We start from the raw sequence: 57,671 nt of genomic DNA, 5'->3' as shown, positions 1-57,671 counted from the left end.
CGTTCCTGCCCGCTGGCACATCCCTGGGGCTTCGGTACAGCAAGGACGGTGGCTTCCAGGTGACGAACTGGCCAAGTTTCGAGTATCTGACCAACGCCATCGATTTCATCAAGACACTGCAGAAACTCTCCGACCAGGGCAGCGCCGGGTGCGGCAAACTCGTCGGGTTCGCCTTCGAGAAGCTTCTACAGTCAAAATTCCGCGTGAGTGTCTCGTTTGGTACCCAGGAAAATGATGAGGGGGTAACGCTGGTCCTCGATGGGTCCTATACGCTCTGCGTCGCGCAGACCTCCCTCACCGCGGTAGCGATTCCATTTCCAGGGTTGGTGTCGATCCCCCTACCCAACTCGATCAGCTTTTCCGAGTTGGGCAACTACATCGAACGTGCTCTGGCTGCAGCAGCTGAATCATTTGTCAAAGCCCTGGTGAAAAACCGAGAGGCCATTGCTGCCGTCATTGGCCTCACCGCGGGAAAAGCCGCGGCCTCCTATGCCGCTACTCTTGCCTGCCAGGCCTTGATCGACGGTGTAGCAGCAGATGCTGTTGTTGCGACAGCTGCAGAGACCCTTGCCGCAGCCACAGCCGCAGAGGCGGGGGCCGGCGCTGCTGGGGCCCTGGTCGCCGGGGCCGTAGTCGCGGTTGCAGATTTCTTTGCTGGCACAGGCACAGGGACTGGCACTGGCACTGGCGGCACAGGAACAGGAACAGGAACCGCGACACAGAGCCCGCCTGTTGATCCGCGAGTCACCATCACCAACCGTGTGGTCACTCTGACCTGGGGGGGTGGCCAGGGCAATGCGCGCTATCACGCGCAATTGCTCGACAGTGCCGCGACCATCCTGCTGAACAACCCGGACCTGGCGGGTGCGGCCCGGCAGACCCAGTTCGAGTTTGGCCCAGAGTGGCCTTCAGGCCCTTACACGGCCCAGGTCCAGGGTGTTCATGAACAATCGGCCACCCGCTGGGCGGCGGCTCCCTTCAACCGGCTGACAGCGCCGGCCCAACCCAGCGCTCAAGCAGACACCACGGTCCCGGCGCCAGCATATGGAGTGCAGCTGAGTTGGCCACCGATTGCCGGGGCCTCCTCGTACGAGCTCTCTACCCGCCTGCCCGGGAGTGCGACCGATAGGGTCCAGATCGAGCCCGGCGCAGATCAGTCGCTCCCACCTGCGACATACGCATTCATTTTCGAAGAGGCTTCCCCAGCGGGGGATTATCGCTTCAGCGTAACGGCCAAGGGTGGGCATGCATCCGTAGCGAGTCCAGACAGCGAGCCGCTGACGCTTGTACGTCCAGGCCAGCCCCAGGACTTCCAGGCCAGCAGTATCGGCAGCAATGTTGCGTTGCGCTGGCGTTCGGTTGCTGGTGCATTGCGCTACCAGGCATTGGCGCAGAAGAAAGGGGCTGCCCCTCTGGTTATTGAGCTGCACGCCCGGGAGGAAAGCGGCGTCGAGCATGCAGACTTCGCTCTACCCTGCCCTTCGCATTCGCCTTCCGTTTACCAGGTGCAGGTCTGGGCGCTGCCTGGCGCTGACCAGGTGAACTACGTAGCGGGCGTGCCGTCGGCCGTCGTCGAGGTGACGATTACGCCCTATGCAACCGCATCAGAAATGGCCACCGCGCTGCATGCCCTCACTATCGAGGGGAGCGCGTGCGGTACGCAGTTGATAGCGGCATTCCCGAACCTGACACCGGACACTTTGGCCATCGCCATGGCGCAAGGCGGCTACCCGGCCATTGAGACCAGCAATGGCCTGCTTGCTGTGTGGCCTGATACCCCACCTCTTGAGCTGGCGACCGTACTTGCCCTGGCGTATCCCGATCCGTTGCAGTTTGCCGCCTCCCAGCGTGACCAGGGCGTGCCTGGAGAGCTGTGCGCAGTCAATCTGTTGAAGGCATTCCCACAGCTTGGCGTATCAGAGATGGCGCGCGCCATGGCAAAGGCAGGTTACCTCGCAACGGACACCGCGACAGGCCTCAAGGTGGCGTACCCCGCCATCTCGCCTGTGGAGCTATCAACTGCGCTGGTGCTCGCTTATCAGTGACGCCGCCATGCCGAGCAAGAAGATCCACCGTTCAACTGCGTCATTCACCCCATTACAAACAGCGACTACGACAGGTAAACAGCATGAGCACCGAAACCCTGATCAGCATACTGCAGTCTCTTAAGCAACAAGGGCTGAGCCCCCTAGAGGCGGTCAAAGAGGCACTGGCCCAGCTCCAGTCACATGCCCGAGGGGCTACCACCGACAACACCGCAGTGGCCGAAGCCGTGGTCGAGGTTTTCTCGCCCCTGACCGCGACCCAACTCGCAATCATCCTGCACACCACCTATCCGGACCTGACTGCGCTTGACGTCGGGAAAACCATTCTCAACCCGAAAGTGCTGCCAGCCACACCGGCCACCGAGATGAATGAAGCCCTTGGCAAAGCGGGTTTCGACGCCTCCAGCGTCAGTGATGCAGTGAACATCCTGTATCCGGTCACCGTGACCATTCAGGCCAATCAAGCCTGGCAGCAAAGCGGCCTGACCGTGACTGGCCGCCAGGTCACCCTGATTGCAGCGCAAGGCTCCTGGACTTCCAACCCGGCAACAGGGAAAACAGGCCCGGCCGGCAACACGAACTATCGCGCCAAGCAAGGCTATACCCTGCCAGGCCAGTTCGAGGGGGCCCTGATCGGCCGCATTGGCGACAACGCACCGTTTCTGGTTGGGCCTCAGGTCAAGGTGCCGGCAGGACAGTCGGGGGTCTTGCAACTGTGCATCAACGATGACCTCAACGGGATTTATGGTGCGGGCCTGACGGACAACGTCGGTAGCATGCAGGTAGACATCCGCACGCAAGGCGAATAGCCGATGCTGCCAGCCCGGTGGCTACCTCACCGGGCTGGCAGCCTCATTGCCCCGGCGCGCTGCCACGCTCCCCGAAGAGCAGCGTCACATTGACCCGTTGATTGAGGTAGCCCGGCCGGAAAGCCAGTGGCGCGGTGGCATGGAACAGATCTGAGTTGAAAATCACAGCGCGATTGCACCTGTAAGGGATGACTGTGCGCCGGGCTCCAGCCTCCTTCAGAAAGGCAGCAATTCGATCACCTTGGCGATTGTAGGTTTCGAAATCCCAGTCAGAGGGCGCCTCGACGTCGTAGACCACAAGCCCTCCCGAGTCGCGGTCAAGGTTTGCCTCGTCCGGCGTGATCCAGAAGTTCACGTTCACAGCGGCAAAGTCTGCATGGGGGTGTGTCGCAGGCTGGTCATGCTGGTACTTGAACCCCCACATCTGAAGCAATGGGTGATGTTTGCCGATAAGCTGGGGGAAGCAACGCCGAATCTCATCGGCAACCTGCAGCAGAAGCGGGCAATTGAAACCCTCCCTGAAGAACGCGCCGAGCCGACCATGAGCATATCGGTCGGTATGCCAGATGGTGGACTGCAAACAGAACGCCTGCACAAGCGCCAGTGCATCAGCAGACAGGAAGTCGTCGATCACGACCAGGCCCAGGGGGCTCTCCAGGTAATCGCGTTCAGCTCGCAGCAGCGCCTGGCTCATCTTCAAGGCCCCTTCTTGCAGTCGCGGAGCCTGCAACTGGTGCACATTACGCCCGTAGCTCGGGGGCAGCGCAGCGACGTTGGCCGGGGGTGTTGCCAAACTGTTGGGCTGTTCGAATGGTTGGAGAGCTGCCTCATAGCTAGCAATCTCCGCCTCAATACGCGGACCAATCAGCTGGTGGTCTCGCAAATAGCGTAACTGCTCCAGGTCGTGGGCCAGCTTCGCCCGCGAAGCCCTCGGTACAGCACCACGCCCTTCGCAGGCACCGGGTTGAGACAGGCTGCGCTCGTCACCACGAACTACAGAGGCATAGTGCGCAGCCCACAGGCCCGCAGCGTCAAGGTCGTGAGTACGCAATGAAGTGCTGACGAGTTGCTCCAGGATCTCTGGATCGCGCGGGTACAGTTCGCCGAGGACCTTCCACATGCCACGGGCCGAATCGTGCTGGCCCATGTGGCCATACAGCGTGGCCAGCAAAAAGGCCAGGTTGGCCCTGGCCAGGTCGAAGGCAGGCTGCAGGTTGATCGCAGCCTTGTAGCTCGAAATTGCGTCCTCGTTGCGCCCCGATTGCTGCAAGGCCCAACCCAGGTTGTTATGGCCAACAGCCCAGTCAGGACACTGCTGCACAACGGCACGAAAGCATGCCTGTGCGGCATCGAACTCGCCCTGATCGCACAGGGTACAGCCCTCCTCCAGCAGCACCGATACGGTCTGCTGCGCGCAGCCATTGCCTGCAGCCTCTGGCGTGGTGCGCAGGGCACCATATTTCGCCATCCAGACTTGCGCACTCACGCAAAGCCTCTGAACGGGTCAAGGGCAGCCTTCATCTTCATGGCGCGACCGAAAGCGTCCTTGTCGGTACTTTCAGCAGCCTCATTCCCGTCATCGCCAATCGCGGCGCTCGCACCGCCAGTGTCATTCAACGCAGCCCAGGCTGGCTCGGTCTCAAGAGACCTTGCGCCGTAGGCTCGAATCACACCGGTTATGTTTGTGCTATCCCTTTCAGCGTGCATGGTCCGTCCTTGGAATCGAGCATCAGGTGGCTCGTGGAGCCGGGTTACGAAACGCCAAGCATAGCCACTGTATAGCCACCATCCACTAAAAGCGCAGCTACAGGTGGAAATGCCCCGCAGCCTCGGGCTGATAGAGCACCTTCCGGATCTCGATCCGGCGGGTTCGATCAGCGATTCGCCAGTCGATGGCGTCCCCCTCCTGATAGCCGAGGATGGCGGTGCCGATGTCGGAACACACCGAATGCTTGCCGGTGCTGCTGTCCGCGTCTTCGGGGTAGACCAACGCCACTTCGATCTCCTCGTCGTCCAGCTGCAACAAGGCCCTGGAGTTCATCGTGACGACATTGCGCGCCACCTGCTGCGGCTTCACGACGATGGCCCGCTCGAGCTCATGCTCGAGTTCCACCACGGTCGGGCCTTCCTCTAGCGCGATCAGGCCCTCGAGCCTGGCCTTGTCGATTTCTGTGATGTAGATCCCGGTGGAGTCGCCCACGGCACCTTCGCGCAAGAACGTGAGGTAGCGCCCCATCGTCATGGCAAATGACTTCAATGTCGGGGTTTCGCTCTCCAGCACAAAGCCGCTGCGTACAAAGGCTTTCAGCGAGCGCGTGTTGTCCGGGTGAATCTTGGCGATGAGCTTCTTGGCCCGCATGTCGAGGAAGGCCAGTTTCATGCCTTCGCGAATCGTACGGGCGCCAAGGTTTCGGCCCCACTTGTCGCTGTCTCCGATGACCAGGACGATCTCGCAGTTGGAGCCAGTCTTGACGAGGCGGACAAAGCCGACCGGGGCGTCATGCCGGTCATAGGCCATGAAGAATCGGCCGCCCCGATTGAATAGATGGGTCAGGATCGGCAATTGAGTCCGATCGATGGCTTGTTCGATGGAGCGAGAAACATCACGCGAATCACTCAGATAGCAGGTAACACGTTCGTCTTCCAACCAGTCCATCAACGTCAGCGCATGTGCCCGGGTAATTTCAGGGCACAGCGAAATGAAAGGCCTGTTCATCTTCACCACACTTGATATGCAAAGGATGAAAGCCCTTCATGGCGATTGCCATGACGGTTCTTTCGGCAACCGGCCATCTTAAGACATAACGCCAGAATGGCGAACAGGTTGCGCACTTTCCTCCACCCCTCACCGCCTGCGTCCGAACGTCGCAGCAAAGTGACTTGGCAAATGCCGCGCAATGCTTAAAATCTCGCCTCCTTTTCTACAGTCTGCAGGTGGCATCGCCCTGCCCTGGCTGGCCCTTTCCTGCCGTTCGATACATCGCGCGTACTGCCCGAAGGCGCCGTGCAGCAGGTCACTCGAGGTTTTTATGTCTCCGCGTTTGCTGGCCATGGCGCTGGCGCCCCTGCTGGGCCTGTTCATCATCGCCCTGGGCAATGGTGCCTTGTCGTCCTTGACCACATTGCGCCTGGGCGAAGCCGGAGAATCGGCCACGATGATCGGTATCGTCGCCTCGGCCTACTTCATCGGCCTTACGCTAGGCGCCCTGTTCAACGACCGGCTGATCCTGCGGATCGGCCATATCCGTGCCTACAGCAGCTTCGCCTCGCTGATTGGCGTCACCATCCTGCTGCAGGGCATGTTCTATGACACCTGGGGCTGGTTCGTGCTGCGCCTGATCAACGGCTGGGCCACTGTCGGCGTGTTTCTGGTCATTGAAAGCTGGCTGCTGCTGGCCGGTGACGCAAAGATCCGCGGGCGCCTGCTAGCGCTCTACATGATCGCCCTGTACGGCGCTGGCGTGCTGGGCCAGGCAACCCTGGGCGAGATCACCGGTTGGGGCGACACGGCGCCATTCATGGTCGCCGGCATGCTCGCGTCCTTGTCGGTGCTGCCGATCGTGATCCTGCCGCGGGTGTCGCCGCTGCTCGACCAGGTCGAGCCGCTCAAACCACGACAGCTGCTGGGGGTGACGCCTACCGGTTTGGTGGGTTGCTTTGGCTCAGGGGTGGCCATTGCCGCCGTGTATTCGTTGCTTCCGCTGTACCTGCAGCGTATCGGCCACGATATCGGCGAAGTCGGCAGCCTGATGGCCTGGACGATTCTCGGGGCAATGCTGCTGCAGTATCCCGTAGGGCGCTGGTCCGACCGCAGGGGCCGCCTGGAAGTACTGACCGTGCTTGCGGCGGTATGCAGCGTGCTTTCGCTGGCCGTGGTACTGCTGCCGCTGTCCGCGACGCTGCTGGCCGCACTGCTGTTCCTGCTGGGCGGCGGCGTGTTCGCGCTCTACCCGGTAGCGGTCAGCCATGCAGCAGACCGCGCGTCGCCCGAGGCGCTGGTACCCATGATTCAGGGCCTGCTGCTGATCAACTCGCTGGGCTCTGCCATGAGCCCGCTGATGATCTCGCCGGTCATGACATCGCTGGGCGAAAACGGGCTGTTCTGGGCCTTCGCGGTGGTCAACCTGAGCATGGTGACGTTTTTCGTCTGGCGTCGCGGCAAGCGCCCGGTACCGGTCAATCCTGCGCCGTTCACGGCCTCGGCAACCTTTTCGCCTACCGGTGCCGAGTTGCGCCTGACAGAAGACCTGATGCAGGCCGTGCAGGATCACCCGCCGATGCCCGATGCGGTCAACGGCCAGGCCGCCCCCAAGCCCGCGCCACACTGCGAGCCTGGTTGAAAGAGGCTACAGTGGAGCGTCCCGAGACCCCGAACGCGTTGATCGAGCGTTCACCTTGGGTCGAGAGGCACTGCTTCAGCAGTCGACAGCCTCTTGCGCAACTCGCAATCTGCTCGAAACTGCCGGAGGACGCATGAACCGTTTCAATCCACGAAAGCTTGGGCTGTCAAAGTGGACCGCCTGCCAGCCGGTCAACCGTGAAAAGCACTTCCTGGTCACCGAGTTGATTTGCGATGAGCACGGCACACCCCTGCAGATCGAACTGCAGGCCGTGCACAGCGGGCGAAAACAACTGCTCGACTGGCAGGAACTCAGGGATAGCCAGCGCTGGAAAATCGGATGGTGCTGAACGGCACATTCTGGGTATGGGACGATCAACCGATCGCCTTGTGAATCCTTTGACTGGCAGCATGGATCTCGCAAACCAGTTGCCTCACCGCCTCCTCAACCGTGCCTTCATTACGGCACAGCACCCACCCGTTATCCGCAACCGCCTGCTCGAATGCCTGCGTGGCAGCAACCTGCTCCTCCAGGCTGAACATCACGGTACTGCCCAGCCCTCGCGTTCTGGCCGCCGCCCTCGCCCACGAAATCTGCGGGCTGGTAACCACCCCGACGTGCAGGTCCGGCACACTCACCTCGCGCTCGAGGTTCAACCGCAGAATCTCGGCAAACGGCACTATCCGGCGAAACGCCGCATCCGATGGATACCAGCGGTCGATCAGGATGATGCTGTTGGGCGGCTGCCTGGTCAGCACCTGGCGGGAAATCCAGGCCCTGCTCTCGGCAAGGCGTTCGCAAACCGCCCACTCCAGCGACCGGCTGGGGTTTCTGACCAGTGCGTTGACGAGCGCCATCGTCTCGCCCCGGCCGGGGTCGCTGTTTTTCTCGGACAGCCGGACCACCTTTCTGCCGTCAGCCCGCAGTGCCTGGGTCACGGCTTCCAGCAGCGTGGTCTTGCCGGTTCCCTTGGGGCCATCCAGCGAAACGAAAAGCGGACGGTTCATTGTTGTTGCGCCTCTGGTTGTGTCCATCAGTCATGAGCCGGCATTCTTGCACACCCGCTCCCCAGCAGACACCGAGGCACCGCCGTCAATGGACCCGACACTCACCCAGGCCCTTGCGCAACTGCGCAGCGCCCTGCCCATCGGCCTGCGTCACGCCCGGGCCCTGCTGCAACGCTGCGCCGGCAACCCGCAGCAGGCCGCCGAGCTGTACAAGGCCGAACTGCTGCAGGTGCTGATGGAAAAATCCGGGCTGCCACACCACCAGGCCCGCCAGTACCTGCACAGTGCGGGCTACGACCTGAGCCGCGCCTTGACCGCCCTGGACGAAGCGCGTTTCACCCTGACCCAGCGCATTCTGCGCCACCATCACCAGGACAAACCACGCGCCCTGGACCTGATCGCCCAGGCCATCGAAACCGCCGGACAGCTGCCCCGCCAGTACTGGCTGGATTTCGAGCGCCTGGATCAACTGCCCCCGGCGCTGCGCTGCTTCATGGTGATCCACGAATGGCTGGCCTTCGAGCAATGGGAAGGCTTTGACAGTGCCCTGCACTTTCACCTGCCCCAGGCCATCGCCCAACTCAGGCACCTGCAGCTCGATGCCCTGGCGAACACACTGGAGCAGGCCGATCAGCGCCAGCAGCACCTGCGCCAGGCCCATGCCGATGAACGCCACGTCGAGCTGGCCATACGGGTCCAGCAGGACCCGCTCTTCGACGCCTGCCAAACCCGCTTCAACCAGCAGCGCACGCAGCTCGACGAGCAGCTGTACGCGTGGGTGGAGCGGCACATGGCGCAGTTTCCCGCTTGAGCCGCGCCCCTGCAGCGCGCAAGCCGGTAGACTGCCGCCCTCCCCGACGGACCTCGGATTCCCCCTCATGGAACTGCACTACCGCATCACCCCCGACCACCTCCAGTCCTTGATCGCCGAAGCGCTGAAGCAGGAACTGCTCAAGCAGGACGCGCAACAGGCCCGCGCCCTGGCCACCTTCGCCAGGTGGCAGAGCCGCCTGATCGGCCCGCTGATGTTCGCCCTGTGCCTGATCGGCGCCCTGCTGGCAGTGTATCTCCCGGAGCGACGCATCACCCCGGAGAAAGCCATCGCCCTGCTGCTGTTCACACTGGTGTTCATCCCGCTGTGGTGGCGCTTTTCCGGGCGCTGGGTCGGCCACCTGCAAGCGCGGATCGCCGCCAACCACGCCAAGCCCCGGGCACCGGTACGCGGGCTCAACCAGCGCCTGATAGAGGCCAGGCTTCGGGCACCCCTGAAATCGGCCCAGGACACGTACAAGCTGAGCTTCGATGATCAGGGCTTCACGCTGGACAAGGCCCGGGGCGGCAAGACGGTCCTGGCCTGGGAGCAAGTCGTACACCTGCTGGAAACGCCGGACTTCTACCACGTGGCGAGCGCAGACATGCGCGCCAAGGGCATGGCCTGCCTGATTGCCAGGCACAGCGAGCTGATGCCGGCGCAGGACTATCAGCAAGGTCTGCAGGCGTTTCTGAGCCACTGCCCGGTCACGGCTAGCGCTCCGGCCACGTCTTGCCCCTCAACCCCGAAGTAGCCCTCGGCCGGCCTGGGCGCAGGTGGTAATTCGGCCAAAGCACAGGGAAGCAATGCCATGGCAACGCGCCGGTGCTGCATGCAGCCACGGCGAACGTATAAGGTAGGCCGCACAACAATCCAACTGCCAAGGAGACAGCCATGACCCTGTTCTGCCGGCTTAGCCTGCTGTTGCTGATCGTGGGAATGCTGCTGGGCGAGATCGTGATCGCCAGCGTGGGGCTGGTGGGCGTGTGCGGTGCGGCGCTGTACATCAGCATCCGCGAGGACACCCCGCAGGCGCCCCCCGCCGAGCCGGAGTTTCTCGCCTAGCCGTTCAAGGCTGCAGCGGTTCGGCGCCCTTGACGAACATCTGCGCCGTGACAATGCAGCACTTCTCGGCCTTCTTCGAACTGAAGGCCTTGTGGTCGAGCGCCCATTCCAGCCAGAAGCCGTCGATCAGCGCGGTGATGGTCAACGCCGCGCTTTTGGCGTCTATCTGCGTGCCCTGTGCCTTGCCGATGGCCTTGAACACCGACTCCAGTTCCTTGCGATAGTCGGCATAGAGCTTCTTGTTCAAGGCGCGCAGCTGCTCCGACGATACCGCCGCCCCCCAGAACCCCAGCCAGGTGGTGAGGATGAACTCGTTGAAGATCTGCCCGCGAAACGAGGAGCGGATGATCGCCAGCAGACGGTCCTCGGGCGTGCCGCCCTGCACCGCCAGGTACTTGCGGGTTTCTTCGCGCAGCTGGTCGGTGAGTTCCTGGTAGGTCGACAGCATCAGCTCTTCCTTGCTGGAAAAGTGATGGCCGATCAGCCCGATGGACACCCCGGCCTGCGCGCAGATGCGCTCCAGGGTACTGCCACTGTGGCCATAGCGGGTGATGCACTGCATCGTCGCCTCGATGATGGCCTTGCGGCGCGTCTCGGGGTCGATGCGGGTTCGACGCTTCCTGGGTTGGGTTACTTCGGGCTCACTGCTCATACGTCAACAACCTGTGCACTGCGGGGCATGGCCCCGGTCTCCGGACAGCGGCTACATCTCAGTCGCCAAGCGAGGCGACAATTTAGCAACTTTTGCCCGGGCAAGTGACAGGAAATGGCGATTGCCCCGGCGTGCGTCGCGCACGCCGGGGCAATCGTCGACAGGCTCAGTTGGCGGTCAGGCCGCGCTCCAGGTCCTTGTCCAGTTCATCGATGCGCGACAGCTCCGCCGCGATGTCCTGGGTGCGGCACAGCCACCCGTAGACCAGCGCCGACACCACCAGGCCCACCAGCATGCTGATGTCGGCGCCATCGAGCAGCGTGGTCACGTAGCCGGTATACAGCCCGGTGCTGGAGAACGGCAGCATGGCCACGAAGCCTGCCACGTAGGCGCCGATGCCACGCCAGTTCCAGCGCCCGTAGATCCCGTTGGGCTTGAAGATCTCGGTAATCGAGAACTTGCCGTGGCGTACCTTGTAGAAGTCCACCAGGTTGATCGCCGTCCACGGGGTGAACAGGTACAGCAGGATGGCCAGGAAGTCGCCGAAGTCCTTCACGAAGTTGTCCGAGGCGGTCATCGCGATGGCGATCGCGGTACCGCCCACCAACAGCATCGAGACGATGCGCTTGAACAAGGTGGAGGTCTGGGTCTTCACCGTGTCGGCGATACTCAGCAAGGTGATCGAGGCGCCGTAGAAGTTCTGCGCCGCGCTGGTCACCAGGCTCAGCACCGCCAGGATCAGCAGGCATTCACCGAAGCCGCCGAACAGTGTGTTGCCCAGCATCACCAGGCCCTTGGCCAGGTTCTGCCCCGGGCTCAGTGCCGCGGCCAGGGCGCCGATCAGCATCATCCACACCCCGCCGATCATCGCGCCCATGTAGGTCCACCAGAACGACGAGCGCACGCTGACGTTGGCCGGCAGGTAGCGCGAGTAGTCCGACACGTAGATCGCCCAGCTCAGCTGATACGCGGCGGCCACGAAGAACTGCGCCAGGAACGGCGTTGCCTTGAAGTCCGAGACGCTCAGCTGATCGGCTGGCAGCTTGACGAAGAAGAACAGCCCCACGGTGAACACCAGCATCACCGCGATCAGCACGAACGCCAGCAGCCGCTGCACCTTGTGGAAGGTGTTGTAGCCGGCAATCGCCATGACGATCGCCAGCAGCGAGAAGGCGATGGCCGAGCCGTTTTCAGGAACGTCGAACAGTTCGTGCAGCGTCTGGCCCACCAGCAACTGGTTGAAGGCGTTGTAGCCCACGTAGGTGGCGATGGCCACCACATACACCAGCAACGCGCCCAGGTAGCCGAATTGCGGGCGCGACTGGATCAGTTGCGGCAGGCCCATCTGCGGGCCCTGGGTGGAATGGCCGGCCATGAACAGCGTGCCGAAGGCGCAGCCCAGGAAGATCGCCACCGCCGACCAGAACAGGTTGGCGCCCATGCCGACCCCGATGATGCCCACCGCCAGGGTGGTCAGGTGCGCTTCCCCGCAGAACCAGATGGGCCACAGGTGCCACGCCTTGCCGTGGCGCTCTGCGAGCGGGACGTAATCGATGGAGCGTGTTTCAAGGTTCAGGCGTCCCTTGGACGCCGAGTGGGAGGCAGACATGGCAGTTGCACCTTTTTTTATTGGTCTGGTTGCACGGCTAAGCGGAAAACAGCGAGTTCATCAATCGCGGGCGTGGTTGATCGCCTGGGTCAACAGCGCCTCCAGTTGCGCCTGGGTGCTGTCGCGCGGGTTGGTCAGCCGCGCCGGGTCGCCCATGGCCTTGCGTGCCACGGCGCCGACATCGGCCTGGCGGACCCCGAGCTCGGCCAGCGACCTGGGAATCTCCAGGCGGTCGAGCAAGGCGCACACGGCGTTGTAGAAGGTCTCGAACTCGGCGTCCGGCAAGCCCAGGGCCTGCGCCACCGGCATCAGGCGCGGGGTGATCTGCGCCTGGTTGTAGCGCAGCACCACCGGCAGGATGACCGCGTTGGTCAACCCATGGTGGGTGTTGTAGGTGGCGCCCACCATATGGCTCAGTGCGTGCACCAGCCCCAGGCCCTTGAGAAACGCCACGCCGGCCAGGCACGAGCCGATCAGCATGTTGCCCCGCGCCTCCAGGTCGTGACCGCGTTCGACGGCGGTGTCGATCGAGCCCCACAGCAGCGTCAATGCCTGCAACGCGGCGCCATCGCTGAGCGGGTTAAAGCTGGGCACGAAGTAGGCTTCCAGGGCATGGATGATCGCATCGCACCCGGTCCATGCGGTCAGGTTGGCCGGCAGGCTCTGGGTCAGCTCCGGGTCCAGGATCACCGCCGCCGGGCGCGCCCGTGGGTGCCACACGCAGCCCTTGATGCCGCGCCCGGTGTCGGTGAGCATCGCGGTGCTCTCGGTTTCGGCGCCGGTGCCGGCGGTGGTGGGAATCGCGATCACCGGCGCAAAGTCCGCCGCACTGAAACCTGCCGGCACCGGCTTGTCGAAGTCGAAGGCCCACAGCTCGCTGCGCTGCTGACGGGCGACCAGGGCCACCGCCTTGCCGCCGTCCAGGCCACTGCCGCCCCCCAGCGCGATGATGCCGTCGGCGCCCCAGGCCCGATAGGCTGCGGCACCGGCCAGTACCGACTGGTCGGTGGGGTTGGGCTCGATGCCGCCGTACAGGCCGCAGGCAAGCCCCGCCTCGGTCAGGCTGCGCTGCAGTTCATCCACGAAGGGCAGGCGCAGCGAGCCCTGGTCGGTGATGATGATCGGTCGGCTGATGTTGAAGTCCCGGCACAGCCTGGCCAGGTGATGACGCGCACCCGGGCCGTACTCGATGGGCAGTGGCACGGTCCATTGTTGCGGGTTCAAGGCTGAAAGCGTGTTTTGCATGGGGTTGACCTCAACGGCAGCGCAGGATGGTGGATTTCAATTCGGTGTACTTGCCCAGCGCATGGGCCGAATTGTCCCGGCCATTGCCGGACTCCTTGAACCCGCCAAACGGGAAGTTCATGTCCACCAGTTCGTCATAGCAGTTGACCCACACCGTGCCGGCCCTGAGCTGGCGGGTGGCGCGGTGAATGGTCCCAAGGTCGGATGACCACACCGCCGCCGCCAGGCCGAACTCGGTCTGGTTGGCGATGGCGATGGCCTCATCGAGGGTGTCGAAGGGAATCACCACCAGCACCGGGCCGAAGATTTCCTCGTTGGCGATACGCGCCGTTGCGTCCGGGGCAAGGAAGATCGTCGGCTCCAGGTAGGCGCCTGCCCCCACCGGCGAGAGCGCCTGGCCGCCCTTGAGCAACTGCGCCTCGTGCCGGCCTGTTTCGATGTAGCGCTGGACGCGCTCGAACTGCACCGCGTCGATGATCGCACCCGTGACGCTGGCCGGGTCCAGGGGGTGCCCCGGGTAGTAGCTGTCGGTGGCCACGAGCAGTTCGCGCAACAGCGGCTCGATCACCGAGCGCTGCACCAGCAGACGCGACCCGGCGCTGCACACCTGGCCCATGTTGGCGAAGATCGCCGCCGCTGCCGACTGCGCGGCCTGGGTGAGATCCGCGCAATCGGCCATGACGATGTTGGCCGACTTGCCGCCCAGCTCCAGCCATACACGCTTGAGATTGGAGGCGGCGGCGTTCTGCGCGATCTGCCGCCCCACCGCGCCGGAGCCGGTGAAGGCGATACAGTCGACGTCGCCATGCAGGCTCAGCTCGCGTCCCACCGCGCCATCACCGGGGAGCACGTTGAATACCCCCGCCGGCACACCCGCTTCCATCGCCAGGGCGGCGATGCGCAAGGCGCTCAACGGGGTTTTCTCCGACGGCTTGAGCAGCACGCTGTTGCCGGCTGCCAGGGCCGGGGCGAACTTCCAGGCGGCCATCAGCAGCGGGTAGTTCCAGGGCACCACCGCCGCCACCACGCCCAGCGGCTGCTGGGTCACGGTGCCGAAGAATTGCGGGTCGGTGGCCGGCACCTCGCCGTGCACCTTGTCGATCAGTTCGGCAAACCAGCGCAGGCAGTAGATCGTGCCCGGCAGGTCGGCACCGATGGTATCGGCAATCGGCTTGCCGCTGTCCAGGGTCTCCAGCAGCGCCAGCTCGTCGGTATGCGCCTCGAGCAGTGCGGCCCACCTCAGCAGCACCGCCTTGCGCTCGCGGGCCGCCAGCTCGCTCCACACGCCGGCCTCGAAGCTGCGCCGCGCAGCAGCCACGGCCAGGTCCACATCGGCCTTCGCGCACTGGGCCACCGCCGCGAGCACGGCGTCGTCAACCGGGCTGCGGGTGCAGAAGGTCGCCCCGTCTTGCGCGTCCACATAGCGCCCGTCGATGAATGCCCTGCCCTCCAGCGGCAACGTTGCTGCCTTGTCGAGCCAATAGGCCCTGTCTTTGAGTCGTGTCACTGCAATACCCCGTCTTGTTCTTGTCAGGCTGGGGCAATCCTAGGCGATACTGAAAATATCTTCAATAACGATCAAGACCGTTACTGAATTTATTTTCAATAAAAAATGCCCGCATGAGCGGGCATTGTTCCAGGCGATGCATGGGCAGCAGCGTGCAGTCAGTCCGTCCAGGTCAGCGAGGGCGCCCCCCGCCGGCGCATCACCCAGGCAATCAGCAGGCCGCCGAGCATCCAGGCGGCGCCCAGCACCTTGGCGTGCACGTTGGTGCTCCACAGCGCATAGCTCAACAGCAGCACGCCCAGCACCGGGGACACCCCATGGCTGAACAGCTGCGCCTGGCCGATCTTCCTGAAGTAGATCATCACCGACACGTGCAACAGGATGTAGGCGGTCAGCGCGCCGAACGTGACCAGGGTCACCATCACATCCAGGTAGCCGGCCCCGGCGAACGCCACCACGAACGAAACCAGCGCAACCGTGACGATGGCGTTGGCAGGCACGTTGGTGCGGGCACTGATGCGGCTCAGGTACGCGGGCAGGCGCTTGTCCCGCGACATGCTGAACAGCACCCGCGCCGTGGTCGCCTGGGACACCAGGGTGTTGGCCATCAGCGCGATGATGCCGCTGGTCAGGGTGATCACCGGCAGAAACCAGGCCCCGACGATCTCGGCACTGAGGGTATAGAACGCGGTGTCTGCAGCGGCGCCCTGGTACACCGTGCCCAGCGGCACGAACACTGCCGCCAGGTACACCTGCCCCACGAACAGCACCGTGACCAGCACCAGCAGCATCATCGTGGCCCTGGAGACCGTCTCCCCGCCCCCCTTGGCCTCTTCGTTCAGGGTCGACACCGCGTCGAATCCGATGTAGCTGAGGGCTGCAATCGGTACGGCGGCGAACACCATGGCCATGGAGAAGTCGGAGCGGTTGTAGAATGGCGCGATGAAGTGCTCCAGGGTCGGCTTGAGTTCGATGATGCGAGAGGTGGCAAAGGCGGCGAACAGAAACAGCACCACCAGCTGGATCAGCAGCAGCACCTTGCTCAACCTGGCATTCATCTCGATGCCCATCAGGTTGACCGCCGTGGGCACCGCTACGAAGGTGACCAGCCACACCGTGGTCGGCACCTGCGGGAACTGCGCCGACAGCGCCGCCGCCCCCAGCACCGCCAGCAGTGCCGGCAGCAGCAGGTAATCGAGCAGAATCGCCCAGCCGGCCACGAAGCCCAGGCTGCTGTTGGTGCCGTGGGTGACATAGGAATAGACCGAGCCGGCCAGGGGGATCTTCCTGGCCATCTGGCTGTAGCTGATGGCGCTGAAGATCATCGCGACGGCGGCCACCAGGTACACCAGCGCCACCATGCCGGCGGAGGTGTTGTAGATAAGCCCGAACACGCTGACCGGGGCGATGGGCACGAAATACAGCAGGCCGTAGGCGAGCACATCGGAAAAGCTCAGTACCCGTTTGAGCCCTGCCTGCTCCGGGTCTTGTGTACTGGGGGTGTCTGACGCATTGGCAATCGACATGGGCAATCTCCGAAGCAATAGATCGTCGAGGCGCAACCCCCTGCTTCGCCAGGGGCCTGGGTCGACTTGTTTTTTATAGTTTTATCCATGACTTCAAGGGTCGGTACAGCGCGCGCGGGGCTGCGTGCGCTGTACCGGGGCTGCTTCCTGCAAGGGGCAAGTATCAAAGTGGGCCACCAGGCGAACAAGCGACCATTGCGCATGCAATCAGTCGTCGGCGGAATGATCCCCAGCGGTGCCGCCCTGGCTGTGCATCGACCCGACGGCATTCAGGTGCGCGGGGTCGCCTTGGCAATGAAGGCGCGCAGGTGCCTGAAGAAGGGTTCGGGGTTTTCGATATGCGGCATGTGGGAGGCCTCGGGTATGCAGCAGAACTCGGCGCCCCTGACCATCGCCGCGAAGGCCCGGCCCGATTCGGGGGTGCCTTCGTCGTGGGCCCCGCACATGAACAGCGTGGGCACCTCGATCGACGCCAGCTTCGGGGTCAGGTCCAGGTCCGCCAGTGTGCCGGTGCCGAAGAACTCGGTGGGGCCCCACATGTAGCCGTACAGTTCGGTCGCGCAATTGTCCATCGTGTCGACCACGATCTGCGGCCAGGGCTGCACGCGGCACAGGTGACGCACATAGAACGCGTTGACCGCCTCCAGGTACTCGGGGCTGGTGAAGTCGCGCTGCGCCTCGCACCGGCGCATCACCGCCTGCAGGTGGTCGGGCAACTGCGCCTTCAATCGCTCGCAGTCCGCCATCCAGCGCTTGGCATCGACCAACGGCCCCGACAGCGCCAGCGAGCACAGCCCGGCCGGCTGCCGGGCCGCATAGTTGATGGCGATGCTGCAGCCCCACGAGCTGGCAAACAGATGCACCTGGCCCAGGCCCAGGTGCTCGCGAACGGCATCAATCTCGTCGGTAAAACGCTCCAGCGTCCAGTTGCGTGTGTCGCCCACCCGCTGCGAGCGTCCGCAATCGAGCTGGTCGTACAGCACCACGCTGCGGTCAGGCACCAGTTCGAGCAGCGGCAGCAGGTAGTCATGGGAGTTGCCGGGGCCGCCATGCAGCACGATCAGCGGCACGGCACCGCTGTTGGCCGAGCGGTTGAGCCGGTACCAGACCTTCCCACCCGGTACATCGATATGGCCGCTTTCATCTGGCACAGCAGCGTAGTCACTCACGAGCACCTCCAACTTTGTGATTTTTATTCTGTTGGCGCACGCCCCCGAACCCGCAAGCCCGGTACTGACGCGGGAACAGGCGGTCGTCGCCCTGCTCGAGTCTTAGGGCACGAAGGGGCTGGCACAAGCGAAAAAAAATGGGCTGGTCCTGAATTATTTTCCTGACCTGCCGTGGCGCTGCGGCACGCTCAGGGCGGCGGCGCGAACAGCACGGGCCGCGCTGCATCGGCGCCCAGTACACAGGCCACGTCATGCGCGCAACCTGGCACGATGACCATGCGCCTGGGCGTGCGCGGCTTGAGCACGGCCTGTTCATAGGCGGCATACGCCAGCCCTCGCTGCAATCGGAAAGGCCCCTGCAACATGGCCGCGCAGGATTTGTCGAGAATCGGATAGAACGTGCCCTTGTCGGCACTGCTGTCGAGGGCACCTTCCAGGTAATCGACCTGGGCCGCCGCATAGTGTGCGCGGGCCTGTGCGCCGGTACGCGGCAGATAGCCAGGCAGCGACTGGGTGCCGTACTTCCAGTGGTCATAGGCACAGGCCGGAGACGTCGCCGGCACGTCGAAGCGCCAGGTGCAGCCCCCCGTACCACAGGCCTCCCACGGTACCGTTCGCTCGCCCCGCAGGGGCACGGGGCGAACCGGGTCGAAGTACAGCCAGCTGCCCGGGTCGGCGATCACATAGCGCAGCGCCACACCCGCCGGCGGGTCGGCGGCAAAACCGATGCTGTGCTGGAGCATCTGCGCACCGGCCGAAAACCCCACCAGGGTCACACTGCGCAGGCTCGGCCACTGCCGGGCCAGTTCGCCCAGCAAGGCGTCCAGTGCCGCAAAGGCGCCAAGCGGATGGGCGCCCAGCGAGGGAGCCCCCGCCAGCCAGCCGGCACAGCTCCACAGCGCGTCGCCCGGTTGAGCGCCGGGCGTGTCCGGCATGCTGCAACGCCCGGCCTGCGCCGGCGCCACCTGATACAGCGGCGCCACCACCAGGGTACGCGGCAACCGGCCCGCAGCACGTGCCGCCTGCAAGCCGGCCTCGAAGCTGCGCCCGACATCGCGCGGATGCCCGTGCAGTATCAGCAGTGCCGTCTGCGGGCCGTGGGGGTCGCCGGGCCTTGGCACGCGCGATGCGTAGTAATGCATCTGGCCTGCACCTGCCGGCAACGCGAAGCTGTGCAGGCACTGCGGGCCGGCCTGGCGCCCGCAGTGGCCGTGCTCGGCGGCGAGCGCGCCACTGGCCATCAGCCACAGCACTGTCAACCACATAACGCTGCGCCAGAGGCGCCTTGGCGTGTGCATCGTCGCCTCCATCAGGCTTGGTCTGTCACTCCGGCGAGGTCAGTTCCCCGTACGCCACCACCCGGTTCCGGCCGCCCTGCTTCGCCTGGTACATGGCCTGGTCGGCCTGTCGCAGCAGGTGCTGGTAGTCGGGGTGGCCGTTGTAGGTGGCCATGCCGATGCTCACGGTGACCTGGTGCCTGCGGCCTTCGGTCAGTTGCAGCTTTTCCGCTTCGACCTTGCGCCGCAACTTCTGCGCCACCTTCATGGCGTTGGCGCTGTCGATGTCCACCAGGATCATCAGGAACTCCTCGCCCCCCATGCGGAACACGTAGTCCCCCGCGCGGCTGTGGCTGCTGAGGATCTCGGCGATCTGCTGCAGAATCGCGTCGCCGGCTTCGTGACCGAAGTTGTCGTTGATCGACTTGAAGTTGTCGATATCCACCGAGAACACCGAAAACGTCTGCCCGGTCTTCTGCGCGATGGCGATCTCGTTGCCGATCACCACCGGCAAGAACTTGCGGTTGAGCATGCGTGTGAGCACGTCGCGGCCGCTTTCCAGCTCGTTGGCAGTGTTGAACAGGTTGTCGAGGTTGAACATCAGGCTCTTGGTCTGGTCGCGAATGTCGCGCAGCAGGCGCATGCGCGTCTCCTGCTCGTGCATCGAGGCAAGAAACATGGGCAGCAACACGTCATCCATGTGACGGATGATCTTCAGGATCTGATCGCTTTCGCTGGTGTTCTGGAAGGCGTAGGCGCCCTTGTGACGGAACCACAGGCCGAAATCAGAGGCCGCGAGCCTGGGCAGGTTCACGCCGTTGGAGCCCATGGCCAGGTCGAACATCAGGCTGTTTTCCCAGTCCAGCAAGGCGCCGCGCTGACGCTCGCGCTCGGTGCTGATGTTCTGCAGCACCGAGAACAGCCGGTAGCCTTCCTCGTTGCGCGAGTTGCGGTCATGGGACCGCGAATAGGCGTGGCTCATGATTTCCATGGCCAGGTCCATGGTTTCGCTGGCCAGGCGCAATGCCTGCGCCTCGCTGGCCCACTGCTGTTCGAGAATCAGCTGGAACAGCAACTTCTTCAGGTGCCGCGCACCACTGAGCACCAGGTGCAGCGGCACGTCGATGCGCGCATGCACTTCCCCCACCTGCTTCTGCAGGGCAACCAGCGGCATGCAGTCATCGGTGGGCGACACCGAATAGACCCGCACCAGCCAGGCCTGCATCGAACTGCCCAGGCGGCTCTTGACCTCGTCGTGGGACAGGATCAGCGAAGCATTGGGGTCGGCCAGCATGTGTTCATAGAACCGCGCGGCCAGCATGACCTTGTTGCGCTCGACAAGGCCCTGCAACGATTGGGTCAGCGTGCATGGGTACTGGGAAACCATGCTGTGCCATTCTTTGGCTTGTACTTCCGGGGAAACGCTTGGCATGTGTGGCCTATTTTCAATTCAGCAAGAAGCCTGATGCCTACACGAATCACAAGAGGCTTCGGCACTGGACGAACCAACCGGGTTCGCCCGCCGGGTATTCTATTGCACGCTGCGCGGGAAGTCTTTGAACGCGAGCGCTGCGTACCCGGCTCAATACTTGCGCGGCCCTGCCGATAGCCTGCGCAAGGCATTTTTTCAGAGGGAGCAAGCGTCGATGAACCATAAAGGCATGGCCTTGGCCAGCAAATACTGTCAGGGCCGCGGCCTGGAGATCGGTGCCGCCGCGCATAATGCGTTCTACCTGCCGGACTGCATCAACCTGGCCCCCTGCGATGGCGAGGCATTCCTGTACCCGCAGGACCTGGAAGACTACACGCACTACAAGCAGGAACAGGCCAACTACCACGTCGAGCCCGCCAGGGTCGACGCGCTGGGCGACTTCCTGGATATCCCCTTTGCCGACCAGACCTTCGACTACCTGATCACTTCCCACGTCATCGAGCATGTGCCCAACCTGCTGGCGGCCTACGTGGAGTCATCCCGGGTGGTGAAGGACGGTGGCGTGTTCTTCTGCATCTTCCCCAACCGCAACGCCGAGCCCACCGACCGCATCCGCGCGCTGACCACCCTGGAACAGATGATCGACGCCTACGAAAAGCGCGTCGACATGAGCACGATCGACGCGCACCTGTGGCGTGGCCATCACCTGGTGTTCTCCCTGCAGAGCATGCTGCGGGCCGTCAACCTGATCAACAACGTCGGGCTGGGGCACTGGCTGGTCGAAAGCGTCGAGCAGACCGACTCCAAGGTCGGCAACGGCCATACGGTGGTACTGCGCAAGCAGGTCGGCCTGGCGAACCTGATGATCAAGGATGGCGCCCAGCTGAATCACGAGATCGGCACGCGCCTGCGGGCCCAGGACCTGACCGGCGCCCTGCACCTGGTGAAGGTGGCGCTGTCGTTCGACTTCTTCAACGCCTATCACCTGTACCTGGCCTTTGCCCTCAGCTGCCAGCTGGACAACGCTCGCGAGGGGCTGGAGTTCCTGCGTCAGGCACTGATCATCGACCCGGAAAACGAAGAGTACCGCCAGCTGTTCGTGCAGTTCACCGGCGGCCCGTTCATCAACCCTGTGCCCTGACCCCGCCGAGCCGGCCGCACGCAGGCCGGTTCAGGCGTGCCAGCAACGGTACCAGCCATCCTGTTCGCTGATGCGCAGCTGCGTCTGGTACAGCTGCGACAGTGCCGCGCTGGTCAGCACCTCGGCCTTGGGCCCGTCGGCCACGATGCGCCCCTGGCTAAGCAGTACCACACGCTCGATCTCCGGGATGATCTCGTCGATATGGTGGGTGGTGATGATCATGGCGTGCTCCTCGGCGCAGAAGCTGCGCAGCAACCTCAGCATGCCCAGGCTCGCCCCCATGTCCAGGCCGTTGGCCGGCTCGTCGAGAATCAGCGCACTGGGCCGGTGAACCAGCGCGCGGGCCAGCAGCAGGCGGCGCTTCTGCCCGGTGGACAGGCGCTGGAACATGGTGCTTTCGTACCCGGCCATTTCCACCTCGGCCAGCAGCGCACGCGCCTGCGCCAGTTGCTCGTCATCGGGCTGCAGATGGCCATGGGCACCGATGGCGCCGAAAAAGCCCGACGCCACCACATCCAGCGCCTGGGTGTGCGGGGTGTAGTCTTCCTGCAGGTCCTGGGACACGAACCCCAGGCGACTGCGCAGTGCCCACAGGTTGACGGTGTCGCTGCCGAACAGCTTCAGGTGGCTGCCTTCGCGCTCCACCGGGTACAGCTCGCGGGTGATCAGCTTGAGCAGGGTGCTTTTGCCGGCCCCGTTGGGGCCCAGGATGGCGACCTTCTCGCCGGCACCGATGTGCAGGGAGAAACCGTCCAGCACACGGTTGTGCTGCTGGTAGGCGGTGACATTGTGGAAATCGATCATGGCTTGCTCGTCAGTGCGGCACGGAAAAGAACCCGGATCTTTCCACAGCACGCAGCCACTGGCTACAGGGCACGGCCAGGTGCCCATGAATGCCGGGCGCGACATGTGTCTGGCGCCAGATTACCGACAGCCGCCCCGCGTCAAACAATCGTTTGAAAAAAATCGTCGAAATACCCATTTTCAGTGATGGCAATGCGTCACTACCTCGCCTAGCATCAACCCACCTCCCGAGGGCCGCTTCGCCGGACCCTCTGCCTGTTATCGCAACCATGGAAGGAACGCTCATGAAGAAGCGCAGATGGAAGCTGGAACGGCCACAAGCCGTGATCGATAACCGCCTTACCTAGCTAGTCAGCTCTGCCGTGATTGTCACTCACTTGCCTGCAAGTGGGTTTTTTTTGGTGCCTGAGAAACATGATGGAGGTTTGTTCATATGGAACCTTTCGTGGGTGAAATCCGCCTGTTCCCGTACAACTTCGTGCCCAAGGGTTGGCTGCCGTGCGACGGACGCCTGTTATCCACCCAAACCAACGCTGCACTGTTTTCCTTGCTCGGCACCCAGTTCGGCAGCTCCGGCAACAACCTGTTTGCCCTGCCTGACCTGCGCGGGCGCACCGCGCTGGCCCGGAACAGCACCGGCACCCCTGACCCCGGCCTGAGCAATCATACCCAGGGCCAGTCAGCCGGCACCGAGAAAGAAACACTGCCCGCCGCCGCACTCGCCCAGCATACCCATGAGGTCTATGTATCCGATGCCCTGGGCAACAGCGGGCCGGCCGGTGCGTTCCCGGCCACCAGTGCCAACCTGGCAACCCCACCGGTCGCTTCGCGCAGCACCTACGTCAAGTTCGACAGTAGCAAGCAGCAAGCGCTCAACCCGGCAACGATTCAGCCCACGCCACCCCAACAGCCCCTGGACAACATGCAGCCTTCGCTGGTGCTGCAGTACTGCATCGCCAGTGTTGGCGTTTACCCACCGCGCCCGTGAACACGCTCCTTCACATCAAGGAATGAACCATGTCTGAAGCCTTTATCGGGGAAATCCGTCTGTTCGCAGGCAACTACGAGCCACAGGACTGGGCACTGTGCAATGGCCAGCTGTTGTCGATCCAGCAGAACCAGGTGTTGTTCACGCTGTTGGGCACCACCTATGGCGGTGATGGGGTCAACACCTTCGCCCTGCCCGACCTGCGCGGCCGGGTGCCGGTAGGCGCCGGCGCAGGCCCCGGCCTCACGCAGCGCAACCTGGGCCAGGCAATGGGCAGTGCACAGACCACCATTGGCGTGCAACACATGCCCGCTCACTCGCATACCTTTTACGCCAGCACGCAGTTGGCCGATGCCGCCTCGCCGGTCGACACCCAGGCACCGGCCTCGCGCACGCTCGGGGTCTTCACCGCGCAAAGCTCGACCAAGGGGCTGTACAGCAACGGCGGCACCAACCCCAACGTCACACTGAACTCCGCGGCAGTGTCGGTGGCGCCAGGCGGCGGGCAACCACATGCCAACCTGATGGGCAGCATGGCGCTCAACTACATCATCGCGCTGGCCGGGATCTACCCGTCGCAGCAGTAAGCCCACCCCTCTCTGAATCAAGGAAAGAGCATTCCATGGACGCTTTCTATGGTGAAATCAGGCTTCTGCCCTACAGTTTCGTGCCGCAGAATTTTCTTCCCTGCGACGGGCGTTCGTTGTTGATCCAGCAGTACAGCGTGCTGTTTTCGGTGATCGGCAACCGATTCGGCGGCGATGGCAAGACCACATTCATGCTGCCCAATCTCAATGGTCGTGTGGTGATGGGAGCCGGCCAGGGTACCGGGTTGCCAAACGCAGCCTTCGCCAGTACCGCTGGCGCCGACAAGGTAGCGCTCAATTCCTTGAACTACCCGCCACACAACCATGGGTTCACCGCGCGCGATGGTACCGAGCCGGACCAGAGGGTCGACATCCCGAGCACCACCACTTACCTGGCCCAGCCACGCAACATCAACCTGTACAACACTGTGGGCACCACGCAGACGCTGGCCGAAGGCAGCATGACTGACGCCGGCACTGGCAACGGCAACATCGAGCGCAACCTGATGCAACCCTACCTGGCGCTGGCGTACTGCATCTGCGTCGAAGGGGAGTACCCGATCCGCAATGACTAGCCTCGAGCGCCTGGCCCGCCTGTTGCCATCGTCGTTCGTTCCCGGCCTGCGCCTGCAGGCCGAGGCGGATGACGGGTTTCTGCGGGCGCTGTTCGTGACGCGCCGCTGGGAAGAGGTGCGTGCCGCACTAGGGTGGACCGACGCGCAGCGGGTCGCGTTTCTGCACGCCCAAGCCGAGCTGCAGCAACGCCACTACGCCCTGCACTATCGCTCGGCCGAATTCCTGTTGCTGGAGCACCAGGGGCAACCGATCGGCAGGTTGTGCCTGCAGGTGGACGCCAGCGAAGTGCGGGTGGTCGATATCGCCTTGCTGCCTGCCTGGCAGGGCAAGGGGCTGGGCAGCACCCTGCTGGCTGCGGTGCTCGCGCTGGCCGACGGCCAGCACACGCGCTGTGCCCTGAGTGTGGAGCCGTTCAACCCGGCGCGCCGGCTGTATGCGCGCCTGGGCTTCGAGGTAGTTGGCGAGCAGGGCTTGTACCTGCAGATGCAACGGCCACTGACGCAGACCTGTGCCGAGGGTGCCCCCATGGAACCCTGACCACGCCGCCGCCGTTACCTCAACGCTGCAAAACCCGCACTGCCAGTCACGGCATACGGGTTGTTCCGATGACTCTTGACCCGCGCCGCAAGCGAGTAATACCGCTACCTGGCAGGAAGCCCCATGAACAGATCCCTGATTGACCTTCGTCACCGCATGGCCCGCAGCATTGCATTGCTGGGCCTGATGCTCGTCTCGCTGCTGCTGTGCGGCCAGGCCAGTGCCGCCCCGACCCTTGACCCCGCCAGTGGCACCGCCCTGCGGGATGTGGCGGTCAACACATCGATGCAACCTGTCACTATCACCGCCACCGGCGGCGCCATGCCGATCTTCGAGTGGTACGAATGTGACCAGGATGACACCAGCATGCCGACCAACTGCCTGCCGCCCGGTCTGGTTCTGGAAACGTCGCCTGGAAGTGCGACCACCACCCTGCATGGCACCCCCACAGCCATCGGCAACTACGATTTCTGGATTTCGGCCCTTGACAGCAACGACGTCGTGGGCAAGGCCCGTTACACCCTCAAGGTCACAGGCGCAACACCGCCCCTGACCCTGACCGCCGTATCGCCCGGCAGCGGCCCCGCCATCGGCGGCACCTCTGTGACCCTGACCGGCACCAATTTTGTCGGCGTCACCGACGTGACATTCGCTGGTGTGCCCGCTACCAACATCATCGTCGTTTCCCCGACCTCGATAACCGCCACCGTCCCCGCCCACACGGCAGGCCCGGTCAACGTGACGGTCACAACGGCAAGCGGTACGAGCACGCTGACCAATGGTTTCACCTACCTCGCCGTACCGACCCTGACCATCGCTACGCCCAATTCCGGCGCCACCACCGGCGGCAATCAAGTGTTTATCTCAGGCACAGGCCTGACCGGCACCACCAGCCTCACCTTTGGCGGCACACCGGCAAGCAGCTTCACCGTCAACAGTTCGACATCGATCACCGCCATTGCGCCCGCGCATGCCGCCGGGCCCGTCAATGTCGTGGCCACCACGCCGGGGGGCAGTGCCACTTCGGTCAATGCCTATACCTACCTCGCCGTGCCGACCCTGAACACCGTCACCCCCAACTCAGGCCCCATCGGCGGTGGCACCAGCGTGACCCTCACGGGCACCGGCCTGACCGGCGCCAGCAGCGTCACCTTTGGTGGGGTATCGGCAACCGGCTGGACCATCAACAGCCCCACCCAGATCACCGCCACAATCCCGGCCGGCAACGCCGGCGTGGTCAACGTGAGTGTCACCACTGCCGCCGGCTCGGCGTCGTTGACCAATGCCTTCACCTACATTGCACCGCCGGTTGCCGGCCCGGTCAGCGCCTCTGTCGGCCACAACAGCAGCGCGAACCCTGTCACACTCAGCCTCTCGGGGGGCGTCGCCAGCAGCGTGGCCATCAGTACCTCAGCAAGCCACGGCACAGTAACGGCCAGCGGCACCAGCGTCACCTACACACCCACGGTCGGTTATGCAGGCACGGACAGCTTCACCTATACCGCCACCAACAGTGCAGGCACCTCTGCCCCGGCGACCGTGACCGTTACCGTCGGTTCCCCGACCATCAGCATCGCCCCTGCATCACTGCCTGCGGGTACTGCCGGTATCGCCTACAGCACCACCTCGCTGGCTGCCAGCGGGGGTAACGCGCCCTACGCCTTTTCGCTTGCATCTGGAGCCTTGCCCAGCGGCCTGACCCTGGCATCCAACGGCACGCTCAGCGGCACGCCGACCAGCAGCGGCAACTTCAGCTTCACGGCCAGGGCCACCGACGCGTTCAGCTACACCGGCACGCGCAGCTATACACTGACCATCGTTGCCGGCAGCATGGCCATCACCCCGGCGACATTGCCAGCCCCCATTTACAGCAGCAGCTACAGCCAACAGCTCACCGTCAGTGGGGGTGTCGCGCCCTACACCTTCAGCATCAACGGTGGCAGCCTACCGACCGGAATCGCCCTTTCCAGTACCGGTACCCTGACCGGAAGCCCCTCCAGCCCCGGTACTTACACCTTCAGCGTCACTGCGGTCGACAGCTCCAGCAACCTCACCAGCGTCAGTCAGTCCTATACCCTCACCATTGCCACGCCCTTCATAGACATCACGCCGATTACCTTGCCCGCGGCTACGGTGGGCACGGGGTACAGCACGTCGATCAGCGCCAGCGGTGGGGTTGCACCCTTCGAGTACGGTATCGCCTTCGGCGCGCTGCCTGCAGGAATGAGCCTTACCAGCACAGGCACCCTGAGTGGCACACCAACCACCGCCGGTACGTTCACTTTCGGGGTGCGGGCCAGTGATACCAACAGATTCACCGGAGTGCGTCCCTATTCCTTCGTGGTTGGCCAGCAAGCGCCGGTAGCAGCCAATATCAACCAAACCCTCGCAGCCAACAGCGGCGCCAGCACGATCAGCGCAAGCCTCAGCGGGGGGCCGACCACCAGCCTGGCCGTGGTGACACCCCCTGCACATGGCACCGTCAACATCACCGGGGCCACGGGTTTCACCTATATCCCGACCCCAGGCTATGCCGGCGTCGACAGCTTTACCTATACCGCCACCGGCCCGGGGGGGACTTCGGCGCCTGCAACCGTCAACCTCGCCATCACGCCACCCACCGTGGTTATCGGCACGACCACACTGGCCAACGCCACCCAGAACGTGCCCTACACGGCCAGTATCAGTGCCAGTGGCGGAACCGCGCCGTACAGCTACACCATCGTTTCGGGCGCCCTGCCGTCCGGCATGACCCTGGCCCCGACCGGCAGCCTGGCCGGTACGCCAACCGCACCCGGCACCACCAGCTTCACCGTCAGGGTGACTGACAGCCAGAGTTTCCAGGCAAGCCAGGCGCTGAGCCTGACAGTCGTGGCGCAGGCGCCCGTGGTCGGCAACGTGTCGGCCAGTGTGGCCGCCAACACCAGCAACAACCCGCTGACCCTGAACCTGGGCAGTGCCCCGGTCACCAGCGTGGCCGTGGCCAGCAACCCACAGCACGGTACTGCGCAGGTCAGTGGCACCAGCATCACCTACACCCCGACTGCCGGTTACTCGGGCATTGACAGCTTCACCTACACCGCCACCGGCCCGGGCGGCACCTCGGCACCTGCCACGGTGAACGTTACCGTTACCCCGCCAACCCTGGTGCTAAGCCCAGCGTCAGGCTCGCTGCCGCCAGGCACCGTGGGCACCGCCTACAGCTTCGGCCTGGGTGCCAGCGGCGGGATGGCGCCGTACAGCTATGCCATCGGCGGCAGTCTGCCCAATGGGTTGACACTCAACACCTCGACCGGGGTGATCAGCGGCACGCCGACCGAGGCCGCCAACGCCACGCTGACCGTTACCGCCACCGATGCCAACGGTGCCACCGGCAGCCGTACGCTGAGCCTGACAGTCGTGGCACAGGCGCCCGTGGTCGGCAACGTGTCGGCCAGTGTGGCCGCCAACAGCCGCAACAACCCGCTGACCCTGAGCCTGGGCAGTGCCCCGGTCACAAGCGTGGCCGTGGCCAGCAACCCACAGCACGGTACTGCGCAGGTCAGTGGCACCCGCATCAGCTACACCCCGACTGCCGGTTACTCGGGCATTGACAGCTTCACCTACACCGCCACCGGCCCGGGCGGCACCTCGGCAGCCGCCACGGTGAGCCTCACCATCACCCCACCGACGCTGGTAATGAGCCCGGCCTCCGGCCCACTGCCGCCAGGCACCGTGGGCAGCGCCTACAGCTTCGGCCTGGGTGCCAGCGGCGGGATGGCGCCGTACAGCTACGCCATCGGCGCCGGCAGCCTGCCCAATGGCCTGCAGCTCGACCCGGCGACCGGGGTGATCAGCGGCACGCCGACCGAGGCCGCCAACGCCACGCTGACCGTTACCGCCACCGATGCCAACGGCGCCACCGGCAGCCGCAGCATTACCCTGGCGATCGCCGCCCAGGTGGTCACCGTGGTGTCATCCAGCGAGGCGCTCAGCCCCGGTGCTGTCGCCAGCGTCGACCTTACCCGTGGGGCCACCGGAGGGCCGTTCCTGCGCGCCCGCGTGCTGTCGTTGAGCCCAGCGTCAGCCGGGCATGCCAGCCTGACATCGATGGCCCCTGCGCGAGCAGCGCGTGCCGCCCTGTCCGGTTTCAACCTGCGCTTCGTGCCTGCCGCTGCCTTTGCCGGCACAGCAGTGGTCACCTTCAGCCTGGAGAGCACCAGCGGTGCCAGCGCGACCGGCACCGTGACCTTCAGCGTGCAGGCACGTCCCGACCCCAGCAAGGACGCCGAAGTGATCGGCCTGCTCAACGCGCAATCGCGCGCAGCGGATCGTTTTGCCAGCACCCAGATGGACAACTTCAACCGGCGCCTGGAGCAACTGCACCGCCCTACCTGTGACCGCAACTCGTTCAACGCCAACGTTCAACATGGCCGCGACAACCTCGGCCTGGGCAGCCTGGGCAAGGCGCTGCGCGACGAGCTCGAAGGCAACGGCAAGGGCAATGACGACGAGGACGCGGACGACACCCGTCGCAAACAGCGCGACACCGCCCGCGCCACCTCCGGCGAGTGCGTCGAAGAGGCCGTGGCCTACTGGACCGATGGCTTCATCAACACCGGTTCCAACCGCGCACGCGGCGCCAAGGACAACAGCTTCGTCACATACGGACTGAGCGCCGGCGTCGACTATCGCCTGTCGCCAAGGGCCGTGGTGGGCATCGGTTTTGGCTACGGCAACGACCGCGCCGACATCGGCGAGCAGGACACCCGCAGCGAGGCCGACGCCCTGGGCCTGGCGGCGTACCTGAGCGTCAACCCGCTGTCGGAGATCTACATCGATGCACTGCTGGGCTACAACCGCATCCGCTTCGACTCGCGCCGCTACGTCACTGCCGACCCGTCCAACGGCTATGCCCATGGCTCGCGCGACGCCGACCAGCTGTTCGCCTCGCTGACCGCCAGCTACGAGTACCGCGAAGGCGCCCTGTCGCTGGCGCCGTACACACGGCTGAACGCCAGCTTCACCAAGCTGGACGACTTCAGCGAACGGGGCGGCGGTATCTACGGGCTGTCGTACGAACAACAGCGCCAGCGGACCTTCACCTCGTTCCTGGGCGTGCGCAGCGGCTACGACATCCAGACCGGCGCCGGCGTGCTCACGCCGCGGGTCGGGCTGGCGTGGGGTCACAACTTCAGCCACAGCGACGACTACCGCATGCGCTACACCGACCAGACCAACGACGGCGTGCTGTATCGCCTGTCACCCGACCCGATGGACAGCAACTTCGTCGACCTGGACCTGGGCCTGGACTTCAGCCTCAGCCAGAGCTGGCGCCTGGGCTTCTCGTACAAGACCGCGCTGGCCACCGACGAGCGCAACGAGATGTTCCGCATCGGCCTGGACGGGCGCTTCTGACCCCTGCCCTGGCGCCCCTTTGCCGGCCTCACCGGCGAAGGGGGCTGGTCAATCTGCATGACGCCTGTCGGCAAAGGTGCCGACAGCGCGTTGCGCGGCTACAATGCGCGGCTACCGTGACCAGCCAGACTAAAAAGACATGTCCCTACCCAAGCATCACCTGGAATTGCTCAGCCCCGCCCGCGACGTGGCGATTGCCCGCGAGGCGATCCTGCATGGCGCCGATGCGGTGTACCTGGGTGGCCCGAGCTTCGGTGCCCGCCACAATGCCTGCAACGAGGTGAGCGATATCGCCGGGCTGGTGGAGTTTGCTCACCGCTACCACGCGCGGGTGTTCACCACCATCAACACCATCCTGCACGACAACGAGCTGGAGCCGGCGCGCAAGCTGATCCACCAGCTGTACGACGCCGGCGTCGACGCGCTGATCGTGCAGGACCTGGGGGTGATGGAGCTGGACATTCCGCCCATCGAGCTGCACGCCAGCACCCAGACCGACATCCGCACCCTGGCACGGGCCAAATTCCTCGACCAGGCCGGCTTCTCGCAGCTGGTGCTGGCCCGCGAGCTGAACCTGCAGGAAATCCGCGCCATCGCCGACGAAACCGACGCGGCCATCGAGTTCTTCATTCATGGCGCGCTGTGCGTGGCGTTCTCCGGGCAGTGCAACATCTCTCACGCCCAGACCGGACGCAGCGCCAACCGTGGCGACTGTTCCCAGGCCTGTCGCCTGCCCTACACCCTCAAGGACGAAAAAGGCGGCGTGATCGCCTACGAGAAGCACCTGCTGTCGATGAAGGACAACAACCAGAGCGCCAACATCCGCGCCCTGGTAGAGGCTGGCGTGCGTTCGTTCAAGATCGAGGGCCGCTACAAGGACATGGGCTACGTGAAGAACATCACCGCCTACTACCGCCAGCGCCTGGACGAAGTGCTCGAAGACCGCACCGACCTGGCCCGCGCCTCCAGCGGCCATACCGCGCACTTCTTCGTGCCCGACCCGGACAAGACCTTCCACCGCGGCAGCACCGACTACTTCGTGAGCGAGCGCAAGATCGACATCGGCGCGTTCGATTCGCCCACCTTCACCGGCCTGCCGGTGGGTGTGGTGGAAAAGGTCGGCAAGCGCGACCTGCAGGTGGTCACCCATGCACCGCTGTCCAACGGCGACGGCCTCAACGTGCTGGTCAAGCGTGAGGTGGTCGGCTTTCGTGCCAACATCGCCGAGGCCAAGGGCGAGTTCGACGAAGACGGCGAAAAGCGCTACCGCTACCGCGTAGAGCCCAACGAGATGCCCAAGGGCCTGCACCAGCTGCGCCCCAACCATCCGCTGAGCCGCAACCTGGACCACAACTGGCAGCAGGCGCTGCAGAAGACGTCGGCCGAACGCCGTATCGGCCTGGGCTGGGTCGCGCAGTTGCGTGAACACGGCCTTGAGCTGACCGCCACCAGCGAGGAAGGCATCAGCGCCAGTGCCACCCTGCCCGGCCCGTTCGGCCCGGCCAACAAGCCGGAGCAGGCGCTGGAGCAACTGCACGACCTGCTCGGCCAGCTGGGCACCACCCAGTACCACGCCACCGGCATTCGCCTGGATGCGCCGCAGGCGTATTTCATTCCCAACTCCCAGCTCAAGGCGCTGCGCCGCGACGTGATCGAGAGCCTCACCGCCGCCCGCGTTGCCGCGCACCCGCGCGGCAGCCGCAAGGCCGAGACGGTGCCGGCGCCGGTATACCCCGAGTCGCACCTGTCGTTCCTGGCCAACGTGTACAACCAGAAGGCCCGCGACTTCTACCACCGCCACGGGGTCAAGCTGATCGATGCGGCCTACGAGGCCCACGAAGAGCCCGGCGAAGTGCCGGTGATGATCACCAAGCACTGCCTGCGCTTCTCGTTCAACCTGTGCCCCAAACAGGCCAAGGGCGTCACCGGCGTGCGCACCAAGGTTGCACCCATGCAGCTGATTCACGGTGACGAGGTACTGACCCTGAAGTTCGACTGCAAGCCGTGCGAGATGCACGTGATCGGCAAGATGAAGGGGCACATCCTCGACCTGCCGCAACCGGGCAGCGTGAAGCACATCGTGGGCCATATCAGCCCCGAAGACCTGCTCAAGACCGTGCCGCGCGGCACGCATTGAGTGCCGCCCGGGGCGGTCATGCGCCCTGCATGACCGCCCGCACCCGGCGGCGCAGGCCTACCCCCTGGCCGCCAGCCGGCCTTGCCTGGCCAGGGTCAGTTCCTCGATGCTGATCTCGCGCATGCGAAACTTCTGCACCTTGCCGGTGACCGTCATGGGGAACTCGTCCACCAGGCGAAAGTGCCGCGGCACCTTGAAGTGGGCGATCTGCGCCCTGGCCCATTCGCGCAGTTCGTCTTCGCTGGCACTGTGTCCGGGGTGGAACTTGACCCAGGCCACGATCTCCTCGCCATAACGGCTGCACGGAATGCCGATCACCTGTACGTCGGCGATGGCCGGGTGGGTGAAGAAGAACTCCTCCAGCTCCCGCGGGTAGATGTTCTCGCCCCCGCGAATGATCATGTCCTTGCTGCGCCCGACGATGCGCACATAGCCCTGCTCGTCCATCACCGCCAGGTCGCCGGTGTGCATCCAGCCCTCGTGGTCGATGCTCGCGGTGGTGGCCTCGGGGTTTTCCCAGTAGCCGAGCATGACACTGTAGCCACGGGTGCACAGCTCGCCGATCTGCCCGCGGGGTACCGTGAGCCCGTCGCTGTCCACCAGCTTGCTCTCCAGGCACGGCTGGGTACGCCCCACGGAGGTGACGCGCAGCTCCAGCTCGTCCTCGGCAGCGGTCTGCAGCGACACCGGGCTGGTCTCGGTCATGCCATAGGCGATCTGCACCTCGCTCATGTGCATCTCGTCGATCACCCGGCGCATCACCTCGATCGGGCAGGTAGCGCCGGCCATGATCCCGGTGCGCAGGCTCGACAGGTCGAATTCATGCCGCTGCGGGTGGTCCAGTTCGGCGATGAACATGGTCGGCACACCGTAGAGCACGGTGGCACGCTCCTCGGCAACGGCGCGCAGGGTGCTCAGCGGGTCGAAGGCATCCCCGGGGTAGATCATGGTCGAGCCATGGGTCAGGCAGCCCAGGTTGCCCATGACCATGCCGAAGCAGTGGTACAGCGGCACCGGGATCACCAGCCGGTCGTGCTCGGTCAGGCCCAGGCTCTCGCCCACCATGTAGCCGTTGTTGAGGATGTTGTGGTGGCTGAGGGTCGCCCCCTTGGGGAAACCCGTGGTGCCGGAGGTGTACTGGATATTGATCGGGTCGTGCCAGTGCAGGCCGGCCTGGCGCTCGGCCAGGGCCTGCACGGTCACCGCCTCGGCCATCCCTTGCAGGCCCGCCCAGGGCAGAAAGCCTGGGGGTGGTTGCTCGGCCAGGCTCACCACGCCGCGCAGGGCCGGCAGGCGCTGGCAGTTCAGGCTGCCGGGGGCGACGCTGGCCAGCTCCGGCACCAGGCCGAGGAGCATCGCGTGGTAGTCGCTGGTCTTGAACGCGTCGGCGCAGATCACCCAGTTGCAGCCGGACTGCTTGAGCGCGTATTCCAGCTCGCTGCTGCGATAGGCCGGGTTGATGTTGACCAGGATCACGCCGACCTTGGCGCTGGCGAACTGGGTGATGCACCACTGCGCGCAGTTGGGCGCCCAGATGCCCAGGCGATCGCCGCGCTGCAGCCCCAGGGCCAGCAGGCCCCGGGCGTGGCGCTCGACCTCCTCGGCCAGTTGCTGCCAGCTGTAGCGCAGGCCCTGGTGGCGCACCACCAGCGCTTCACGCGCGGCGAACCTGGCCGCGGTGGCGTCGAACGCCGCACCGATGGTCATGGCGAGCAGGTTCTTGTCCTGACGCCCCTGGGTATAGCTCGGTTGATTCATGGTTGCCCCTTGTGATTGTTATGGGCCGGCGCAGGCGGTTGCCCGCCTGCGTTGAGTCAGCGGGTGAATACCTGTGCGGTACCGGTGGCCATGTCGCCGCCTGGCAGCTTGATGTTCGCCACCAGCTCCAGGCTGTCCGGGTCGTACACCGCCACGTCGTTGAAGGTGCCGGTCAGGTACAGCTTGCTGCCGGCCTTGTCGAAGCTGATGCAGTAGTACGAATGCGCCAGGTTCGCGGCCTTGATCAGCTTCTGCTGCTTGATGTCGTACTTGGCCAGGCGGTTGAGCACGCCGAACATCTGGTTGGGGTCCTTGGGCGAGCGCATGCCGGTGAAGTACACCTCGGTGACCGGGGCAAAGTCCTGAACCTGGGTCTTGCCGGTGGTCAGGTCGACGCTGACGTAGCCGTAGACGAAGTCGGCGGTGTCCGCGTCCTGTTTCTCGTCCTTGTACTTGGCGGCGGTGTAGAGCAACGAGAAATCACGTCGGGCGGTCTGGTGGGACCAGATGTAGAGCAGGTCCGGCGGGCTGTACAGCGGGCGCTTCCAGCTGCCGGTGGGCAAGGCCACGCTGTACTGCCCGGTCTTCACGTCCAGCTTGTAGATGTCGCGCCCGGCCATGTACAGGCTGCCGTCGTCTGCGGCCTGCATGATCGAGATCTGCCTCGGTACCTCGAAGGTGCGCAGCGGCTGGGCGTTCAACCCGGCGTCGGTGGCGTACACCTGCAGGCGCGGCGCCTGCACCGCATAGTGGTCGTTGAGAATCTGCGTGGGGTTGGCCACGCTGTACAGTTCCTTGCCGTCCGGGCTGACGGCGAGCGACAGCATCGACTTGGCCTGCTCGCCCGGCTTGAACGCCAGGCGCGCATGGAACACCGTCTTGCAGGTGTCCAGCTCGATGCCGTAGATATCGCCGTAGTGGTTGTTGAGCACGTAGGCGACCTTCTTGTCCGGCGCCACCTGCGCAGCGCCCGGGCCGAAGGCGTCGGGCATCTGGCAGGTCTTGTACAGCGTGTCGCTGGCCACGTCGATCAGGTGCAGGTTGTTGGGGTAGTTGGTGGCCAGCAGGTATTCCTTGCCCGGCTTGAGCGCAGGCCCCGACGCGTTGGCGGGTACGTCGCTGGCGGCGAAGGCCAGGCCGACACCGGCAGCGGTGCAGATGGCAAACAGACCCAAGCTCGTCGCGGCCATGCGGCCGATGAACTGAAGCTTCATAGCGGTATCCTTTTTTATTCTTGTCGTCAGGTCACTTGTCGTTCGGGAACACGGTGGTGAGGTTGCGCCAGCCCTCGTCGGAGCTTTGCGCGTCCTTGTTCCAGTCGGGGAAGGTGCTCATCATGTCCGGCACCTGGGCCGGCCACCAGCACGGGTCGGAGCAGCCATAGAGGTCGGCCTCCATCGGCTGGCACAGCGACGCCACCCCCCCGAACACGTCCACCTCCCAGCCCGGGTCGGTGGTGGCGGTGCACCCGGCCACGCTGCTCATTGCCACCACTTCCTCGAGACGGTCTTCGGCAGCGGCCTGTTCCAGAATCAGTGCCTTGTTGTTCAGCGGCTTCAGATGTTTCATGTCAGTGCGCCTTCCGAGGGGTGATGTAACTGCTGATGAAGGCCGGGTTGGCGGCCATGATGCGGCTGTAGACCTCGATGCCGAAGTCCACCCAGTCGCGCATCAGTTCGCAGTAGTGGTAGGTGGGATGGGTAGGGTCGCCATAGCGGGCGTAGCTTTCGTGGTAGCAGCCGCCGGAACACAGGTTGCGAATGTGGCAGGTGTCGCAGCCGGTACCGCTGCGGTCCAGGCGCTGGGACAGGAAGTCGTTGAGCTCGGCCTGCTTGACCTCGCCGTGCACGTTGCCGAAGGTCGGCAGGCTGGAGCCGGTGAAACGGTGGCACAGGTTGAGCTCGCCCTTGTGGTCGACCGCCAGCATTTTCAGCCCGGCCCCACAGGGCAGCGCCTTCTTGTGGCCTTCGTGGATGTCGGTGATCAGCTGGTGCAGGTTGGAAAAACCGATGTTGCGGTGCTCCAGCGCCGCCTCCAGGTAGCGCCTGCCCAGGGCCTTCATGTTGGCGAACACCTCCACCAGTTCGTCGCCGGTGAGGTTGAAGTCGGACATGTCGCCCGAGGTGACCGGCGCAAAGCCGACCTCGGCAAAGCCCAGCTCGTTGAACAGGTGGTTCCAGATGGTCTCCACGTCGGTGATGCCACGGGTCAGCGTCACCCGCGCGCCCACCGGGCGGCTGCGGTAGCGCGACAGCAGCAGGTCGACCTTGCGCCGCACCACGTCGTAGGTGCCCTGCCCGCCCACCGTGATGCGGTTGCGGTCGTGCACGGTCTTGGGCCCGTCGATGCTCACCGACAGCCCGAAGCGATGGGCATTGAGGTAGTCGACGATCTCTTCGGTGAGCAGCGTGGCGTTGGTGGTCATGATGAATTCCACCTGCTTGCCGGCCTCGGCAAAGCGGCGCTCGCAGTAGTTGACCATGTGCTCGATCAGCGGGCGGTTGGACAACGGCTCGCCGCCGAAGAACACCACGCTGTAGCGCTCTTCGTCGGGCGACTCGCGCAGCAGCATCTCCACCGAGGCCTCGGCGGTGTCGGCGCCCATCTTCTTGCCGGCCGAGGGTTTGTCCAGGTCTTCCTTGTAGCAGTAGGTGCAACTGAGGTTGCAGCCGGTGTTGACGTTCAGCACCACGGTGTTGAGCGCTGTGCGCTCGACCCGGCTGATGCCCAGCTCCGGGGTCAGCGGCGAGCCGTCGTTGACCACTTCCAGCGCGATCAGCTCGCGCAGGGTCTCGTTGACGTCCTGCCCGGCGAAGCGTCCGGCCAGACGCAGCACCAGGTCTTCGCTGGTGCAGCTCTGCACGCGCAGGGCGTCGATGATGCCGCCGGTAACGTCATCGGTGGCGAACAGCGAGCTGCTGGGGATGTGGAACAGCATGCGGTCGTCGTCCACCCGCACTTCGTGCAGGTTGCGTTCGACCAGATTCAATAATGCACCCATGGTGACCTCCGCAAATGTGACGATTCGTCGTGGCAAAGCCGGGCGAGACGCGCTCGCCCACCGCCTTCGCGGTCAGGGCAGCGGCGGGCTGTTCCAGCGCTGCACCGTGACGATCAGATGCCCTTCGCCTTGCAGGCCACCCTCCTCCAGCTGGGCGATCACCTTCAGGTTGCCGACGTTGTTGGCCATCATCCTGCGCTGCGGGTTCGGCCCGGCGCCGGCAGGCAGGAACACCCCGTCGCGCTGCATGGTGCCGGCGAACTTCACGTCCTCGTCGTCCCTGGCCTGCTCGTTGAACGGCTCCACCGTCCATTTGGCCGGCAGGTAGCCGATGCGGTAAGGCTGGCCATCGGCACCCTTGCCCCACGCCTCGGCCTCGAAGCGGCCCTGCACCTTGGGCGTGGTGCCGCCGTTCTCGCCGATGCGCGCCACCGAATACGCCGGCACCACCTTGACCTCGGCGACCTCGGTGTACACCGCAAGGTCCACGCCCCTGAGCGCACCCAGGGCCACGTTGCGCAGCCCCGGCGCGGCATCGGCTGCCGCCTTGACCTTGACCCGCAACAGCTGCGGGGTGCTTTCCAGCACCTTGACCACCTCAACGCCTGCGCCCAGGTCCGGGGTGCCGGACAGGCCGCTGCCCACCAGGGTCAGCTCGGCCTCGTTGCCGGCGCGGATGAACGCCGGCTGTACCGCCAGCAGGCGAGGGCTGTCCTGCCTGGCCGCGCTGAAGTCCAGGCCGCGCTCGTCGTGCTCGGTCTCGAACATGCGCCCTTTCATCTCGCCGTTCAGGGCCGCGAATACCTGATGCATGCGCACATCGCCGATCTTCAGGTTGCCGCGCCATTCGTAGCCGTTGTATACGATGGCCGAGCCGCTGCCATTGAACGGCGTGCCGTCGGCATACTGACCCTTGACCTCGATGTTGAAGGTGTCGCCGCTGTCGTGGGTCACGCTCATCACGCCGCGCACATCGCCCCTGGTCATCATGTGGCCGCTGAAGCTCCACTGCCCCGGCAGTGCGTCGGCGCCCGGCTTGCTCTTCTGCCAGTCGCTCCAGGCCTGACTCTCAAGCGGGTAGTCCTTGGCCAGCTGGGGCGCCACTTCGTTGCGCGCCAGCCCCAGCCAGTCGCGGTCGCGGGACATCATCTGGTATTCCAGCGACGGCCAGCGCCCCAGGTGGAACTCCACCAGGCGTTCCCATTCCTGCAGCGGCCGACGCTGCAGCGCCACCCGCGCGCCGGAGTGACAGCGGGCACACATCTGGTTGAGGGGTTCGTCGAACTTCTCCACGGTGTTCAGGCGCCGCTCCATCGCGTAGCGCATGCCATCGGTCTCGCTGGGTGCCAGCCCCTGCCTGTCGGCCAGGTACTTGACCACCGAGCGACGGTCTTCATCGCTGATCTTCACGCCGTACATCAACTGCATGCGCGCAATGCTCATCAGCCAGCCTTCGGGGGTCTTGCGCTGGTGGCTGATGCGGCTCAGGGCGTCGTTGCCCTCGGGGGTATGGCAGGCCATGCACTTGGCATTGAGAATCGCCTTGCCATCTTCGGCCACGGCGGGGGGCAGAACAGCACAGGCCAGCATGGCCAGGGTGCCGGCACTCAGGTAATGCCGGAGTCGTGTTGTCTTCAAGGTCAGGCCTCCACGGTATTGTTTTTATAAATCGTCCGCGCCCGGCGAGGGGCTGTACTGCACATCTGACTCACACCAAGCAGAGTGCATGCCAACAAAATCAATTCCTTGTTTAACAAATAGTTACTGGATACTCCTGATAAACAACATTGATTCAAGCGCTGCCCGGGCGTGCAATTTCGCGATGACTGTCTAACTCTGAGACAGCTGAGACCACTGCCTGGCCGGGTGAGCCTGGCCCGGCAGCACCAGCATACCCAGCACCATCGCCAGCAACCCCAGCCACACCAGCGACACGAACGGATAGCGCCGTACCACGATCACCCCCTGGATCGCGTCGCCACCGTCCAGCGTGCCGGCGGCCGTCATCAGGCGTGGCGAGGCCGGTACCCATACCTGCAGGTCCTGGGCCCAGCCGCGCACGATGAAGGGGTGCAGCACATAGCCCGGGTCGCCCACATGGCGTGCATAACGGTAGTCGAGGATTTCGCACAGCTGTCGCACCGGGCCCTGATAGGCCGGCGGCAATGCGCGCCGGTCCTGGAATAGCGCGTGCCCGGCGATGACCTGGTCGTCGCTGCGCAACTGCACCTGCGCCACCGCCTGGTAGCCCGAGAAGTTCTGCTGGCTGCTTACCGGTAGCACGCGCACCTGCAACTGATCGGCCACCCGGTGCCACGCCTGCGGTGATGAAGCCGGGGCAATATTGATGGGCATGTAGGTATTGAGTGCCGTGGCCAGCAGGCCACCGGCCAGCGCCACCATCGCCCCACCGTGAATCAGCGCCAACGGCGCCGTATGACGCAGGGTGCCGAGCCGGCGGCTGCGCCACAGTACCCGCATGCCCCAGGCCAGGCACGCCAGCAGCAGGAACATTCCGGCCAGCAGGGCCGCGTCCAGCCACGGCAGCACCTGCACGATGCGCTGGGACAGCACCCCTTCGCCGGTGTAGCGCGAGGTCAGCCAGGCACCGCGCCAGGCCGTCAGCGCTACCCACAGCGCCATGCCCAGGGTAATCAGGCCGGCATAGCGCGCCGGCAGGCTGCGCCGCAGGAACACCCACCCGCCGAGCAGCCCGAGCAAGCCGATGACGGGCATCAGCCACTTGCCCAGGGCATGGCCGTCCACGTCCCAGTGATCGAAGGCCCGGCGCAGACCGGCCAGCTCCTCGGCACTGGCCCACACGGCCAGGGTCTCGAAGAACGGCTTGAGCTCCGAGGCCTTCTCCAGCGCCAGCCACTGACCGACATGAGCGCCGAGCAGTTGGCCCACCGCCAGCAACGCGGCCACGGCGAACAGCCACATCGACAGGTCCAGCCCCCAGTCCGAAGCCGACCGGCGCACTGGGCGGGCCTTCGCCGCCGGCCGCCTGAACGCTCGCCAGGCAAACCACAGCATCAGGCCGAGGATGCCCCCCGCCAGCGCCAGGTGCCCCAGCCATGAAGTGGTACCGATATAGCGGTGTGAACTGGCCAGCACCTCGCTGCGCGTCACCGACATGGCGATGCAGGCCAGCGCGGCAGTCAGCAGGCTGAACAGCGGCAGCGCGCGCCAGTGGCGGCCCTGCGGCCGCCAGCGCCGTGCCCCGTGCAGTACCGCGCCGAGCATCGCCCACACCGCGAAGGCGGCTGTCTGCACCGGGTCCCAGTGCCATAGCTGGCCGAAGGTGAAGTCTTCGAGCGCCCACACCATGCCCATGCCGATGCCGGCGGTCAGTACCAGCCAGGCGCGCCTGCCGTAGGTACATGCCAGCGCACCGTAGGCGTCGCCGGTACGTGCCAGTGCATCCAGCGCAGCACCGGCCGGGGCGATGGCCCAGGCATAGGCGGCGATAATCAGCGGCGCGTGAAACGCCATCCAGATCGTCTGCAGGTGTGCGTTCATGCCCTGGCTCGCCTGGGCCGCCAGCCAGTCGGCCGGCGTTGCCGTGAACGGCCCCAACCCGGCGGCAGTGAGGGTGTACCAGGCCGCCACCAGCGCATTGGCGCGCCCGGCCCAGCCCGGCAGCGCAGCATTGCGCACGCCGATGCCCATGCACAGGGTAGCCAGCAGCAGCACGGTGCCTTCATCGCCGCCCCACAGGTTGGCGACCTTGAGGTAGGCCGGCAGCGTGGCGCTGCTGTACAGCCAGATGTAGCGCAGCTGGAAATGGTCGGCCAGCAGGTGCATCACCAGGCTCAGGCACGCCGCACACAGCCCCACCAGCGCCAGCCGCCAGAGTATCTGGCGCAGCCGGGCGCGCACGGCGCCCAGTACCACCAGCCCGGCAATCAGCACCAGCAGCAGGTTGCCCACCTGGGGCAGCCACCACAGCAGCGCGCAGCACAGCAGCAGCCCCAGGGCCGGTGGCCAGCACGTATCCCATCGCAGATCGCTCACGACGCCCACTCCTTCTTGTTGTTGTGCAAGCGGCCATACAAGTACTGCGCCAGGCCAGGTTTCACCTGCCAGAACAGCAGCTTGGCCGGTTTCAAGGCATCCTGGGAGTGCGTGCGTGTGTGCCGTTCTGAGACAGTCGATGGGCGGCTGAGACAGTACGGCCCGCCTCGATCTCGCCGGGCTGGGAGACAAATCGCCGACATTTCATCGGGTTGCACGCGTCGTGCAGGCATGGCGCAGTAGTTGCTTGGGCCGGTGCAGCTCGCTGCACACCTTCGATAACAACAAGAAAGGAGCACACCGATGATTCGAGCCGCCCGCACGCCCTTGGCGCTGACGCTTGCCCTCATGGCCTGCAGCGCCCAGGCCCACGAGCTGTACAACAACGAGGGCCGCGTGCTGAACGCCGACCTCGAGGCCCTGTTCGGCGTATTTCACAGTGACGAAAGCTACGCGGTGGGCGGCAGCCGTCAGCCCGGCAGCAGTGCCTGGCGCGAGGGCTATATCAAGTATGGGCTGAGTGCGAGCCAGGCACTGGGCGCTGCGGGCACGGCCTACGGCGCGTTCAATCTGGTCAGCTCCGGTACCTGGGGCGACGGCGACGCCGCCGGCCTGACCCTGGGCAGCGAACGGCGCACCGGCGTCGAGGATGCCTACCTGGGCTGGCGCTCCGGCGACCTGTTCCCGGCGCTGGGCAAGGACGGCGTGGATGTTTCCGCCGGCCGCCAGACGCTGACCCTGGGCGACGGCTTTCTGATCCAGGGTGATCCGGTCAACCTTGGCAAGGTCGACCTGGGCGCGAACTTCAACCGCGGAGGCGCCTATTACCTGGCCGCGCGCAAGGCCTTCGACCGCACGGCCGTACTGCGCCTGGGCGGCAGCGAGGGCCTGCGCGGCGACCTGATGTGGCTGAAGTCGGACAACCATTACCAGGCCGATACCGAGCTTGCCATCGCCAACCTCGAACAGGTGGGCGAAGCCGGCACCCTGGGCATTTCATGGATTCGCGGCCTGGATGTCGACCGGCGCTATGCGTCGATCCTGGGCCTGCAGGAGCGCGATGGCATGGATACTGTCAGCCTGCGCGGGCGCGGCAGCCTGGGGGTCAAGGACCTGGAGGTGGCCGCCGAATACGTGACCCAGGACAAGCGCAGCGGGCGCGAGAACGCCTGGTACCTGGAAGGCGCCTGGACCTTCTCCGAGGTGCCCTGGAGCCCGACCGCCACCTACCGCTACAGCCGCTTCTCGAATGCCTTCGACCCGCTGTTCTACGGGGCCAGCCGCGGCTACGGCACCTGGTTCCAGGGCGAGGTCGCGGCCAACTATGCCGGCCCGTTCAACAGCAACAGCCAGGTGCATCACGTGGGCCTCAAGGCCACGCCACGGGAGAACCTGACCCTTGGCGCGCTGTACTTCGACTTCGATACCCTGGACAAGGCGCGTGGCAACCTGGGTGGCCGCGAGCTGGACCTGTACGTGGAGTGGATGGTCAACGAGCACCTGCTGATCAGCCCGCTGCTGGGTTTCTACAAGCCTGATCGCAGTGCCGACAACGGCGGCCTGCAGCTGGGCAGCAGCGACACCAGCACCTACCTGCAACTGCTGGTGGGCACCTTTTTCTGAGGTGTCACACTGGATACCCCTGCGCGGCCAGCCAGCCGCGCAGCCTGGCCTGTTCCGGCGCCGGCCTGCCGTGCAGCAGCCACTGCAATGGCTGACCGGTCTGAACCCCGCGTACCAACGGGGCCAGCGGCACGCCGTCGAGGTGCCAGATACCCAGCGGCTGGTCGGGCCCCACCACCACCTCGGCCTGTTCGATGAAGCCGTGGCTCACCACCGGGCGCTGCTGCACCTGCCATTGGCGGAAGTCCCCGGGCAGGTGCAGTGGTTGCGCATCAGGCCACACCTGGCGCGGGCCCCAGAACGCTTGCCCGGCCTTGTCTGCCTCCTGGGCATAGAAATCCCGGCCGATGCGGGCGAAGCGCAGGAACAGCTGCTCGATACGTTCCTGATGAAAGCGCAGGGCCAGCGCCTGCTGCCCGGGGCGGCGCAGCAGGGTGTTGATCACTGCGGGCGCCTGCAGGGCCGAGGACAGCGACTGGAAGATGCCGTTGCCCGACAGCGGGTCCACCGCCATGGCGGCGTCGCCGATGCGCAGCCAGTTGTGCCCCGCGCATGCGCCTGCCAGGATCGCCGTGCTGCTGCGCGCATGCACCGGCACCGCCTGCCCGGCCGCCGCGCCGAATACCTCGGCCACCAGTGCCGATTCGCCCCGACGCCGGGCACAGTACTCAGGCAGGTGCGCCTTGCCCGGCAGACCGCCGGCGCTGCTGTCCAGGCTGATCTGCCAATAGCAGCGGCCATCGGCCAGGCGCGCCATCCAGGCCCAGCCGTCGGCCAGGCTCTGCACCGCCGACACCGGCTCGGCCGGCGCGCCCTGCCACACACTGAGCAGGCTGACGCTTTCGGGGCCGCGCAGGCGGCTCGCCGTCAACGGGGCCTGGCGCCCGCGTGCCTCCACCAGAAAATCGGCATGCAGCACCCGGCCATCGCTAAGCTGCACCTGGTGCGCGTGCGCCGTGCTGTGCAGCTTGCTCACCCGTGCTTCGATCAAGCCCACGCCGGCCCGGCGCAGGTCATCGCGCAGGGCGGCATCGAAACGGCGGCGGTCCAGCAGGCATTCCTGGTTCAGCCATTGCTGCTGGCCGTTCCAGTGCACTTGGCGGCGCGCGGGCATGGCTGCCTGTTCCAGTGCGCTGCCAAGGCCGGCATGGCGCAGGCCGTCGAGCACCCGTTGGGACACACCCTCCACCGCCTCGAAACGGCGCCAGTCACACACCATCTCGACCGGGTAGCCCAGGCGCTGCAACCCCATGGCGCACGCCGCGCCCGCGGGCCCGGCGCCCAGTATCAGGATGCGCGGCTCAGCCATGCACGCCGCCACGGCGTTCTGCACCAATGAAGGCGGCCTGTTGGCGCAGATAGGCCAGTACCTGTTCGCGACCCGCGTTCGGCTGCGCCGTCAACAGTGCGCGCACCTGGCCGCACAGCGCCGCACTGGCCAGGCTCGCCCCCGCCACGCCGCTGGCCGGATCGACCGCAGCGCCGAAATCGGCCTGGGGCGTGTCGAGCCACGACCATTGGCCCGGCGCGCAGCGGGCATCGCCGGTTACCCGAATCACCCCCGGATAAAGCGCCGGGTACACCGGCGCACCGCGCGCCGGGCTCGATGCGCACAGCAGCACCCCGGCCTCGACGGCCACGGCGCAGGCCGCACGCAGTACATTGCGGTCCTGCTGCAGGCCCAGGCTCAGGTTGACCAGCATCGCGCCCTGCTCCACCAGCCACAGCAGCGCCGCCGCCACCTGCAATGCCGAGGTCTGCCAGTGGCGGTCGAACACCTGCGCCACCAGCACCTCGCCGGCGCCGCCCTGGGCCAGCAGGCAGTCGAGTACCCGGCTGCCATGCCCCAGGACATCGGCCTGCACCTGCCCCTCGCGCAACTCGCCGTGCTCCAGCCAGAAACGCCGGCCATCGGCGATAGGCCCGGCCTGATGCGCCGAGCACCCGCTGTCGATCACCCCGACACGCAGGCTAGTGCCCATGCCGCACGGGCTGCGGCTGTACACAGCGCAGTTGCCCGTCCTCGAGGTGCAGGTGAAGGTCCGCGCCGTCCAGGGTGGACGGCCGGTGGCTGATCAGGATGCGCGTGCGCCCGGCGAACAGCTGGTCGATGGCCGCGATCACCTCGCGCTCGGTGGCCTCGTCGACCGCCGAGGTGGCTTCGTCGAGCACCAGGATCGATGGCTGCTGCAACAGGGCGCGGGCAATCGCGATGCGTTGCTTCTGCCCACCGGACAACTGCTGCCCACGTTCACCCAGCGGCCCGTCCAGGCCCAGGGGCAGGCTGTGCACTAGGCTGTCCAGGCGCGCCAGGCCCACCACCTGTTCCAGTTCTGCACGGCTCGCGTCGGGCCGGCAGTAGGCCAGGTTCTGCGCCAGGGTGCCGCGAAACAGCACGATGTCCTGGCTGACCACCGCAATGCGCCGGCGCAGTGCCAGCAGATCGAGGTCGCGCAGGTCCTGGCCGTCGAGCAGGATGCGCCCCTGGTCCGGGTCGTAGAAGCGTTGCAGCAGGTCGATCAGGGTCGACTTGCCAACCCCCGAAGCGCCGCTGATGGCAACCTTGAGCCCGGCGCCGATGCACACCCGGGCATCCTGCAGCACCGCGCCACGACGCTGCTCATGGGCAAAGCACACTCCTTCAAGGCGCAGCTCGCCGCCGCCGTCACGCATCGGCTGCGGCGCGGCCGGCTGGGTCACGCTGACCGGCTCCTGCTGCAACTCCATCACCCGGCCCAGGCTCACGGCCATGCGCTGAACTGCCACGTACAGGCCCAACAGGCTCTGCACCGGCCCCACCGCCATGCCCAGATAAGTGGAAAAGGCAATCAGCGCGCCCAGTTGCCAGGCGCCCTGGATCACCCAGTAGCCGCCCACCAGAAACGCCGCGGCGCGGCACAGCGAGGTCAGGGTGCCCGGCACCGCCTGGGTCAGGAACTCGGTCACCTGCACCTTGAGCAGTTGCCCCATGTAGCCCTGGCCCAGTCGCCCCAGGCGCCCGGCTTCGCGCTGCTGCTGGCCCGCAGCCTGGATGAACTTCATCGCCGGCAGGGTCTCGACCAGAAACGACGAGACATCGGCCGAGCGTTCGCGCAGCTGGCGCACCTCGCGCTCCACCTTGCGCCGCATCCAGCGCAGCCACAGCACCTCGATGGGAATCAGCACCGCCAGCAGCAGGGTCAGCTGCCACGACAGCATCAGCATCAGGCTCACCGCGCCCACCAGGCCGATCAGGCTGGAAACCGCCGAAAACAGCGAATCCACCGCAAAACGCTGGATTTCCGCGACGTCGCCATCGAGCCGCGAAAGGATGTCGCCCAGCCGCTTGCGCCCGTAGAAGCTGGGCGACAGCTGCTGCAGGTGGCCATACAGGTCGTCGCGCAGGGCGAACAGGATGCGCCCCGACAGGCGCGTGTGCAGGTAGCGGTTGACCCCCGACAGCACGGTGCTCGCCAGCCCCACGCCAACCATGATCGCCGCCATGTGCCACAGCACCTCGAAGTCCTTGGCCAGCAGGCCCTCGTCGATCAGGGTCTTGACCAGCCAGGGCTGGGCCAGCACCAGCAGCGAGGCGCCCAGCGACAACCCCAGCAGCACGCCGATCGCCCGCCCGTGGGGCCGCACGAAGCCGTACAGCCAGGCCAGCGCCCGGCGCATCAGCTGCGGGTCGTCGGTATTGACCAGGCGCAGCAGCACTCGGCCCAGGCGGTTCAACTGCGCAGCTGCTTGATCTTGCGGTACAGCGTGGCGCGGCTGATGCCCAGGGCATCGGCTGCCGCGGTGATGTTGCCGTGATGACGCGCCAGGGCGCCACGGATCAGCTCCTCCTCGTTTTCGCGGATGCTGCCCGGCTGCTGGGTGCTGCCCCTGAGGTCTTCAAGCAGGCAGTCGGTCAGGTGTTCCAGGCCCAGCAGTGGCTCGCCCGGCTCGCGCATGGCCACAGCCGAGCGCAGCACCATCTCCAGCTGGCGGATGTTGCCGGGCCAGTCATAGTTGTTCAGCAACGCGGCCAGCTCCTTGCTCAGGCGCACGCCGTGGGCGCCGAACTTGTGCAGCAGGCTGTCGATCAGGGTGCCCAGGTCGTCGCGCTCGCGCAGTGCCGGCAGGCGCAGGCTCACGCCGTTGATGCGGTAGTAGAGGTCTTCGCGAAACTGCTGCTCGAGCACGTGGCGCTTGAGGTCGCGGTGGGTGGCGCAGATCACCGCCACGTCGATGTCCTGCTCTTCGCCGGCGCCCAGCGGCGCCACCCGGCGCTCCTGCAATACCCGCAGCAGGCGTGCCTGCAGGGCCAGCGGCATGTCACCCACCTCGTCGAGAAACAGGGTGCCGCCGTGGGCCTGCATCAGGCGCCCGACCATGCCGCCACGGCGCGAGCCGGTGAAGGCCCCTTCGCGGTAGCCGAACAGTTCGGACTCGATCAGCCCCTCGGGTATGGCCGCACAGTTGACCGCCACGAACGGCTTGCCGGCACGCAGGCTGGCCTGGTGCAGGGCGCGCGCTACCACTTCCTTGCCGGTGCCGGTTTCGCCCAGCAGCAGCACCGGCAGTTCGTTCTTCAGGCCCTGCAGGGCCATGCGCAAGGTGCGCGCAAGGCTGCTGTCGCGCCCGGCCAGGGCCTCGAGGTCGACGCTCTTCTGCGCGGCCACCGGGGCAGCGGGTGCAGGTGTCGCGGCAATCACGGGCTGGCGCGGCAGGTGCTGGGAGCGGAAGTAGAACTCGCCCTTGGCGGTCTGCACGCTGCTGATGCCGCCCTGCCATACCCGGCTGATGAAGGCGCTGGAGCGTTCGCCGATCAGGTCGCTGCAGCTGCGCCCCACCAGGGCGGCGCGCGATACCTGCAGCAAGGCGCAGGCCTGGTCGTTGGCCGCCAGCACCTCGCCGTCCAGGCTCAGGGCAAGCAGGCCGTGCCAGGCGCTGCCCAGGTACTGTGGGCGGTTGTGGAAGGCCACCACCAGTTGCTCGGGGTAGCACAGGCCGAACATGCGGCTTTCGATGTTGCCGGCCGCCAGCAGCAGGGTCGAGAGGTTGTCCTGGGGCTGGGCCATGACGCCTTCGCGGGTCAGGTCGAGCACCCCGATGATCTCGCCGCGCGGGTCGCGCAGCGGTACCGAGGTGCAGGAGAACGGGCTCAGGCGGTCCAGGTAGTGTTCGCCGCAGTTGATCAGCGTGGGGCGCCCTTCCACCACGGCGGTGCCGATGGCATTGGTGCCGCGCACCGACTCGCTCCAGCAACTGCCCGGGTGCAGGTCGCGCAACCCGGTCTGGCGCAGTGGCTCGGTGTTGCCCTCGATGGCCAGCACGTTGGCCTGGGCGTCGCCGAGGATGATGATGCCGCCCTTGCCCTGGCGCGACACCAGGTACTCCAGCTCCGGCGTGGCGGCGTCGATCAGCAGCCGGTTGCTTTCCAGCAGGCGCTTGAGTTCACCGCGCTGCGGGGCGGCCAGCTCGTGCCGCTCGCCTTCGAGGCAACTCAGGCCATGGCCGAGGCTGCGCCGCCACGAGGCATCGATCTCGTCGCGCAACATGCCCAGCGGCAACTCCCCGTCATGGACCAGTTTCATGCGTGCCTGGCGTGACTCCTGCAAAGGGTCAGCGGCGTTTTTTATTAGAATGGTGCGTGCCATCGCTTACTCCAGCGCCCGTCGAACGTTGTGCACTTAAGGCAATGTAACTCAAGGGAGTGTGCTTGAGATTTGCAGGGCCGTCACCCGCAGGCGCCGACAACCTGATCGGCAGAGTGGCACAAGGTTACGTTTACGTAAAGGTGATGAATCGCGACGTGTCGTCCTCCTTTCAGGCGCGCCGATTGCGCGCCAGCAGCCACAGCAGGTACACCCCGCCCAGCAGGCCGGTGGTCAGGCCGATGGGCAGGTTGAGGTTGGCCACAAAACGCTGGCTGAGCAGGTCGGCGGCCAACAGCAGTACCGCCCCCATCAGCGCTGCGCTCACCAGCGGCACCTGCGCCGAGGTGGTCAGGCGCCGTGCCAGCTGCGGCGCGGCCAGGGCGATGAAACTGATCGGGCCGGCCGCCGCGGTGGCGATCGCGGTCAGGCCCACCGCCGCCATCACCATCAGCAAGCGGGTACGCTCCACCGCCACACCCAACTGGGCGGCGCTGTCGTCACCCAGTTCGAGGATGTTCAGGCGCCGTGCGTGGTACACCGCCACCGGCACCACCAGCAGCAGGCCCAGCGCCGCCGGCAGCACATGCGACCAGGTGCGGGTGTTGAGCGAGCCGGCCAGCCAGATCTGCGCCGACATGGCCTGGTCGAGGTTGCCCATCACCAGCAGCACGGTGTTGAGCCCCGAGAGCATCGCGCCCACCCCGATGCCCACCAGCACCAGGCGATAGCCGCCGGTGGTGCGGCCCTTCATCGACAGCACGAATACCAGCGCAGCGGTGCCCACGCCGGCGATCACCGCCGCCAGCGACGCCCCCAGCGGGCCGGCATCGAACAGGATGATCTGCACGATCGCCCCGCTCGCCGCCCCGGTGGTAAAGCCGATAATGTCGGGCGAACCCAGCGCGTTGCGCGAGATGGACTGGAAGATCGAGCCGGCCATGCCCAATGCAGCGCCCACGCACAACGCGGTGAGCACCCGCGGCAGGCGCACGCGCAGCACGATGCGCTCGGTGGTCGGGCTCGGCCCTGCCCCCAGCAGGCTGGCCAGCACCTGGCCCGGCGTCAACGGCAAGGTGCCGATGCCCAGCAGCAGCACCCCCAGCCCCAGGGCCAGCAGCACCAGCACGGCACACACCAGCAACCCCCGTGGCTGCCAGCGAAACGACAGGGCGGCCAGGCGGACGACCCGTGTAGCGGTAGTGTTCATAGCTTGCTCAACCGGAATGTGCGCACCAGCGCGATAAAGAACGGCCCGCCGATCAGCAGCGCGACGATACCCGCCGCCACTTCCGCCGGCGCCGCCACGACCCGGCCCAGCACATCGGCCCCCAACAGCAGCACGCCGGCAAACAGTGCCGAGTACGGCAGGATCCAGCGGTAGTCCGGGCCCACCAGCAGGCGCGCCAGGTGCGGCGCCACCAGCCCCACAAAGCCGATCGGCCCGGCAGCGGCGGTGGCAGCGCCGGCCAGCAGCATCACTGCCAGGCAGGCCAGCAGCCAGGTGAGGCGCACGTTCACCCCCAGCGCCAGGCCCAGGTCCTTGCCCAGGGCCATGGCATTGAGGCTGCCGGCCAGCGCCAGCACCGTGACAGCGCCCGGCACCACGGCCATCGCCAGCACCCCCACCGCCTCGAAGCCGCTCTTTTCCAGCGACCCCGATGCCCAGTGGCGAAACTGGTCGAACACCTGCGCCGGCGCATTGAGGATGATGATGCCGGTGACCGAGGCCAGCATCACCGACAGACCGGCGCCGGCCAGCACCAGGCGCACCGGGTTGGTGCCGGTCTCCTGGGCACGGCCCAGCATGAACACGGCCACCCCGGCCAGCCCGGCGCCGACGAAGGCGCACCACACGTAGCCGCTCATGCTGCTCAGACCCAGCACGGCCACACCGACGATCACCCCTACCCCGGCCCCGGCGTTGATGCCCAGCAGGCCCGGTTCGGCCAGCGGATTGCGGGTGACCGCCTGCATGATCGCACCGGCCAGGCCCAGCGCCAGCCCGGCCAGTATCGCCACCAGCGTGCGCGGCACCCGCAGTTCGCGCACGATCAGGTGCTGGTCATCGAGCCGGTCGTAGGCCGACAGCGCCTCGAACACCTGGGCCACGCCGATGCTGCGCGACCCCACCACCAGGCTCGCCAGCACCGCCACGACCAGCAACAGCAGCCCCAGCAGCAGGCCCTGAAAACGTCTTGATCGCACCATGGCTCAGCGGTACGCCCGCGCCACGGCGTCGATCATCTCGCGCCCGGAGTAGTAGTCGATGCGAAACGAACTGGGCCCCAGTGCATACACCCGCTTGTGCACCACTGCCGGCAGGTTGGCCAGCACCGGGTCGGCGAGAAACGCCTGCACGTCGGCGTCGCTGCCGCCCAGCAGGAACACCGTGTCGCCGGTGATGGCCGCCGAGAGGTTTTCACGGGAGATGAAGTCCACGTCGGAGCTGCGCTTGACCTGCCCTTGCAACCCTTGCGGCAAGCCGGCCACCGCGAACCCGAGAGCTGCCAGCAGCTGCGCATGGGGGCTGTCCAGGCGCGCTACCGAATAGCTGCCACCCAGGTTGTAACCCACCACGCTGACCGCGCCGGCAGGTGGCGTGATGCGCGCTGCAACCTGCGCGGCGTAGGCGTCGAAGCGCTCGATGGCCGCCTCGGCCTGCGCCTGCAGGCCGCTGGCCTGCCCCAGTTGGCGCGCCAGCTCCTGCCAGCTGTGGTTGGCGTAGTTGACCACCACCGTGTCGATACCCTGGGCCTGCAGCTCGGCCTGGTGGGGCAGCACACTGTCGGCCCCGGTAGCCGACACCACCAGCAGGTCGGGTGCCTGCCCGACCACCGCTTCGAGGTCGAACACCAGGTTCTTGTACAGCACCTGCACGCCGCGCTGGTCGGCCACTTCGGCCCACTGGGTGAAGAAGCCCTTGGCATCGGAGATGCGGCTGGGCGTGGTCGCGGCACTGGCCACCAGCGGCGCGTCCATGGCCAGCAGGATGCCGGTCACGCTCGGCGAGGTGGACACGATGCGCTTGGGCGAGGCCTGCGCCGACGCCGTCGGCGCCTCGTCCGCAAGCTCGGCGGGCTGCCGGGCCAGCCACAGGGCGGCGCTGGCCACAGCGACGATGGCCAGCACGGCCACCACAGTCTTTTTCATCGTCTAGCCCTGCTCGTCAAGGTGGTGGGCGAAGGTCGAGCCGCTGTAGCCCTCGCGGAAAAGGCCGGCCTGCACCAGGCGTGGCATCAACTGGTCGAGAAACAGGTTCAGCGACTCGACCGAGCCACCGGGCGCGGCTATGAAGCCGTCGATGGCGCCACTGGCAGCCCAGTCCGCGATCTGCTCGAAGGCATCGTCGACGGTGCCGACAACCTGCCAGTGCGCCGCCGAAATCACCTCGGGGCGCAGCAGCAGTTGGTCGATGCTCAGCGACTCGCGCTCGATCAGCCGGCGCAGCAGGCTGCTGTGGGTACGACTGGAGGCGTCCGGCGCAACCACCGGCAGGTCGGCGCGGGTCACCGGGCGGTCGAGGGGCCAGTCGGCCAGGTCCAGCCCGGTCATTTCCTTGATCGAGGCCAGCTTGCGCGCGCGGTTCATGCGCCCGTGGGTCTGCATGAACACCGCCCGGGCCTGCTCGCGGGTGTCGGCCAGGTACAGGCTCAGGCCCGGCAGCAGGCGGATCGCCTGCGCCGAGCGGCCATGGCGTTCGGCGCGCCGGCCCAGGTCACGGCGCAGTTCAAGCGCCGCTTCCTTGTCGGGCGTGGGTGCGAACACCAGGTCGGCCACCGAGGCGGCGAAATCCCGCCCCGACTCCGAGGCACCGGCCTGGATCAGCGGAATGCGCGTGCCGGGGAAGGCTGGCAGGTTCAGCGGGCCCTTGACCTTGAGGTAGGTGCCCTCATGGTTGACCGGGCGCACCTGGGTGGTGTCGGCATAGCAGCCATTGGCACGGTCGATGGTCAGCGCCTCGAACGGGAAGCTGCCCCACAGCTGGTGCACCAGCTCGGTGAACTCGGCCGCCCGCGCATAGCGCTCGTCGGCGTCGGGCATCTGCTCAAGGCCGAAGTTCTCGTGCCCCTGCAAGGCGGTGACGATGTTCCAGCCCACGCGCCCGTTGCTGATCCAGTTCAGCGATTGCAGCTGGCGCGCCACCACATACGGCGGATAGAAGGTGGTCGACACCGTCGACACCAGGCCGATGTGCGAGGTCTGCTGGGCCACGGCGGCCAGCAGGATGGTGGGGTCGAGGCTGGTGAAGCCAGGGCCGCTTTCGAGCATTTCCACCGGCAGGCAACTGACGTCGGGGCGGAACACGAAGTCCAGGTGCGCGGCTTCGGCGCGCTGCGCCAGATCGATGGCGAAGGCACTGGTGAACAGGCCCTCGACGTTGCTGTCGGCGCGCCGCCAGGCGTCGCCGCTGAGCCAGGTGGGGGCCAGTGAAAGGCCGATATGGAGTCGCTTGGGCGAGGTCATCAAAGCTCCGGGTGCAAGTGATCGAGTACGGCGGCCCCAGGGCCGCCGTTGACAGTGGGTTGATTCAGAACGAGCCCTTGACGCCCACGCCGAACATGCGTGGCGTGGTCATGCTCGCCTCGGTGCCGCCGATGCCGCGGTTCTGCTGCAGGTAGGTGGCCGAGCGGTCGTCGAACACGTTCTTGACGTAGCCGTACAGTTCCACCGCCGGGGTGAACTGGTAGCTGGCGCGGGCATCGGTCAGGGTGTAGGAGTCGACCGAATAGGACGAGTTGTTGGCCGTGTCGGAGTAGTAGCCGTCGATATGCCGCACCTGGGCCGACAGGTTGAGCTTGTCGGTCACGTCCCAGCTGGGCCCGAAGCTCAGGGTGTAGCCGGGCGACTTGGCAAACTCGTTGGCCTGGTAGCTGTCGTTGCTGGTGATGCGGTCGATGCGCGTGCGCAGGGTGCCGGCGCTGGCCTTGAGGGTCAGGCTGTCGAGCAGCTGGTAGTCGGCGCTCAGTTCCATGCCGTAGGCGTGGGCCTTCTCGGCATTGATGGTGTAGGACTGGCTGATCCCGGTGGAGATCACCACCGGAATGTTGTACTGCGAATCCTTCATGTCCATGTAGAACAGGTTGCCGCTCAGGCGCAGGCGGTCATCGAGCAGGCTGGCGCGGGTGAACAGCTCGTAGTTCCACACCGACTCTTCCTTGAAGTACTGCCATTGGCGCGTCGACAGGTTGAGCGAGACACCGCCCGGGTTGTAGCCGCGGCTGACCATCGCGCCCACGGTCCAGTCCGGGGTCGCGGCGTAGGCCAGCGATACCTTGGGCAGCACGGCGGTGAAGGTCTTCTGGTAGTCCAGCGCAGTGGGCGCCAGCACCGAGTTGCCGTCGCGCTCGATACGGTCCTGCTGGAAGCGCAGGCCCGTGCTCAGGGTCCACAGGTCGCTCAGGCGGTAGTTCAGCTCGCCGAAGAGGCCGAGGTTTTCCTTGGTGTCGTCGAACGCCGACAGCCCGGCCAGGTTGAGGGTTTCGTCGGTCCTGGTGCGCGCCACGTAGAGGCCGGTGGCGCCGCTGAGCACGCTGTGCTGGTCACCGAACACCAGGCGGGTTTCGTTGGACAGGTTCTTCTGCTTGATGTCGGCGTCGCCCTGCCCCGGGATGCCGGTGTAGCGCTGCACGCTGGACAACGAATACTGCGCCTGGTTGATCAGCTTGAGGCCGTTGTCGAAGTCGTAGCTCACGTCCAGCACGCTGGTGTTGGTGCTCTGCTCCCAGCTGGGCATGGTCGTGGTGGTGTGATCGAGCTTGTGGTACGGCGCCGAAGCGGCTTCCTGGGTGGGGCGGTTGCTCTCGTTGTGCGAGAAGGTGAACTTGGCCTCCAGCCCCTGGATGTCGGTGGGCAGCCATAGCAGCTTGGCGCGGGTGGTGAGCGCGCTGAAGTCGTGGTCGGTCTTGCCCTTCTGGAAGTTGGGGTTGGTGTAGTCGATGAAGGTATCGCGCGCCGAGTAGTCCACTGCCAGGCGCCCGGCCAGGTCGGTGCCCATCAACGGCCCGGACAGCGCGATGGAGGTGCGCTTGGCGTTGTAGTTGCCGATCTCGGCCTGATAGGCGGCCTCGGGGGTGAAGGTCGGGTCCTTGGTGTTGACGATGATCGCGCCGGCGATGGCGTTGGCGCCTTGCGAGGTGGTCTGCGGGCCGCGGAACACCTCGATGCTGTCCACGTCCCACACCGAGGTGGCGCCGAAGAACATCTCGTTGTAGTTCAGGTAGTGGCCGTCCAGGTTGATGGTGGCCCGTGGCACGGTGCCGCCCCAGAACTGGTTCTGCCCGTTGTTCGGGCCCTGGGTGTCCTGGCCGCGGATGATCGGCGCGCCTACCGAGTCGGTGTAGATCACGTTGGGCACGTCGTTGAGCACTTCATGCACGCTGGCGTTGCCGGTGTTCTGGCGCTCGATGTCGCGGGCAGTCTTGACCGACACCGAGGAGGCGGTGTTCTTCAGGTCACGTTCGAGCTTTTCCCCGGTGATCATGATCGGTTCGAAAGTGACTGCACCTTTGCTCGGGGCAGCAACGGCATCATCGGCCATCGCAGGCGCCATGCCGAGCACGGTCGCCAGGGTCAGCACGCTGAAACCGCAGGTGAGTTCAAGGGGTGAATAGGCCTTCAAGATACGCTCCAAATGATAATCATAATCGTTTGTGTGAAAGGTATCATGTGGCCACTTCATTCCTCAATAGAGAATTCATTCTGCAATGTGGTAAATCCAGGGGCCCGGCCAGCGCTCGGAAAAGTCGGTATCATGCGCACCGACGCCGCGCACAAGCGGCGCGCACTTGATGCCTGATGAGGACCAGCCGCCAGCCGGCGATGAGGAGAGGCCCGTTGAAAAAAACCATTCCAGCTGCGGATGACGCCCCGCACGCGCCGGGCGAAAAACGTTCGGGCACCATTCAGTCCGTCGCCATCGCCGCCCGCTTTCTCAACGTGCTGGCCAGCGCCGAGCACGAACTGGCCCTGGGGGAAGTGGCGCGGCGCACCCAGACCGGCGCGTCAACCGCGCACCGCTACCTGCAGAGTCTGGTCAAGGAGGGCCTGGCCAGGCAGGACCCGGCCAGCAGCCTGTACGACCTGGGCCCGGCGGCGCTGAGCATCGGTATCGGTGCGCTCAAGCGGGTGGATGCAGTGGAGATCGCCGCCCAGCACATGAAGGCGCTGGCCCACCAGCATGCGGCCAGCGGCGGCGTGGCGATCTGGACCGACCGTGGCCCGACGCTGGTGCGCTGGTACCGCAGCGCGTTCTTCTCGATCAACCCGCTGGCCCTGGGCGACGTGCTGCCCATCGACAACACCGCCTGCGGGCTGGTGTTCCAGGCATTCCTGCCCAAGGCCACCATCGATGCGGCGCGCAAGCTGCAACCGGCGCACTTTCGCGGCACGGCGCCGGCCAAGGCTGTGCTGGACGAGGTGCGCAGCAGCCGCTGGGCCGAGAAGACCAGCCACCTGCTGTCGAATGTCACCGGGCAGGCCGCGCCGGTGTTCGACGCCCAGGGCGAGATCGTGTGTGTGGTGACCACGGTGACCGACCTGGGTCAGCTCAAGACGCCCGAAGACCGCGATGCGCTGTTCCGGGCGGCCAGCCGGGTCAACCAGTCAACCGGCGGCCTGCCGTGGCAAGGCGCCTGACACCACCGCCCGCTCGCGCGACAAGGGCACCAGCAGCGGCGTGCCGCTGACCGGGTCGGCGATGATCATCGAGGCCACGCCGAACACCTCCTGCACCAGGGCCTCGGTGAAGATGCGCGCCGGGTCGCCCTGGGCGACGATGGCGCCGGCCTTCATGGCGATCAGGTGCGAGGCATAGCGGCACGCCTGGTTGAGGTCATGCAGCACCGCAACGATGGTGCGGCCCTGGCGATTGAGCTCGGCCAACAGCTCCAGCAGTTCGATCTGGTGCGCGATATCGAGGTAGGTGGTGGGCTCGTCGAGCAGCAGTACCGGCGTCTGCTGCGCCAGCACCATGGCGATCCATACCCGCTGGCGCTGGCCGCCGGACAACTCCTGCAGCAGGCGCTCGGACAGCTCGCTGACCTGCGCCGCCTGCATGGCTGCGGTCACGGCCTGTTCGTCGGCCTGCGACCATTGGCGCAGGAACGACTGGTGCGGGTAGCGCCCGCGGGCCACCAGGTCGGCCACGGTGATGCCGTCGGGCGCAACCGCGCTCTGGGGCAGCAGGCCGAGCCGCCGGGCCACGTCCTTGGCCGCGAGCGTGTGAATATCGACCTGATCGAGCAGCACCGTGCCGCTCGAAGGCACCAGCAGGCGCGACAAGGCCCGCAGCAAGGTGGATTTGCCACAGGCATTGGGGCCGACGATGACGGTAAAGGACCCTTCGGTGATAGCCACCGAAAGGTCCGTGGAGATCGTGCGCTGGTCGTAGCGAAGCGTCACGGCGTCAGCCTGCAGGCGATACGTCATGGAGAGGGTGTTCCAGTGAAGGGATTCGGCGCCAGTATTGCAGATGAGGAATTTATTCCGCAATCCGGAACGCCGGCGCCCTGCCCTCAGCCCGCCGCCATCAACGGCTGGCACTGCGCGTAGTGCCGCGCCAGGCCCTTGAGCGAATGCCCCAAGGTGATACGGGTGTGCCGGTCGTACTGGTGCAGCAGGTCCAGACGGCCCTGCTGCAACCTGGCCAGGATGGCGCGGGCAGCCAGGTCGGTGGCACCCAGGGCGTGGGTCAGCCCCTGGGACGACACCGGGTCGAAGGCAATGGCCGCCTCGCCCACCGCCAGCCAGTGCGCCGATGCACAGCGCTGCAGTGCACTGCAGCCGGCATCCAGCACCTGAACCTGCGCTGCGGCCAGTTCGTCGGCACCTGCATAGCGCTGCATCAGGCGCGTGCGCTGCAGTTGCTCGGCCAACTGCGGCGCGGAGCGCTGACCGTCACCGCCGGGAAAGAAGCGCACCAGGTGACGCTGGCCGCTGGCGGTGGTGGCCCCGGACCACCAGCCCTGGGCATCGGCCTCGATCAGCAG

General features: G+C 65.8%; 44 protein-coding genes and 1 pseudogene (2 of these 45 cut by a window edge). 16 read left to right on the top strand and 29 right to left on the bottom strand.

Features of this window, described 5'->3' with window-relative positions; genetic code table 11:
- Nucleotides 1-2,045: the 3' portion of a hypothetical protein gene (locus NJH59_RS08845; protein WP_253086667.1), read on the top strand. It extends 1,471 nt beyond the left edge of the window; the window shows 2,045 of its 3,516 coding nt (coding positions 1,472-3,516); its start codon lies off the left edge, out of view; its stop codon occupies nt 2,043-2,045.
- 83 nt (nt 2,046-2,128) lie between these two features.
- The gene (locus NJH59_RS08840; RefSeq protein ID WP_253086666.1) at nt 2,129-2,854 is read left to right on the top strand and encodes a hypothetical protein; all 726 of its coding nucleotides are present in this window, start codon (nt 2,129-2,131) and stop codon (nt 2,852-2,854) included.
- Between the two features lie 43 nt (nt 2,855-2,897).
- On the opposite strand, the gene NJH59_RS08835 is transcribed toward NJH59_RS08840, so the two are convergent.
- Nucleotides 2,898-4,340: a tetratricopeptide repeat protein gene (locus tag NJH59_RS08835; protein ID WP_253086665.1), complete on the bottom strand. Its 1,443-nt coding sequence runs from the start codon at nt 4,338-4,340 to the stop codon at nt 2,898-2,900.
- A gap of 318 nt (nt 4,341-4,658) precedes the next feature.
- Nucleotides 4,659-5,622, bottom strand: a pseudogene (locus tag NJH59_RS08830) (GNAT family N-acetyltransferase).
- 261 nt (nt 5,623-5,883) lie between these two features.
- Here NJH59_RS08830 and NJH59_RS08825 point away from each other — a divergent pair.
- Both NJH59_RS08825 and NJH59_RS08820 read left to right on the top strand, forming a co-directional pair.
- Entirely contained in the window at nt 5,884-7,194 is a 1,311-nt protein-coding gene (locus NJH59_RS08825; RefSeq protein WP_253086663.1) for an MFS transporter, read from the top strand.
- A gap of 133 nt (nt 7,195-7,327) precedes the next feature.
- Nucleotides 7,328-7,543: a TIGR02450 family Trp-rich protein gene (locus NJH59_RS08820; protein WP_054914496.1), complete on the top strand. Its 216-nt coding sequence runs from the start codon at nt 7,328-7,330 to the stop codon at nt 7,541-7,543.
- Between the two features lie 25 nt (nt 7,544-7,568).
- Here the strand turns inward: NJH59_RS08820 and NJH59_RS08815 are convergent, their stop codons facing one another.
- Nucleotides 7,569-8,201, bottom strand: a complete 633-nt coding sequence (locus tag NJH59_RS08815; protein ID WP_104572467.1) for a dTMP kinase — start codon at nt 8,199-8,201, stop codon at nt 7,569-7,571.
- An 88-nt stretch (nt 8,202-8,289) separates the two neighbouring features.
- On the opposite strand from NJH59_RS08815, the gene NJH59_RS08810 reads away from it, so the two are divergent.
- The 3 genes from NJH59_RS08810 to NJH59_RS08800 all read left to right on the top strand — a co-directional run bounded on the left by NJH59_RS08810 (nt 8,290) and on the right by NJH59_RS08800 (nt 10,077).
- Nucleotides 8,290-9,012, top strand: coding sequence for a DUF4375 domain-containing protein (locus NJH59_RS08810; protein ID WP_253086662.1), 723 nt, complete (start codon nt 8,290-8,292; stop codon nt 9,010-9,012).
- A gap of 67 nt (nt 9,013-9,079) precedes the next feature.
- Nucleotides 9,080-9,766: a hypothetical protein gene (locus NJH59_RS08805; RefSeq protein ID WP_253086661.1), complete on the top strand. Its 687-nt coding sequence runs from the start codon at nt 9,080-9,082 to the stop codon at nt 9,764-9,766.
- A 140-nt stretch (nt 9,767-9,906) separates the two neighbouring features.
- Nucleotides 9,907-10,077, top strand: coding sequence for a hypothetical protein (locus tag NJH59_RS08800; RefSeq protein WP_173925048.1), 171 nt, complete (start codon nt 9,907-9,909; stop codon nt 10,075-10,077).
- Nucleotides 10,078-10,081: 4 nt separating this feature from the next.
- On the opposite strand, the gene betI is transcribed toward NJH59_RS08800, so the two are convergent.
- From betI to NJH59_RS08760, 8 genes are all read right to left on the bottom strand, one after another.
- A complete protein-coding gene (gene betI / locus NJH59_RS08795; protein ID WP_052504246.1) occupies nt 10,082-10,729 on the bottom strand; it encodes a transcriptional regulator BetI in 648 nt (215 codons plus the stop codon).
- Nucleotides 10,730-10,895: 166 nt separating this feature from the next.
- A complete protein-coding gene (locus tag NJH59_RS08790) occupies nt 10,896-12,338 on the bottom strand; it encodes a cytosine permease (protein ID WP_253086660.1) in 1,443 nt (480 codons plus the stop codon).
- Nucleotides 12,339-12,398: 60 nt separating this feature from the next.
- Nucleotides 12,399-13,583: an iron-containing alcohol dehydrogenase gene (locus tag NJH59_RS08785; RefSeq protein ID WP_054914492.1), complete on the bottom strand. Its 1,185-nt coding sequence runs from the start codon at nt 13,581-13,583 to the stop codon at nt 12,399-12,401.
- Between the two features lie 10 nt (nt 13,584-13,593).
- The gene (locus tag NJH59_RS08780; protein WP_236176252.1) at nt 13,594-15,090 is read right to left on the bottom strand and encodes an aldehyde dehydrogenase family protein; all 1,497 of its coding nucleotides are present in this window, start codon (nt 15,088-15,090) and stop codon (nt 13,594-13,596) included.
- Nucleotides 15,091-15,248: 158 nt separating this feature from the next.
- Complete coding sequence (locus tag NJH59_RS08775) at nt 15,249-16,616, bottom strand: APC family permease (protein ID WP_043861243.1); 1,368 nt, start codon at nt 16,614-16,616, stop codon at nt 15,249-15,251.
- A gap of 269 nt (nt 16,617-16,885) precedes the next feature.
- Nucleotides 16,886-17,785 (bottom strand): proline iminopeptidase-family hydrolase, encoded by a 900-nt coding sequence (locus NJH59_RS08770; RefSeq protein ID WP_054914489.1) that lies wholly within the window; start codon nt 17,783-17,785, stop codon nt 16,886-16,888.
- Nucleotides 17,786-17,973: 188 nt separating this feature from the next.
- Entirely contained in the window at nt 17,974-19,050 is a 1,077-nt protein-coding gene (locus NJH59_RS08765) for a hypothetical protein (protein WP_253086659.1), read from the bottom strand.
- Between the two features lie 58 nt (nt 19,051-19,108).
- Nucleotides 19,109-20,449 (bottom strand): diguanylate cyclase, encoded by a 1,341-nt coding sequence (locus NJH59_RS08760; protein ID WP_173925049.1) that lies wholly within the window; start codon nt 20,447-20,449, stop codon nt 19,109-19,111.
- Nucleotides 20,450-20,708: 259 nt separating this feature from the next.
- On the opposite strand from NJH59_RS08760, the gene NJH59_RS08755 reads away from it, so the two are divergent.
- Nucleotides 20,709-21,635, top strand: coding sequence for a bifunctional 2-polyprenyl-6-hydroxyphenol methylase/3-demethylubiquinol 3-O-methyltransferase UbiG (locus NJH59_RS08755; protein ID WP_229590118.1), 927 nt, complete (start codon nt 20,709-20,711; stop codon nt 21,633-21,635).
- A gap of 30 nt (nt 21,636-21,665) precedes the next feature.
- On the opposite strand, the gene NJH59_RS08750 is transcribed toward NJH59_RS08755, so the two are convergent.
- A complete protein-coding gene (locus tag NJH59_RS08750; protein WP_043861240.1) occupies nt 21,666-22,439 on the bottom strand; it encodes an ABC transporter ATP-binding protein in 774 nt (257 codons plus the stop codon).
- Nucleotides 22,440-22,872: 433 nt separating this feature from the next.
- On the opposite strand from NJH59_RS08750, the gene NJH59_RS08745 reads away from it, so the two are divergent.
- From NJH59_RS08745 to NJH59_RS08720, 6 genes are all read left to right on the top strand, one after another.
- Nucleotides 22,873-23,427 carry a phage tail protein gene (locus tag NJH59_RS08745; RefSeq protein ID WP_054914486.1) on the top strand — a complete coding sequence of 185 codons (555 nt, stop codon included), beginning with the start codon at nt 22,873-22,875 and terminating at the stop codon, nt 23,425-23,427.
- Between the two features lie 29 nt (nt 23,428-23,456).
- Nucleotides 23,457-24,014 carry a phage tail protein gene (locus NJH59_RS08740; RefSeq protein WP_058540206.1) on the top strand — a complete coding sequence of 186 codons (558 nt, stop codon included), beginning with the start codon at nt 23,457-23,459 and terminating at the stop codon, nt 24,012-24,014.
- Between the two features lie 35 nt (nt 24,015-24,049).
- A complete protein-coding gene (locus NJH59_RS08735; RefSeq protein WP_043861237.1) occupies nt 24,050-24,589 on the top strand; it encodes a phage tail protein in 540 nt (179 codons plus the stop codon).
- Entirely contained in the window at nt 24,582-25,127 is a 546-nt protein-coding gene (locus tag NJH59_RS08730; protein ID WP_253086658.1) for a GNAT family N-acetyltransferase, read from the top strand. The genes NJH59_RS08735 and NJH59_RS08730 overlap by 8 nt, the downstream gene beginning before the upstream one ends.
- A gap of 123 nt (nt 25,128-25,250) precedes the next feature.
- Entirely contained in the window at nt 25,251-30,524 is a 5,274-nt protein-coding gene (locus NJH59_RS08725) for a putative Ig domain-containing protein (protein ID WP_253086657.1), read from the top strand.
- Between the two features lie 139 nt (nt 30,525-30,663).
- A complete protein-coding gene (locus NJH59_RS08720; RefSeq protein WP_253086656.1) occupies nt 30,664-32,661 on the top strand; it encodes a U32 family peptidase in 1,998 nt (665 codons plus the stop codon).
- Nucleotides 32,662-32,718: 57 nt separating this feature from the next.
- On the opposite strand, the gene NJH59_RS08715 is transcribed toward NJH59_RS08720, so the two are convergent.
- The 6 genes from NJH59_RS08715 to ccsA form a co-directional block, all read right to left on the bottom strand.
- Nucleotides 32,719-34,419 carry an AMP-binding protein gene (locus NJH59_RS08715; RefSeq protein ID WP_253086655.1) on the bottom strand — a complete coding sequence of 567 codons (1,701 nt, stop codon included), beginning with the start codon at nt 34,417-34,419 and terminating at the stop codon, nt 32,719-32,721.
- A 56-nt stretch (nt 34,420-34,475) separates the two neighbouring features.
- Complete coding sequence (gene peaD, locus NJH59_RS08710) at nt 34,476-35,633, bottom strand: quinohemoprotein amine dehydrogenase subunit beta (RefSeq protein ID WP_082405698.1); 1,158 nt, start codon at nt 35,631-35,633, stop codon at nt 34,476-34,478.
- A 31-nt stretch (nt 35,634-35,664) separates the two neighbouring features.
- Complete coding sequence (gene qhpC, locus NJH59_RS08705) at nt 35,665-35,988, bottom strand: quinohemoprotein amine dehydrogenase subunit gamma (RefSeq protein ID WP_054914481.1); 324 nt, start codon at nt 35,986-35,988, stop codon at nt 35,665-35,667.
- 1 nt (nt 35,989) lies between these two features.
- Entirely contained in the window at nt 35,990-37,420 is a 1,431-nt protein-coding gene (peaB, locus tag NJH59_RS08700) for a quinohemoprotein amine dehydrogenase maturation protein (RefSeq protein WP_104572474.1), read from the bottom strand.
- 72 nt (nt 37,421-37,492) lie between these two features.
- The gene (gene peaA / locus NJH59_RS08695) at nt 37,493-39,010 is read right to left on the bottom strand and encodes a quinohemoprotein amine dehydrogenase subunit alpha (protein ID WP_253086707.1); all 1,518 of its coding nucleotides are present in this window, start codon (nt 39,008-39,010) and stop codon (nt 37,493-37,495) included.
- 240 nt (nt 39,011-39,250) lie between these two features.
- Complete coding sequence (gene ccsA, locus NJH59_RS08690) at nt 39,251-41,437, bottom strand: cytochrome c biogenesis protein CcsA (RefSeq protein WP_253086654.1); 2,187 nt, start codon at nt 41,435-41,437, stop codon at nt 39,251-39,253.
- 303 nt (nt 41,438-41,740) lie between these two features.
- Between ccsA and NJH59_RS08685 the strand changes: the two genes are divergently transcribed.
- A complete protein-coding gene (locus tag NJH59_RS08685; protein WP_253086653.1) occupies nt 41,741-43,060 on the top strand; it encodes an alginate export family protein in 1,320 nt (439 codons plus the stop codon).
- Nucleotides 43,061-43,064: 4 nt separating this feature from the next.
- Here NJH59_RS08685 and NJH59_RS08680 read toward each other — a convergent pair whose 3' ends face one another.
- From NJH59_RS08680 to NJH59_RS08640, 9 genes are all read right to left on the bottom strand, one after another.
- A complete protein-coding gene (locus tag NJH59_RS08680; protein WP_253086652.1) occupies nt 43,065-44,369 on the bottom strand; it encodes a tryptophan 7-halogenase in 1,305 nt (434 codons plus the stop codon).
- Complete coding sequence (locus NJH59_RS08675; protein ID WP_253086651.1) at nt 44,362-45,042, bottom strand: peptidase S8 and S53 subtilisin kexin sedolisin; 681 nt, start codon at nt 45,040-45,042, stop codon at nt 44,362-44,364. Before NJH59_RS08675 ends, NJH59_RS08680 begins: the two co-directional genes overlap by 8 nt.
- A complete protein-coding gene (locus tag NJH59_RS08670; RefSeq protein ID WP_253086706.1) occupies nt 45,032-46,765 on the bottom strand; it encodes an ABC transporter ATP-binding protein in 1,734 nt (577 codons plus the stop codon). The genes NJH59_RS08675 and NJH59_RS08670 overlap by 11 nt, the downstream gene beginning before the upstream one ends.
- 5 nt (nt 46,766-46,770) lie before the next feature.
- On the bottom strand, nt 46,771-48,684 hold the full coding sequence (locus NJH59_RS08665; RefSeq protein WP_253086650.1) for a sigma-54-dependent Fis family transcriptional regulator: 1,914 nt from the start codon (nt 48,682-48,684) through the stop codon (nt 46,771-46,773).
- A gap of 169 nt (nt 48,685-48,853) precedes the next feature.
- On the bottom strand, nt 48,854-49,891 hold the full coding sequence (locus NJH59_RS08660; protein WP_253086649.1) for an iron chelate uptake ABC transporter family permease subunit: 1,038 nt from the start codon (nt 49,889-49,891) through the stop codon (nt 48,854-48,856).
- Nucleotides 49,888-50,892: an iron ABC transporter permease gene (locus tag NJH59_RS08655; RefSeq protein ID WP_088515046.1), complete on the bottom strand. Its 1,005-nt coding sequence runs from the start codon at nt 50,890-50,892 to the stop codon at nt 49,888-49,890. The genes NJH59_RS08660 and NJH59_RS08655 overlap by 4 nt, the downstream gene beginning before the upstream one ends.
- 3 nt (nt 50,893-50,895) lie before the next feature.
- A complete protein-coding gene (gene fepB, locus NJH59_RS08650) occupies nt 50,896-51,834 on the bottom strand; it encodes a Fe2+-enterobactin ABC transporter substrate-binding protein (RefSeq protein WP_116053933.1) in 939 nt (312 codons plus the stop codon).
- A 3-nt stretch (nt 51,835-51,837) separates the two neighbouring features.
- Entirely contained in the window at nt 51,838-53,148 is a 1,311-nt protein-coding gene (locus tag NJH59_RS08645; protein WP_213607423.1) for an NtaA/DmoA family FMN-dependent monooxygenase, read from the bottom strand.
- Nucleotides 53,149-53,212: 64 nt separating this feature from the next.
- Nucleotides 53,213-55,303, bottom strand: coding sequence for a TonB-dependent receptor (locus tag NJH59_RS08640; protein ID WP_253086648.1), 2,091 nt, complete (start codon nt 55,301-55,303; stop codon nt 53,213-53,215).
- A 215-nt stretch (nt 55,304-55,518) separates the two neighbouring features.
- On the opposite strand from NJH59_RS08640, the gene NJH59_RS08635 reads away from it, so the two are divergent.
- On the top strand, nt 55,519-56,319 hold the full coding sequence (locus NJH59_RS08635; protein WP_229590123.1) for an IclR family transcriptional regulator: 801 nt from the start codon (nt 55,519-55,521) through the stop codon (nt 56,317-56,319).
- Here NJH59_RS08635 and NJH59_RS08630 read toward each other — a convergent pair.
- Together NJH59_RS08630 and NJH59_RS08625 are read right to left on the bottom strand one after the other, a co-directional pair.
- Nucleotides 56,287-57,111, bottom strand: a complete 825-nt coding sequence (locus tag NJH59_RS08630) for an ABC transporter ATP-binding protein (protein WP_043861228.1) — start codon at nt 57,109-57,111, stop codon at nt 56,287-56,289. The genes NJH59_RS08635 and NJH59_RS08630 overlap by 33 nt on opposite strands.
- Nucleotides 57,112-57,197: 86 nt before the next feature.
- Nucleotides 57,198-57,671, bottom strand: partial view of an NAD(P)/FAD-dependent oxidoreductase gene (locus NJH59_RS08625; RefSeq protein ID WP_253086705.1) — the final stretch only. The gene runs 585 nt beyond the window's last position; only the last 474 of its 1,059 coding nucleotides appear in the window; its start codon lies off the right edge, out of view — the gene reads right to left on this strand; it ends in the stop codon at nt 57,198-57,200.

Source organism: Pseudomonas sp. VE 267-6A (assembly GCF_024126555.1).
GTDB lineage: Bacteria > Pseudomonadota > Gammaproteobacteria > Pseudomonadales > Pseudomonadaceae > Aquipseudomonas > Aquipseudomonas palmensis.
Note: the sequence above shows the minus strand (reverse complement) of the source record. Positions and strands in the feature narration are given on the sequence as shown.

What these genes read in the sequence shown, in the direction of transcription:
- NJH59_RS08840 (WP_253086666.1), top strand. Translation starts at nt 2,129, where the DNA reads ATGAGCACCGAAACCCTGATCAGCATACTGCAGTCTCTTAAGCAACAA.
- NJH59_RS08825 (WP_253086663.1), top strand. Translation starts at nt 5,884, where the DNA reads ATGTCTCCGCGTTTGCTGGCCATGGCGCTGGCGCCCCTGCTGGGCCTG.
- NJH59_RS08820 (WP_054914496.1), top strand. Translation starts at nt 7,328, where the DNA reads ATGAACCGTTTCAATCCACGAAAGCTTGGGCTGTCAAAGTGGACCGCC.
- NJH59_RS08815 (WP_104572467.1), bottom strand. Translation starts at nt 8,201, where the DNA reads ATGAACCGTCCGCTTTTCGTTTCGCTGGATGGCCCCAAGGGAACCGGC.
- NJH59_RS08810 (WP_253086662.1), top strand. Translation starts at nt 8,290, where the DNA reads ATGGACCCGACACTCACCCAGGCCCTTGCGCAACTGCGCAGCGCCCTG.
- NJH59_RS08805 (WP_253086661.1), top strand. Translation starts at nt 9,080, where the DNA reads ATGGAACTGCACTACCGCATCACCCCCGACCACCTCCAGTCCTTGATC.
- NJH59_RS08800 (WP_173925048.1), top strand. Translation starts at nt 9,907, where the DNA reads ATGACCCTGTTCTGCCGGCTTAGCCTGCTGTTGCTGATCGTGGGAATG.
- betI (WP_052504246.1), bottom strand. Translation starts at nt 10,729, where the DNA reads ATGAGCAGTGAGCCCGAAGTAACCCAACCCAGGAAGCGTCGAACCCGC.
- NJH59_RS08790 (WP_253086660.1), bottom strand. Translation starts at nt 12,338, where the DNA reads ATGTCTGCCTCCCACTCGGCGTCCAAGGGACGCCTGAACCTTGAAACA.
- NJH59_RS08785 (WP_054914492.1), bottom strand. Translation starts at nt 13,583, where the DNA reads ATGCAAAACACGCTTTCAGCCTTGAACCCGCAACAATGGACCGTGCCA.
- NJH59_RS08775 (WP_043861243.1), bottom strand. Translation starts at nt 16,616, where the DNA reads ATGTCGATTGCCAATGCGTCAGACACCCCCAGTACACAAGACCCGGAG.
- NJH59_RS08765 (WP_253086659.1), bottom strand. Translation starts at nt 19,050, where the DNA reads ATGTGGTTGACAGTGCTGTGGCTGATGGCCAGTGGCGCGCTCGCCGCC.
- NJH59_RS08760 (WP_173925049.1), bottom strand. Translation starts at nt 20,449, where the DNA reads ATGGTTTCCCAGTACCCATGCACGCTGACCCAATCGTTGCAGGGCCTT.
- NJH59_RS08755 (WP_229590118.1), top strand. Translation starts at nt 20,709, where the DNA reads ATGAACCATAAAGGCATGGCCTTGGCCAGCAAATACTGTCAGGGCCGC.
- NJH59_RS08750 (WP_043861240.1), bottom strand. Translation starts at nt 22,439, where the DNA reads ATGATCGATTTCCACAATGTCACCGCCTACCAGCAGCACAACCGTGTG.
- NJH59_RS08745 (WP_054914486.1), top strand. Translation starts at nt 22,873, where the DNA reads ATGGAACCTTTCGTGGGTGAAATCCGCCTGTTCCCGTACAACTTCGTG.
- NJH59_RS08740 (WP_058540206.1), top strand. Translation starts at nt 23,457, where the DNA reads ATGTCTGAAGCCTTTATCGGGGAAATCCGTCTGTTCGCAGGCAACTAC.
- NJH59_RS08735 (WP_043861237.1), top strand. Translation starts at nt 24,050, where the DNA reads ATGGACGCTTTCTATGGTGAAATCAGGCTTCTGCCCTACAGTTTCGTG.
- NJH59_RS08730 (WP_253086658.1), top strand. Translation starts at nt 24,582, where the DNA reads ATGACTAGCCTCGAGCGCCTGGCCCGCCTGTTGCCATCGTCGTTCGTT.
- NJH59_RS08725 (WP_253086657.1), top strand. Translation starts at nt 25,251, where the DNA reads ATGAACAGATCCCTGATTGACCTTCGTCACCGCATGGCCCGCAGCATT.
- NJH59_RS08720 (WP_253086656.1), top strand. Translation starts at nt 30,664, where the DNA reads ATGTCCCTACCCAAGCATCACCTGGAATTGCTCAGCCCCGCCCGCGAC.
- NJH59_RS08715 (WP_253086655.1), bottom strand. Translation starts at nt 34,419, where the DNA reads ATGAATCAACCGAGCTATACCCAGGGGCGTCAGGACAAGAACCTGCTC.
- peaD (WP_082405698.1), bottom strand. Translation starts at nt 35,633, where the DNA reads ATGAAGCTTCAGTTCATCGGCCGCATGGCCGCGACGAGCTTGGGTCTG.
- qhpC (WP_054914481.1), bottom strand. Translation starts at nt 35,988, where the DNA reads ATGAAACATCTGAAGCCGCTGAACAACAAGGCACTGATTCTGGAACAG.
- peaB (WP_104572474.1), bottom strand. Translation starts at nt 37,420, where the DNA reads ATGGGTGCATTATTGAATCTGGTCGAACGCAACCTGCACGAAGTGCGG.
- peaA (WP_253086707.1), bottom strand. Translation starts at nt 39,010, where the DNA reads ATGCTGGCCTGTGCTGTTCTGCCCCCCGCCGTGGCCGAAGATGGCAAG.
- NJH59_RS08685 (WP_253086653.1), top strand. Translation starts at nt 41,741, where the DNA reads ATGATTCGAGCCGCCCGCACGCCCTTGGCGCTGACGCTTGCCCTCATG.
- NJH59_RS08680 (WP_253086652.1), bottom strand. Translation starts at nt 44,369, where the DNA reads ATGGCTGAGCCGCGCATCCTGATACTGGGCGCCGGGCCCGCGGGCGCG.
- NJH59_RS08675 (WP_253086651.1), bottom strand. Translation starts at nt 45,042, where the DNA reads ATGGGCACTAGCCTGCGTGTCGGGGTGATCGACAGCGGGTGCTCGGCG.
- NJH59_RS08665 (WP_253086650.1), bottom strand. Translation starts at nt 48,684, where the DNA reads ATGGCACGCACCATTCTAATAAAAAACGCCGCTGACCCTTTGCAGGAG.
- NJH59_RS08660 (WP_253086649.1), bottom strand. Translation starts at nt 49,891, where the DNA reads ATGAACACTACCGCTACACGGGTCGTCCGCCTGGCCGCCCTGTCGTTT.
- NJH59_RS08655 (WP_088515046.1), bottom strand. Translation starts at nt 50,892, where the DNA reads ATGGTGCGATCAAGACGTTTTCAGGGCCTGCTGCTGGGGCTGCTGTTG.
- fepB (WP_116053933.1), bottom strand. Translation starts at nt 51,834, where the DNA reads ATGAAAAAGACTGTGGTGGCCGTGCTGGCCATCGTCGCTGTGGCCAGC.
- NJH59_RS08645 (WP_213607423.1), bottom strand. Translation starts at nt 53,148, where the DNA reads ATGACCTCGCCCAAGCGACTCCATATCGGCCTTTCACTGGCCCCCACC.
- NJH59_RS08630 (WP_043861228.1), bottom strand. Translation starts at nt 57,111, where the DNA reads ATGACGTATCGCCTGCAGGCTGACGCCGTGACGCTTCGCTACGACCAG.